This window comes from Peristeroidobacter soli, from assembly GCF_004138485.1.
Lineage (GTDB): Bacteria > Pseudomonadota > Gammaproteobacteria > Steroidobacterales > Steroidobacteraceae > Steroidobacter > Steroidobacter soli.
The window spans coordinates 1-57,671 of the sequence record NZ_RYEV01000006.1 but is presented as its reverse complement, the minus strand read 5'-3'; the positions used below and the strand labels follow the sequence as shown (position 1 = coordinate 57,671).

The window sequence follows — 57,671 nt, the reverse complement described above, 5'->3', positions numbered from 1 at the left end:
GACGCCGACTATGTGCGACTCAACGGCCTGGTCCTGCGCAATCCCTCGCTGGGAAATTTCCTGGACCGCTGCGCGATCTCACTGCCGGTGCATGCCCGAGGCGAAGCGCCGGTGGGCTTGATGCTGATCGGCCGGCGCGATGACGATCGACGCTTGCTCGCCATCGCGCGGGCTTTCGAAGCCGAGCTCAATCGAACTCGGCTCTGAACCTCAGCCCCCACTCGCGAGGACGGCCGTAGATCGCCGTCGTCGCGGGAATGCCGAGCGACGTGCCGTTCTCCGCGAACACTCGATATTCCTCGTTGGCGAGGTTGTCGCCGAACACTTCCACGCGCCACCAGCTGCCTTCTGGTTTGTAGCCGATACGAGCGTTGAGCAGGCCGTAGCTCTCCTGACCCTCGTCGGGATAGTTCGGCAGGAAGAATTCCACGTCGCTCTTCCAACCGTAGTCGAGATGCAGATCGAGATCGCCGGCCTTGCCCATCGGCACGGTGTAGTCGACCGCGGCAGTCGCGGTCCATTCCGGCGCGTTTACCAGCTTCGTATCCGGACGAATCGTGATCTGCGCGCCGGGCGCGACTTCAGCGATGTCCTGATGGGTGTAACCGGCGGCCAGCGACAGCTGCAGATTGTCCGTCGGGCGCGCCGCCAGATCGAACTCGGCACCATACATCTCGACCTTGGCGATGTTGCCGACGGTGATCGTGATGCCACTGAAACTGTCCAGCGTCAGCCCCTGGAAGTCGCTGTAGTCGTAGTAGAACAGCGCCGAATTGAAACGTACGGTTCTATCGTCGCTCTCGGTCTTCAAACCGACTTCGTAAGCCCAGATGGTTTCCGGATCGAACGCCTGCGGCGGATTCGGCGACGTGTTGCGACCGTTGAAGCCACCGCTGCGGAAGCCGCGAGAAGCGCAGACATACGTCATCGCCCGATCGCTGATGCGATATTCAAAGCCGAGTCGCGGCGACAAGTCCGACCACGAATCCTTCACCGTGCCCGGCGCGCGCCCGAAGGCACCGGTGAGATAACTGTCCAGCGTCTTCTCTTCATCCGTGTAGCGCAGGCCCGCCGTGGTCGACCAGCGATCGTTGAAATGCCACGTCGCCTGACCATAGGCGGCGTAGCTGCGCGTTTCCTGTGAAATGAAACTTGCGAACGAGAAGCCGCCGGGCACGCGCTGAAAGCCGCCACCCCCCGTGGCAACGACCGGCTGATAGAACGGCACGTTCTGGTAATCCGAAGCGTCCTCGCTGAAATAGAACGCGCCGGTCATCCATTGCAGCTTGCCGTCCACGGCGGTACCGGACAACTGCAGCTCTTGAGAGAACTGTTCCTGATCCAGGTTCAGCTCCTGCTCGGACAACGGATACGGCGTGCCGTCGAAGTCATACGCCGACTCCACTTCCATCGTGCGCCAGGCGGTGATCGACTTCAGATTCACCGCGTCGCCGCTCCAATCCAGCGTAAGCGACGCGCCGCCCATTTCGTTGTCGTCGCGATTGCGCGCACCCGACCAGGTATCGTTCACGTCCGAGGTGATGTAACGCCCATCCGCCGGTGCGAGCCCCTGCGCGACCAGCATGGAGTTATAGAACGCGAGGTTCGGATCGGTGGGATCGATACGCACCAGACGCTCCAGTCCGCCGAAGCCCCGCTTGCGGGAGTAATCCAGGATCAGATCGGCCCGCAACTGATCGGTGAGCTCGGCACGGAACGCCGCGCGGCCCGCGAGCAACTCGTTGTCGCCACCGTCGGTGCCATTGAAGAATCGTTTGCCATAGCCGTCCTGATTCAGGCTCGCGACGCTGATGCGTGTCGCGACCTTCTCACTCAACGGCACATTGATGCTGCCCTTGAAATCCAGGCGCTGGAAGCTGCCGGTGGTCAGCTCGGCCTTGCCGAACAACGCGTCCTCGGGCGGCGCGCTCAGAATTTGAATGGCGCCCGCCGTGGTATTGCGCCCGAACAGCGTGCCCTGCGGCCCGCGCAACACTTCGATACGCGCGACATCGACCAGATCCAACGCGGCGCCCATGGAGCGTGGCAGATAAACGCCGTCCACATACACGCCGACGCTCTGGTCCGACGTAAGAATGAAATCCGATTGACCGACACCGCGGATCGACACCTGCGTCTGCGTGCCACCGCCGCCCTGACCGCTGATCATCGACAGGTTCGGCACATGGCTGCCCAGGTCGACGATGGTGTCGATGCCCTGCCGCTCCAGGGCGGCCGACGTGAGCGCGGTCACCGAGACCGGCGCGGTCTGCAGGTTCTCCTCGCGTTTGCGGGCGGTGACCACGATCTCCTCGAGTCCGGAAGGCAATGCATCCTGCGCGTGGACTTGCCCCGTTGTGTTCAACAATGCCAGCGCCGTGCACCACCAGGTCGCAGGCGAAATTGATGTCCCCATTTGTTTTCTCACTCGTGCGCCAGTAGCCTCGAAGCATTGTGAGCAGGGCCCCCGGAGGCTGTCTTTGATCGGATTGCCGCAAGACTTGTTCGCGCGTCTGGCTGAACCCCGAGCGGTGACGCATGGATAGTCCCGGCGTTTTCGAAAGCGCCCGCATCACCCGCTCGACCGCACTGGAAGTGGAATTGCGGGCGCCGTGGTGCTGTGTCGTGCCGCGTGGCGCCGATTCTTATTTATATGTGGTCCGAAGCGGCGAATGCGTGCTCGAATCCGAGGACCTGGACGAGCCGCTGGTGTTGCGCGCCGGCGATATCGTCACCCTGGTTGCCGGCCAGAGCCACACCTGGCGCGACTCGATTCAGACGCCGGCTTATCCCACCCTCGACAACTTCGCCCGGGCGGCGGTCAAACCCGAGGTGCGGCCTCGAGGCGGCGGCGCGGGTCGCACCCGAATGCTCATCATGTCCTCCCCTCGGGATGCGAATCCATTCGTTCCCGTGTACCCGGCGCTGGTCGCCATTCCACGCACGGCTCGCGAATCGCACGCCTTCCTGCAGCGAGTCGTGCGTTTGATCGAGATGGAATTGGCCGCCGACCGGCCCGGCAAGGAATCGGTGATGCGCCGGCTGGCCGAGCTGGTAGTGATCGAACTGGTGCGCTTCGCGTTGCCCCGTCTGCCTCGAGGCAGCCGCAACTGGCTCGGCGGGTTGAACGATCCGCACATCGGGCGCGCGATCGCGCTGATGCATGGGCAAGTCGACAGGAACTGGACATTGTCCGGTTTGTCTCGAGCGGTCGGCACCAGTCGGGCGGTGTTCGTGGAGCGCTTCACGCGGCTCGTCGGTGAACCGCCCAATCGATACCTGCGACGCGTTCGCATGCAGCGCGCCGCCACTCAACTCGAGGAAAACGACGAGCCCATCATCAAGATCGCCGACGCCGTCGGCTATCAGTCGGAAAGCGCCTTCAACAAAGCGTTCTCGAAAGAAATGGGCATCGCGCCGGCGCGCTACCGGCGCCTGCATCGACGTCAAGCGGAGTAAGAGGCGCATCTCTCGATGTCCGGGCGGCCGAATGTGCTAGCCCCTCTCAATCCTTCGCTGGCAGACTGCGCGCGAGCCTGGACACGGGAGTCGCTGCGTGAACATCGCCGGCGGTACAACTACGCTGGGGATCATCGTTCTGTTCGCACTGGCAGGGTGCGGCACCGATGTGCCTCCGCCGCCCGCCGCTGACGCAGCCACCGCCGAACGCCAAACGCAGGCTTTCATCGAAGCCCTCAAACCACGCCGCGAAGGCAGACCCGTCATCGCCATCCTGGCTCGAAATGAAGGCACCGAAATCACCGACTTCTTGCTGACGCACGCGGCACTCCAGCGTGCGGACATTGCCGACGTGCAAGCGGTAGCGCCCCGCACAGGTCCCGTCTCTTTATATCCAGCACTGCGGATCGAAGTCACTCAGGATCTGGCCAGTTTCGATCGAGCGCATCCGGCAGGCGCCGACTATGTAATCGTGCCAGCCATGAGCGAGCCTGCGATGGACGCCGCCAATGGCGACGCGATCCTGAGCTGGTTGAAACAACAATCGGAGCGTGGCGCTCGCATCATCGGCGTCTGCGCCGGCGCGCTCGTCGTGGCCAATGCCGGTCTGATGGATCAACGACAATTCACGACGCACTGGTACTACCTCGATGAACTGCGCGAGAACCATCCGTCGGCGGTCTATGTTCCTCACCAGCGATATGTGATCGACGACAACATCGCGACGACCACGGGCATCACGGCCTCGGTGCCGGCCATGCTCGCGTTGATCGAAGCGATCGGCGGACGAGACAAAGCGCAGTCGGTTGCAACGGAGATCGGCGTGAGCTCGTGGACGCCAGTGCACGACAGCTCCCTGTTCGGTCTGAACTTCTCACGCGGCCTGAGTTACATCTTCAACAAGCTCGCGTTCTGGCGGGACGATCGGATGCGCGTCGAGGTTACCGACGGCATGGACGACATCGCGCTCGCATTCACTGCCGACGCATGGTCCCGCACTGGCCATGTCACCGTGCAAACAGCCGCACCTGGGCCTGTGAGACTTCGCAGCGGCATCACGCTGCTGCCGGACCCGGCGATCGAAGATGCTCCCAGCGTGACGCTGGCGGCGGATCTCAAACCCATGGAGCAGCTCGATCGCACGCTGTGCGAGATCGGCGGGCGCTTCGGCGACGCCCGCCGCGAATGGGTGATGATGGAATTGGAATACCCCGGTCAACCGGCGTGCTAATCCATCCGCGGGCTTCGATTCGTTGGCGAACATTTCGATCCGTGCGTGCGGAAACTTCCACTCCGGCTCGGGCAGATGATTGCGGTTGAGGTGCAGCGGGAACTGCGCACCGTTGGAGCCATTGGCCCCCTTCGAACCCTTTGACTTCGCCATGTTTCTCTCCAGCTGGGCACGACGAGTAGAGGCTGCGGTCGGCGCTGGCAGCATCGTCGTGACGGGCACGCCCTCTGCCTGCCTCGCGTATGGGCGCTGCCAGCGCTGAACTCCACACTGACTGTCGCCACCGCAGGAGTTCCCCATGGCACATGTCGGCAGCGCGCCCCGCTACATTTTCGAGCGTGGCTTTCCCACGTTCGACACGACCAAACAAGCCTATGACGATGCCGACCTGGAACGCGCCATCCAGGCCTACAAATTCTTCTACCCCACGGTGTCGGGCGCGGCCATCGTTCGCGGCAACGAGCAGATCGGCGTGGTGCCCAACAAGGTGTTCGGCATTCTCGACTGCGCGCCGGATCAATTGGTGTTCACGGCGAACTCGGACACGCCGTACGGTCCCTTGATGCTCGATCTGAGCATCGGACCGCTGGTGGTCGAACTGGCGCCGGGGCCGTTGATCGTCTGCTCCATGGATATCAACCAACGCTGGGTCGCCGATATGGGCCTGCCCGGCCCCGACGCCGGCCGCGGCGGCAAACATTTGCTGATCGGGCCGGACTACAAAGGCGCGGTGCCCGACAGCGACTTCCACGTGCACCGGGCCAGCAGCAACCGTCAGATCGTCGGTGCGCGCTCGCTGCCGATCGAGGGCGACGTGAAGGGCGCCAAAGAACGGTTGAAGACCATCAAGGTATATCCGCTGCATTCCAAAACGCCGTGGCAGGAGCCACAGTGGCTGGACGTAACCGGCCAGAAACAGGACACGACGCCGCTCGACTGGGAAGACAACATCGAGTTCTGGGAGGTGTTGCACCAGACGCTCGACCTCGAACCGATGTTCGAGGGCTATCACAATGAATACGGCGAGCTCGCCGCGTTGGGCATCGAGAAGGGCAAGCCGTTCAGGCCCGATGCACGCACCAAGTCGATTCTCGAAGAAGCCGCGCGCACTGCGAACGCGCAGATGCGCGTGCAGGCTTTTGGCGATCGCCGAGCGGATCGTCTGCCGTGGCCGGATCGCAAGTGGCAGTGGGTGAGCCTGCGTTACGAGGATGGCGACTTCAATACTCACGAGCGACTCGATCTGGAAGCGCGCGAGAAATGGTTCTATCAAGCAATCGGCGCTTCACCGGCGATGTTTCGACGGGACGCGCAGGCCGGCTCGTTGTATTGGCTCGCGCTCAGCGACAAGGCCGGCGGCTATCTCGACGGTGGCAGCTCCTACAAGCTCACCGTGCCGCTGCCCGTGCCCGGCAAGTTGTTCTGGTCCGTAACGGTGTATGACACAGACTCGCGCTCGCAGATCCAGACGGATCAAAAGCGGGCAGCGCTGCGCTCACTGTTCGAGCTCAAGGACGCGTCCGGGAACCGTGCCGACCTTTACTTCGGCCCCAACGCCCCCAAGGGCCAGGAAAAACGCTGGATCAAGACCCTTCCGGGCAAGGGCTGGTTCGCCTACTTCCGCATCTATGGCCCGCAACAGGCAGCGTTCGATGGCTCCTGGAAGCCCGGCGACTTTGAACGAGCGGGCTGATGGGCAGGGTTGCACCGCAAGAATCGTGGTCCTACGTTCACACTCACGTCATGTCGCGACAACGCAGCTGCAAGATATCGGCGTCTTCGCCTCAGGATCTTCCGCAATCTCTAGCTGTAACGATTGATATTGCCTTGCGCGTCGTCCAACGATTGGACACGGCCCAGTGCAGTTAACGCGAGACCCACTTGAGCACCCTGCCCCGACCCGCTGCGGCGCTGCCCGCGGCCGCCCGCGTGCGGCTGCAAACATTACTCGTGGTCGCGAGCATCGCTGCTCTCACCATCGTATGGTTTGCACTCGCGCTGGGCCGGCCGCTGGCCAATCCGGATGAAGGACGTTATGCCGAGATCCCGCGCGAGATGGTGTTACGGGGCGACTGGGTGACCCCTCATCTCAACGGCGTCGCCTACCTGGAAAAGCCGCCGCTGCAATACTGGGCTACCGCAGCCGTCTATAAATTTTTTGGCGAAGGCGAATGGACTGCGCGGGTGTGCACGATGCTCGCCGCCTGGCTCAATGTTTTGCTGATGTTTCTACTTGGACGCCGGCTCTGGGGCATTCGCGCCGGTGTGCTGGCCGCGGCATTTCTCGGATCGACCGTGCTGCATTTCTTGATGGGCCAGATCCTGACGCTGGACATGGCCTTCACCTTCCTGCTCACGGCGATGCTGTGCGCCTTCTGTATGACTCAAGTTACGCGTGGAGTCGCGCCCAGGGAAAGTGGTCATTGGATGAGAGCCGCCTGGCTACTGCTGGCATTGGCAGTACTGACCAAGGGAATAGCCGCCCTCGTCATCGCGGGCGCCGTGCTGACTCTCTATGTGCTGTGGCAACGCGACTGGGCGGTGTTGCGCACGTTGCGCCCCGTATCGGGCGTTGTGATATTTGCAGTCGTCGCCGGCCCGTGGTTCTACCTGGTGGCGCGCGCGAATCCGGAATTCCTGCACTTTTTCTTCATCGAACAACATTTCCAACGCTATCTCACCGATGCGGCGCAACGCATAGAACCGTGGTGGTACTTCATCGCCATTCTTGCCGCCGGCACCCTGCCCTGGTTGCCGCAGATGGCTGGCGCACTCTGCAACGGCTGGCGTACCAGTCACCGGCCCGGTCAGTTCGACGCGCGTCGACTGTTGTGGGTGTGGTGCGTATTTGTCCTGGTTTTTTTCTCGCTCTCGAACTCGAAACTTGCGCCCTACGTACTGCCGATCCTGCCGCCTCTGGCGCTACTGACGGCAAGCCGTGAGGAGTGCATCGACAGTCGCTCGCTGCGAATCAGCATCGGCGCGCTGGTCCTGTTCGCTATCGCACTGATCGTCTACTGCGCAGGCGCAAATCTGTTCACCAAGGATCCGGTTACGCTCGAAGCCATCGAACAAGCGCGATTCGCAGTCGCGGCGTTCGCAATGATTGCGTTCGCTACCGCCGTGCTCGGCTGGCGCGAGGTCCGCGCAGGTCATGCGACTCGCGCGATTCCCGGTATCGCGGCCGCCTGGTTCATCGGCTTCGCGTTGTTGTTTGCGACCGCAGCACAACACGAGTCGCTGCGCTCCGGAAAGTCCTTGGCGGCACAAATTCCCGCCGACCTCGCCGCGCACGCACCGATCTTCAGCGTGCAAACGTACGACCAGACCCTCCCCTTCTACTTACGACGCACCATGTTCATGGTCGATTCGCGCGGCGAGCTCGACTTTGGACTGCGACAGACGCCGGGGGCCGCGATTCCCGAGATGGCGCGCTTCGAACAGACGTGGCGAGAACTGAACGAAGGCATCGCCATCATGTCTCATAAATCCTATGCACAGCTCCAGGCTCGCGGTCTGCCGATGCGGGTGCTGGGCAGTGACAAACGCAGGGTCGCGGTGAGTCGCCGATGAATCCGATCACCTGGGCGCTGGTCATCAGCGGCGTGTTGCTCAACGCGACCGCTCAATTGTTGCTGAAGCTCGCGACCAGCGCGACCGGCGCGATCGAGCCCAGCTGGGCCGGACTCGCGAGCGCCGGGCCGCGTCTGTTGTCCCATTACGGCGCGTGGGGCGGCATCGCCTGCTATGTGGTGAGCGTCGTCATCTGGATTCTCGCGCTCTCGCGCGCGCCGGTCAGCGTGGTCTATCCATTGCTGTCGATTGGATACATCGTCAATGCGTTCGCCGCCGCCGCGCTGTTCCAGGAATCCCTCGCGCCCGGCAAGTTGCTCGGCATCGCGGTCATCGTCCTGGGCGTGTTCATTCTCAGTCAGAGCCAGACTCCTACATGACTTATCTGCCTTTCTCACGGCCGAGCATCGACGAACAGACCATCGAAGCGGTCAGCCAGGTGCTGCGCTCCGGATGGATCACGACCGGCCCTTATGTGACGAAATTCGAGAGCGCGCTGTCGTCCTATGTCGGTGGACGCAAGGTCCGCACGCTCACTTCGTGCACGGCCGCGCTCGAGATTGCGCTCATGGTCGCCGGTGTGGGCAAGGGCGACGAAGTGATCGTGCCGGCAATGAGCTTCGCGGCGAGCGCCAATGTCATTCTGCGACGGGGCGCCGTTCCGGTGTTCGTCGACGTCGATCTGGTCAGTCGCAATCTGGATGTTTCCTCGCTGGAGGCCGCCATCTCCGAGCGCACTCGCGCCGTGATGCCGGTGCACTTCGCCGGTTTACCGGTCGATATGGATCGACTCCTGCAGCTCGCACGCAAATTCGATCTGCGGGTGATCGAGGACGCGGCGCATGCGATTGGCACTGCGTACCGGGCTCGCCGCATTGGTGCGTTCGGCGACATCACCTGTTTCAGCTTTCATCCCAACAAGAACATGACCAGCATCGAGGGCGGCGCGATCGTCTGCGATCCGGCCGACGAAGTGCGCTTGATCGAAGTCGAGCGCTTCCACGGCATCGAACGCGACGCGGACGGTAACATCGATGTGGTCAGCGCCGGCGGCAAGTTCAATCTTTCCGATGTGTCGGCGCGCATCGGCCTTGCGCAACTCGAACGCCTGGATGCTTTCAACAAGCGTCGGCGCGAGCTGGCAATGATGTATTTCCAGCAACTCTGCGCCGATCCGCCCGGCATCCTGCCCGACGCCGGCGATGAAGGGCACTGCTGGAACATGTTCACGCTGCTGTTGCCGTTCGACCGGCTCGGCATGACACGCACGCAGTTTCAGCAGGCGATGGGCAAACGAGGCATTGCCATCGGCGTGCACTATCCCTGCATTCCCGGCCTGACCGCCTACCGAAAGCTCGACTATCGGGAAGATCGATACCCGAACGCCTCGCGCATCGGACGCGAAACGGTCACTCTGCCGCTGTTCCCCGCCATGACCGACGATGACGTCCGGCGGGTGTGCGCGGCGCTTCGAGACGTCCTGGCAAATCGGGTATGAGCGCACGCCCGCACATTGCGCCCAGCCCGACGCCACGACTGAGCGTCGTGATTCCGGTTTTCAACGAGGAGTCGTGCCTGCCCGCACTGTTCGCACGACTCTACCCGGCGCTCGATGCGCTCCATCGTCCGTACGAATGCATCTTCGTCGACGATGGCAGCACCGACCGCTCGGTGGCGCTGCTTCGGCAGATGTTTCAGCACCGTCCGCACGAGACGCGCGTCGTCATCCTGCGCGGCAACTTCGGACAGCATCAGGCCATCCGCGCGGGCTTCGAACGCGCTCGCGGTGAGTTCGTCGTCACGCTCGACGCGGACTTGCAGAATCCTCCGGAGGAGATCGGGCAACTGGTCGCGCGCTTCGACGAAGGCCACGACTACGTTGGAACGATTCGCGAGCAGCGTCGGGATGTATGGTGGCGTCGCAAAGCCTCGTCGGCGATGAACGCAGTTCGCGAGCGCATCTCCGGCATTCGGATGACGGATCAGGGTTGCATGCTCCGTGGTTACTCGCGCGACATCGTCGACACCATCAATCGATCACGCGAAATCACTACGTTTCTGCCGGCGCTCGGCAGCCTGTATGCGCTGCGCCCGATCGAGATCCCGGTGCGACACGAGCAGCGCGAGAGCGGCACCTCCAAATACTCGATGTATCGCCTGATCCGGCTCAATTTCGATCTGATGACCGGCTTTTCACTGGTGCCGCTGCAGCTGTTCTCAATGGGCGGCATCGTCATCTCGCTGCTGTCCGTGCTGTTCGTCGTTTACCTGGGCGTGCGCCGCCTGCTGCTCGGTCCGGAAGTGGGCGGCGTGTTCACGCTGTTCGCCATCGTGTTTCTGCTGATCGGGATCGTGTTGTTCGGCATCGGACTGCTGGGTGAGTACATCGGCCGCATCTATCTGCAGGTGCGCGATCGCCCGCGCTACCTGGTCGACGCGGTGATCGAAGAACAACGACAAGGTGAATCCTCGTGACCCGTGCAGTCGTATTCGGTTACAGCGAGGTCGGCGTGCGATGCCTGCGCGTGCTGCTGCGCCATGGCGTTCAGGTCGATCTGGTTGTGACCCATCAGGACGATCCCGCCGAACACCAATGGTTCGGCAGTGTTGCGCGTCTGGCCGCGGAATATCACATTCCCGTGACGTGTCCCGCCGATCCGAACACCGACGCCATCGTGGATCGCGTCGCCAGCCTGCGTCCCGACTTTCTGTTCTCGTTCTACTATCGCCATATGTTGTGCGAGCGGCTGCTCGCCTCGGCGACACGCGGTGCGCTCAACATGCACGGCTCACTGCTCCCGAAGTATCGCGGTCGCGCGCCCGTCAACTGGGCCATCGTCAACGGCGAAACCGAGACCGGAGCGAGCCTGCACTACATGCAGGTGCGTCCCGATGCTGGTCCATTGGTTGGACAGCAAGCCGTGCCCATCCTCATCGAGGACACCGCCCTCGATGTCTCGATGCGAGTGGCGGCTGCGGCGGAACGATTGCTGGATCGCTGTCTGCCGGACCTGATCGCCGGGCGCGCGCCTGGCGTTCCTCTGGATCTCGAACGCGGCTCGTACTTCGGACGGCGCCGCCCGGAAGACGGCAGGATCCAATGGCATCGCCCGGCGCTGGCAATTCACAATCTCATTCGCGCCGTCGCGCCACCGTTTCCCGGTGCGTTCGGCGAGTACGGCGGACAGGTCCTGCGAGTGCTCGGCAGTCGTTATCTCGAACAGCCGGCACGGCATCCATCACAAGCGCCCTGCCTGTACATCGACGGCGACGATCTGCAACTCGACTGCTGTGACGGCAAGCAACTCACGCTGACGCGCGCCGAGCTCGGTAATACACCGCTCACGGCCAGCGCCTTTGTGGCCCGTTACGGCACCACTCCTCTCTCCCTTCTAACAAGCAACACGCGGCGGGCCTCATGAAACGCATACTCATCCTGGGCGTCAATGGCTTCATCGGTCATCACCTGACTCGCCAGTTGCTCGAGCAGACCGACTGGCATGTGTACGGCATGGATCTGCAAGCCGATCGCGTCGAGCGGTTCCGCAACAACGAGCGATTCCATTTCGTGGAAGGCGACATCACCATCAACCGCGAATGGGTGGAGTACAACGTACGCAAGTGCGACGTGGTATTGCCACTGGTCGCGATCGCCACGCCTGCATCCTATGTGCGCGAGCCCTTGCGCGTATTCGAGCTGGATTTCGAAGCCAACCTGCCCATCATCCGGCACTGCGTGAAGTACGGCACACGGGTCATCTTTCCATCCACGTCCGAAGTGTATGGCATGAGCCCGGACGCGAGCTTCGATCCCTATGCATCGAATCTGGTGCTCGGGCCGATCAACAAGTCGCGCTGGATCTACTCCTGCGCCAAACAGCTGCTCGACCGGATCATCTGGAGCTACGGGCTCGAGGGACAGCTCGATTTCACACTCATCCGACCGTTCAACTGGATCGGCTCGGGCCTCGACAGCATCCATACACCGAAGGAAGGCAGCTCACGCGTGCTCACGCAATTCCTGGGGCACATCGTGCGAGGCGAGAACATCCAACTCGTGGATGGCGGCGCACAGATGCGCTCCTTCACGTACGTCGACGATGCGATGGCCTGCCTGCTGCGGATCATCGAGAACCCGAACGGCGTCGCCACCGGCAAGATCTATAACATCGGCAATCCGGCCAACAACTATTCCATCCGGCAGCTCGCCGAGATGATGCTCGAAATTGCACGCTCGCGCCCGGCGTATCGCGAAGCGGCGCGACGGGTGCGGATCACGGACGTGTCGTCCGACCGGTACTACGGCGAAGGCTATCAAGACATCCAGTCCCGCGTGCCGAGCATCGAAAACACGTGCCGCGACTTGCAGTGGCAGCCGAAGGTCGACATGCGGACCGCGCTGGAAGCGATCTTCGACGCTTACGCCGAAGATCTCCCGCAGGCGCGCGATCTGACCGATACCGACACCTTTCCGGTGATCCCGGAATCTGCGGCCCCGCGCGCGCAGGCCATCGGTCGATGACCGAACGAATCGCGCTGAAAGTCGATGTCGATACATTGCGCGGCACGCTCGAAGGCGTGCCGCCACTCGTCGAGCTATTGAAACACTATCGCGTCAACGCGACCTTCCTGTTCAGCCTCGGCCCGGACAATACCGGCCGCGCCCTTCGTCGCATCTTTCGTCCGGGCTTCCTCGGCAAGGTCCTGCGAACCTCGGTCGCCGCCAATTACGGACTGAAGACTTTGTGTTATGGGGTTCTGCTGCCGGCGCCAAACATCAGCGAGCGCGCCGCCGATGTGATGCGTGCCGTGCGTGACGCGGGGTTCGAAGTCGGCGTTCATTGCAACGATCACGTGCTGTGGCAGGACCATGTCGCTGCTCAGAGTCATGCCTGGACGCGTGAGCAAATGCAGCTCGCCGTCGCTGCGTTTCAGCGTGTGTTTGGCGAGCGACCGAAAGTTCACGGCGCCGCCGGCTGGCAGATGAATGAGCACGTGCCTCAGCTCGAAGCCGAGCTCGGCTTCGAGTACGCCAGCGACACTCGCGGCCGCTCGCCTTTCCGACCGATGTTCGCGGGTGCAGCGGCCCTCTGCCCGCAGCTGCCGACCACACTGCCGACCTTCGATGAAATCATCGGCCTGGCGGGCTGCACCGAACGGAACGTGGCGGATGTTCTGTTCGAACACAGTCGGACCCATCCCGGCCCACATGTGTTCACGCTGCACGCCGAGCTCGAGGGCATGCGGCTGCGGCCCGCATTCGAACGCTTGCTGCAACTGTGGATCGAGCACGGCTTGCAACCGTGTTCGATGCGCGAGCTGTATCTGAATCTGCCTCCGGAACTGCCGAGCCATCCGGTCGAGTTCGGCGAGCTGGCGGGCCGCTCCGGACTGCTGGCGTGTCAGTTCGCAACTCCACGCGAACACCGAGGTTGAACGCGCGCCCGCTCAACAAGCGCCGACTATCGAGCCGCGGCTTCCTGGAAAATCGTGCTCCAGTCCCGTGCCGGAGCTTGGCCCGCCGTCCAATGCCTCATCAAATGCCCGGCGCGATGACGCACTTGCCTTCCTGCTTGCGAAAGCCCGCGTCGCATGACCAGTCATCTCCCGAGTAGCCGATGAAGGCATTGGCTGGCACACGCAGGGCGATGCAGCTCGCGTCATGCTTGCGAAAGCCGCGCTCACAACGCCATTCACCGCCTCGCTCATCGAGGTACGCATTCGCCGGAACGGCGATCGCAGCACATTTATCATCGGTACGCTGATACCCGCGATCACATTTCCAATCATCGCCGCTGCCCGTCAGATACGCATTGGCGGGAACGTCGATCGCCACGCACTGCGTCGCCGTTCGTTTGAAGCCGCGCTCGCATTGCCATCCCAGACCATGGATGGAATCGATCAGATAGGCATGCGCGGGCACTTCGATCTTCACGCAGTTCTCATCTACGGCTCGATAGCCGCGATTGCAGCGCCAGCCGTTCTCGTAGCTGGAATCAACCGCAAATCCATGCTCCGGCACACGCACCGGCGTACATTGCTCCGCCACGCGCAAGAAACCGCGATCGCAACGCCATGTCGAGCCTCGCGAATCCAGATATGCATTGGTCGGGACGATGACCTCCAGACACTGGCCTTCACGCTCCTGGTACCCACGCAGGCATTCCCAGCCGTTCCCATAGCTTCTTGGGCGCGAGTGGTCCGGGGCGAGCGGCTGTGAATTTTGCGTTTGACCGATGGCTGCCGCCGCCACCAACCAGAGCGCCACGCCTCCGGCAACGAGTCGAGTGATTGATCGAGCTTGCAATCCATACTCCAGCAAAGAAAACGATGATCAGTGTGCGCGCCGTTCCTGCAACTAGATAGCTAAATATACAAATACGAGCTCCTGGATCGATCGCCAAAGAAAGCCGAGCAGGATCGTCTCTCACCGTGTATAGTGACTTCGGCTCGTAACCTTTCTCTTTATCTCGTTTGGCCACCGCCGCCCGGCGCCTTTCGGCCAGCAATCTAAACCGAATCGTCTCGAAGCTCAGCGACCGCGCCCGCGCGCTGTCATCTACTTGCGTTCTTTCGATCCGAGCGAACGCCTCCTTAGTGAGTTACGCCATGAGCAAGATTTATGTGGGCAATCTGCCCTTCTCCACCACCGAAGACAGCCTCCGCGCGCTATTTGCGCCGCATGGCTCGGTCGACTCGGTTGCACTGATCAATGATCGCGACACCGGTCAGCCCCGGGGATTCGGCTTTGTCGAAATGGCACGCGCCGACGCAGCTCGGGCCATCCAGAGCTTGAACGGCCAGGACATGGGCGGGCGCGCGCTCAAAGTCAACGAGGCGCAGGACAAACCTCGCGGCGGTGGCGGCAGTCAGCGGCGCTGGTGATGAGCATGCGCCCGGGGCTTCGTGCCCCGGGCGATCCTGGCGACGCAGTTTCCATCGAGGTTCCGATCATGAACACAATAGAAACGCTCTCGGTCGAGGATTCCTTTCGCATCGACGAGATAGTCCGCGCACCGGCACCGGACGGCAGCGGCGCCATGTGGCACCGGTATGTGATTTCGCAGGGAACCAATACCATTGCAGGCCTGCGAGCCGGCGGACACTTCGACGTGCTCTCGCAAGTACAGGCCATGGTGGAGCGTTTGAATCTGCGCCGCATGGGCAAAAGAACCAAGTAGTTCGAATCGACCTGACTCGCCGCGACGTCGCACGTTCTAATCGGCGCCAGGGACGGGGATGCGGTTGCGCCCGGCAACCGCCCATTCAAACCCGAATGGCACAGAAAACACTTTTGTTACTTTCATTTCCAGATCCGTAACAAACATCATCGCCATCTCCAGCGAGCGATGAAACATCCGGAACTTCATCCCGCGCTGACCGTTGTTCCGGCACTCGGGACGCTTCATGCGGTCATTCGATCTCAGCCATCCGCGAGCACCCTGCCACCTCACCACCCTCTCATCCTCGACTGCGTTACTTGTCGGGCCGCCGACCCTGGCGCGCTGAGCTCGAGCTGTTACCTGAACTTTTTGTTATCGAGGAATCACCCATGAAGAACGCAGTCTACGGCATTGCCAACTCCGCCGGGCAAGCCGAATCCATTGTCTCCCGGCTCCAGTCCGTGGGGATTTCCAGTTCCGCTGTCTCGGTGCTTTTCCCGGACCAGGCGGGCACTCGAGATTTTGCTCATGAAAAGAACACCAAAGCTCCCGAGGGCGCCACGACCGGCGGGCTCGCGGGCATGGGTGTGGGTGGTGCGCTCGGTCTGCTGGCGGGCATCGGCGCGCTGGCCATCCCCGGCGTCGGACCTTTGATTGCAGCCGGGCCCATCATGGCTGCGCTCAGTGGCGCAGCAGTGGGCGGGGCGACCGGCGGCCTCATTGGCGCGTTGGTCGGCCTGGGAATCCCGGAACTGGAGGCGAAGCAGTACGAAGGTAAAGTTCGCGCCGGTAACATCCTGATCTCGGTACACACGGAGAATGGCGACGAGCGCTCGCGTGCGAAACAGGTACTGGAGGAAGCCAGTGCCACGGATGTGAGCTCGACCGGTGAAGCCAGTGTTCCCAAGGACGCGCGCGGCGCCGAGAATGTCATCAGGCCGAATTTTGCCGGCAAGGTGACGCGGGGCTCCAGCGACTCGAGCGCCAGAAGCGCTGAGCAAGTCGAGCAGCTGCAACTCTCGACAAAGGATGATGGCGCCGCTCTCCCCACCAGCGCAACGGAGCGCCGGCGGTAACGGGGTCAGCAAAATCGGAGCGCCGCACGGCGCTCCGATTTTCCGGGTCGAGAGCGACTCGCGGCAAGCAGCGACGAACGAACTTCGATGGCGCTACAGAAAGCTGCGAGCCGCGGCCCGTTCGGCCTTCTTGACCTTCTTCGCCGCACGCTTCTCGTCGAGCGTCTTGGTCGGTTTCTTCTTCAAATCCTTCTTTCGATCCTGGCCCTTGCTCACAGGTCACCTCTTTTCGATGGTCGGTACGGTGTCGGTGCACGGCCTAACATACAGCATTGCCGGGCTCGTGCATCTAAGTTCGCTACCGCACCGACCCGCTGGACGCGTCGCTGCAAAATCCCCGATCGATCTGCTCCTGGAGAAACTTCTTGACTGTCATCTACCATCGTCGTTGGCGCAAGCGTGAACCAACCATAACGGTCACGCTCACCGGAGTATGCGCCGATAGCCGCTAATTACAGTTATAGCCGCGGCGACGCGCGCGACCGACCCGCCACCACGCCAACCCGTAGCAGGTCTCCCTGGAGTAGAACGCTGAAAGCGTCCACCTGGCGACAGCCCGCACCGCCCTGGAACAGCTCCGCAATCATTCGGGAGGAACTGTTCAGCATTACGCGCCTGGAACAGCACGCCGAAAGTCTGGCGCAGAGTCAGCCCGTCGCATCGCGACCGCAACGCCGACGCTCGCTCAATGCGCGCCTGAGCGATAACGAAGCGGTGCTGCTCGACGCCTATCGGACCATGACCTCGGCCCACTCGGGCGACAACATCACGCCAGCCGGTGAGTGGCTGATCGACAACTATCATCTGATCGAACAACAGATCCGCAAGATCCACAGCGACCTGCCGCCGAGCTTCTACCGCCAGTTGCCGAAGCTCGCCGACGGGCCGTTCATCGGCTACCCGCGCGTCTTTGGCATGGCATGGGCGTGTGTCGCACACAGCGACAGCCACTTCGACATGGAAGCTCTGCTTCGGTTCGTGCGTGCGTACCAAGTGGTACAGCCCCTCACGATCGGCGAGCTGTGGGCGATGGCGATCACGCTGAGCATCGTGCTGATCGAAAATCTGCGCCGCGCCGCCGAGCACATAGTGAACGGGCGGTTCGAGCGCGAGCAAGCCGATGCGATCGCCGACCGCTTGCTCGGAGTGAATGGAGCCGCGATCGATCGACAGGCACTCTCTCGATATTTCCTGGAGCACGGCGAGCTCTCCGCTTCGTTCGTGGTGCAGGTCGTAAAGCGCTTGCGCGATCAAGATCCGCGCGTAACGCCAGCATTGCAATGGCTGGAGGAACAGCTCATCGCCAAGGGCACCACTTCCGACCGAATGGTTCACGACGAGCACCAGCGGCAGGGCGCGACCAACGTGACCGTACGCAACATCATCACCAGCATGCGCCTGATCTCCGATGTGAACTGGGCCGAGTTCTTCGAAGCCGTGAGCCTGGTCGAAGCGACGCTACGCCGGCAAACCGACCTGGCGCAAATGGATTTTGCCACCCGCAATCTGTACCGCAGCGCCATCGAGCGCCTGGCACGCCGCTGCACGCACAGCGAGTTGGAGATAACGCATGCGTTGGTCGCGGCAATCCGGTCGGTGAGCGAGGACGATCCCGATAAGTTGCGCAAGCGCGACCCTGGCTATCATCTGTTGGGAGCCGGCCGACGTTCCTTCGCCACCGCCATTGGATGTCGCACCTCGCTGGACGGCTGGCCACGGGCACTGAGCGATGCAATCGGCCCCACCGGCTACATTTCTTCCCTGCTGCTGCTCGCCGCGCTGATTATCTGCATACCACTGGGTCTGCTCGCAGCTCAGGGAATCGCACTGTGGCAATTGTCAGTGTGCGCATTGCTGGGAATCATTCCTGCCACCGATCTTTCGGTCGCGTTGGTCAACCGCGCGGTTACGCGAGGGTTCGGCGCAACAATGTTACCGGGCTTGTCACTACGTAGCGGCATTCCAGCGGACCTGCGCACAATGATCGTTGTGCCGGCGCTGCTGACCACGCGCGAAGCTATTGAAACATTGCTCGAACGACTTGAAGTCCACTACCTGGCCTCTGCCCACGGCGAGCTGCATTTCGCGCTGCTTCTGGATTGGACCGACGCGGAAACCGAGCACACTGCCGAAGACCCGGCGCTGCTGCAGTTGGTGACCGACGGTATCTCTCATCTCAACCGCATCCACGACGCTCCCTCGCAGGGCGCACGCTTCTATGCGTTGCATCGCCGACGCATCTGGAGCGAGAGCCAGCAACATTGGATGGGCTGGGAGCGCAAGCGAGGCAAGTTGCATGAATTGAATCAGCTGCTGCGTGGAGCCGTCGACACGACGTTTGTCCGTGCTCCTGCCGGGATGGCGGTGCCAGCCGACGTTCGTTTCGTCATTACGCTCGACGCCGATACCCGCTTGCCGCGAGAAGCCGTGCGACGCATGGTTGGCAAGCTGGCACATCCACTCAATCGCGCCCGATTCGACAGTAGCCTCGGCCGAATCGTTGACGGCTATGCGGTACTCCAGCCGCGCGTGACACCATCGCTGCCGATAGGCCGCGAGGGCTCGCTGTTCCAACGTACCTTCTCCAGCATGACCGGCATCGACCCGTATGGTGCTGCTGTTTCCGACGTGTATCAGGATCTGTTCGGCGAAGGTTCGTACGCCGGCAAAGGCATCTACGATATCGACGCATTCGAGACAGCGCTGGCCGGCCGAGTGCCGGACGGCTCGCTGCTCAGCCATGATCTGTTTGAAGGCACGTTCGCGCGCGCCGGGCTCATTTCGGATGTCGAGGTGATCGAGGAATTCCCTGCGCGCTACGACGTCGCATCGGCTCGCAACCATCGATGGGTCCGTGGCGACTGGCAGTTGCTGCCATGGCTCCTGGGCCGCGGTGACGCCGCTCGGCGCGGTATCGGAAGATTGCCGTTGCTCGGCCAATGGAAAATGCTCGACAACTTGCGCCGCAGCCTGTCCGCTCCGACTGCCCTGCTCGCCTTGCTGATCGGCTGGCAACTGCCGTTACACGCGGCCTGGATATGGACCGCGTTCGTACTGACGGCGATCGCGCTTCCCGCGCTCCTGCCGGCCCTGGCGGCGATCATGCCTCGACGCGATGTCATCGCCCGCAGTCACCTGGCAGCTTGGGGCCAGGACATCGCGCTCGCCGGCACGCAGATCGGATTGCTCATCGCTTTTCTGCCACATCAGGCCTGGCTCATGGTCGATGCCATTGCGCGCACTCTGTACCGCCTGACCATCAGCAAGCGCAACTTGCTCGAGTGGGTCACGGCGGCGCAATCGCAGCTTGCCTCGCAACCAGGTCTGGTCGGTGTCTACCGGCGAATGTTTGCAAGCCTGCTGGCGGCAGCGAGCGCCATGGTGCTGGTGGCCTCAGGCGGATTCGAAACATTCTGGGTGGCGCTGCCGTTCGTGATGCTGTGGACCGCGGCGCCGGCGATGGCGCGACGGATCAGCGAATCGCCGCCGGCCGCCGGTCGCTTACCAGCCTCGGCCGAGGACCGCCTCGGGTTACGCCTGGTCGCTCGTCGCACCTGGCGGTACTTCGAAACATTCGTCACCGATGCTGACCGCATGCTGCCGCCGGATAACTTCCAGGAAGATCCGCGACCCGTGGTGGCTCATCGCACCTCGCCCACGAACATGGGTTTGTATCTGTTGTGTGCGGTCAGCGCTCGCGACTTCGGCTGGCTCGGTACGCTGGACAGCCTCGAACGGCTGGAAAAGACGCTGGCGACAATGCAACACTTGCAGCGGTTCCGCGGTCACTTCTACAACTGGTACGACACGCGCGATCTTCGACCGCTCGATCCGCAATACGTTTCCTCGGTCGACAGCGGCAATCTTGCTGCCCACCTCGCCACCGTCGCCAACGCTTTGCAGGAGTGGACCCGAATCCCGATCGATGCCGCGGCTCGATTCGAAGGCATTGCCGACGCAGTGGCTCTGGCGCATGGCGCTCTGCTGAAACTTCCTCAGGATGATCGCACGCAGGCGCTGACGCGACGCCAGCTTGCAGCGTCACTGGCCGAACTGTCGAAAGCACTTCAAGGAAACATTCCGCCGACAGCCGTGGCCGCGACACTGGTTCACGCCGAGGCACAGGCAACCATCCTGAGCGACGGCGCTCGCGCACTTTCGGGCGAGCATGACGGCTCGGTGTATCAAGATTTGCTGTTCTGGGCCGAGGCGGCGCACCGCTCCATCAAGAGCTGGCAACGCGACCTCCAGACGCAGGACGACGAGGACGCGAGCCTGTCGAATCGGTTGCTGGCGCTGGCCGGCACCGCCCGCGCGCTGGCCCTGGAGATGGACTTCCGCTTCCTGCTGGATCCCGAACGCAAGCTGCTGTCCATCGGCTATCGCGTGCCGGACAACGCGCTCGATGAGAGTTGCTATGACTTGCTGGCATCCGAGGCCCGCCTCGCGAGCTTCTTCGCCATTGCGAAAAACGATGTGCCGGCAAACCACTGGTTTCGCCTCGGCCGCGCCGTGACGCCGATCGGACGTGGCGCAGCCCTCGTATCATGGTCGGGCTCGATGTTCGAATACCTGATGCCTTCGCTGGTCATGCGCGCTCCCGCCGGCAGCCTGATCGAGCAGACCACTCGCCTCATCGTGCGCCGGCAGATGAGCTACGCAGCTTCATTGGACATCCCATGGGGCATTTCCGAATCGGCTTACGGCGCGCGCGATCTGGAATTCACCTATCAGTACTCCAACTTTGGCGTGCCCGGCCTCGGGCTCAAGCGCGGCCTCAGCGAGAATCTCGTCATCGCGCCGTACGCCACGGGCCTCGCAGCCATGGTCGACCCGACAGCGGCGATGCGGAACTATGCACGACTTGAAGAGGTCGGCGCACTGGGCAGCTACGGCTTCTACGAAGCACTCGACTACACACGTACCCGACTGCCCGAGGGCATCGATGTCGTGATCGTCAAGGCGTTCATGGCGCACCATCAGGGAATGACCATCGTCGCCGCGGCCAATGTCTTGTTCGATGGCAGGATGCGTGCGCGCTTCCACTCCGACAGCATGGTGAAGGCCGCGGAGCTTCTGCTGCACGAACGGACACCGCGAGATGTTTCAATTGCCCGCCCAAGAGTCGAAGAGGCGCAATCCTCGGAACGCAGCAACGATCCGCAGCTGCCGACATTGCGACGCCTGCACACCCCGCATTCCGCCGCTCCGCAGACACATATCCTCTCGAACGGGCGCTACGCCGTGATGCTGAGCGCCGCCGGATCCGGTTACAGCAGATGCGGCGACATCGGTATCACTCGTCTGCAAGAGGATGTCACGCGGGATGATTCCGGCAGCTACATCTTCCTGCGAAACGCGACCACTGGCGCGGTCTGGTCGGCTGGCTTTCAGCCGTGCGGCGTCGAGCCGGACAGTTATGAAGTGACGTTCAGCGAGGACCGCGCCGAATTCGTGCGCGTCGACGGCTCAGTGACGACGACCCTCGATGTCGTCGTTTCTCCGGAGGACAATGCCGAGGTCAGACGGATCTCGATCACCAATACCGGTAGCAGCTCGATCGAGCTCGATGTCACCTCTTACAGCGAGCTCGCACTCGCCCCGCCCGCAGCCGACGCCGCTCATCCGGCATTCTCCAAACTGTTCGTGCAGACCGAGTTCGTGGCCAACCTCGGTGTACTGCTGGCCACGAGGCGACGGCGTGCCGCGACCGAGCCGGAAGTCTGGGCGGCACATCACCTCGCCGTGGAAGGCACGATCTCTGGGCCGCTCGAATTCGAGACCGATCGAGCGCGTTTTCTGGGGCGAGGCCGCGAAGTCCACGAACCGGTCGCTGTCATGGATGGTCGGCCCTTGTCGAACACCGTCGGTACCGTGCTCGATCCGATCTTCGCGCTGCGCCAGCGCGTTCGCATTCCGCCGGCGGCGACGGCGCGGCTATCGTTCTGGACCTGCGTTTCGACCACCCGCGCCAACGTGTTGGATCTGTTCGACAAGCACCGCGACGCTAACGCTTTCAGCCGCGCCGCGACCCTCGCGTGGACGCAGGCGCAAGTCCAACTGCATCATTTGGGCATCAGCGCCGAAGCAGCTCACCTGTATCAATGTGTCGCCAGCCATGTGCTGTTCGCCGACGCCTCACTGCGGCCCTCCGCGGCGGCGATACAACGCGGCGGCTGCACGCGGCCGGCCCTTTGGGCGCATGGAATTTCAGGCGATGTGCCGATCGTGCTGTTACGGATCGAGCATATCGAGGACATGGCGATCGCGCGGCAGTTGTTGCACGCACATGAATACTGGCGCTTGAAACAACTGGCCGTGGACCTCGTGATCCTGAACGAGCGTGCGGCCTCCTACGTTCAGGATTTGCAGATCGCTCTCGAGGGAATGGTGCGCACGCGCCAGTCGCAACCGCAGCTCCACGTCGACAGCACCAAGGGTTCGGTGTTCGTGCTACGTACCGATCTGGTGTCCGCAGAAACACGCGCGACTCTATCTAGCGTTGCGCGCGCAGTGTTCGTCGGGGCGCGAGGCATGCTCGCAGATCAACTCCAGCGTCGCACCGCCCCCGCCGATGTTCCGTCGGGACTGCGGCGGCCGAGAATGGCGGACAGCACGCGCACCGAACTCACCTCGCCGCCGCCGTTGGAATTTTTCAACGGCTTGGGCGGCTTCACTGAAGATGGGCGCGAGTACCAGATCAATCTCGAAGCCGGTCAGACCACGCCCGCGCCCTGGATCAATGTGATTGCCAATCCACACTTCGGCTTTCAAGTTTCCGCCGATGGCGGCGGCTACACCTGGGCGGTCAACAGCCGTGAAAACCAGCTCACGCAATGGTGCAACGATCCCGTGACCGATCGGCCCGGCGAAGTTTTGTATGTTCGCGATGAGGACGACGGAACGCTATGGAGCCCGACGCTTGCACCCATACGTGATGCAAGCGCGCCGTTTCACGTTCGTCACGGCCATGGCTACAGCGTTTTCGAACATCAAGCCAACCAAATCGCGCTCGAGCTGCAGATGTATGTGCCACTCGAGGATTCCATCAAGATATCGCGCTTGCGCATTCGCAATACCTCGACCCGAACTCGGCATCTTTCCATTACGGCTTACGTCGAATGGGTTCTGGGCACGTCGCGCGCGGCCTCGGCACCCTTCGTGGTGACGCAGATGGATGCCAGGACGGGCGCTATGTTCGCTCGCAATCCTTGGAATTCGCAGTTCGGCTCACGCGTGGCGTTTGCGGATCTGGCCGACCGACAAACTCAGTGGACCGGCGACCGTCGTGAATTCCTCGGTCGGCACGGCGCGCTGGAGCGCCCCGCTGCGTGCAATGGGCTTGCGGCACTCTCCGGGCGCGTTGGCGCTGGATTGGATCCCTGCTGCGCGCTGCGGACGCTCATCGAGTTGGAGCCAAACGAATGTATCGAGATCGTGTTCCTGCTCGGCGAAGCTGCCAGTGCAACCGAGGCGCAGCGACTGGTGCAACATTATCGTGACGCCGACCTGGACGCGGTGCTCCGTCACGTAAAGGACTTCTGGAAGGAAACGCTCGGCGCGATTCAGGTCAAAACACCGGACCGCGCCATGGATCTGATGTTGAACGGCTGGCTGTTGTATCAAACGCTGGTGTGCCGAATCTGGGCCCGCTCGGCGTTCTATCAGGCCAGTGGCGCGTATGGCTTCCGCGACCAGCTACAGGACGGGATGGCGATCGTGACCTCGCAGCCCGCGCTCACTCGTGAGCATCTGCTGCGCGCGGCGGGCCGCCAGTTCGTGCAGGGCGATGTGCAGCACTGGTGGCTGCCGCCCGGCGGACAAGGCGTTCGTACCCGCATCAGCGACGACCGTGTATGGCTCGCCTATGCCGCCGCGCACTACCTCATCAGGACCGGTGACACCGCAGTTCTCGATGAAAGCATCGCCTTTCTCGAAGGCGTCGCGCTGGAACCTGGACAACACGACGCATACTTCCAGCCGAACGTTGCCGATACCGCCGCGAGCTTCTTCGAACATTGCGCCCGCGCGCTGGACGATAGCCTCACGCAGGGAGCGCACGGCCTGCCCTTGATAGGAACCGGCGATTGGAACGACGGCATGAATCGCGTCGGCGAACACGGTCGCGGCGAAAGCGTCTGGCTCGGATGGTTTCTGCATGCGACGCTGTGCGCTTTCGCGCCGTTTGCCACCGCCCGGAACGAAATCGGACGTGCGCAGCGCTGGTTGACGCACGCCAAAGCATTGCGCGAAGCGCTCGAGCACCATGCTTGGGATGGCCAGTGGTACCGACGAGGATATTATGACGACGGCACGCCGCTGGGATCGGCAGGCAGTGACGAGTGTCGCATCGACTCGATTGCGCAATCCTGGAGTGTCATCTCCGGCGTTGCCGAGCCAAGCCGTGCTGCCCAGGCCATGGCGGCGCTCGATGAACAACTCATTCGGCCCGACGATGGACTGGCGCTGCTGTTCACGCCGCCGTTCGATCGCACGTCGCTCGATCCCGGCTACGTCAAAGGCTATCCACCCGGCATCCGCGAGAATGGCGGACAATACACTCATGCCGCTGCGTGGTCAGTTATCGCTCTTTCGCAACTGGGCCGCGGCAATGCTGCCGGCAAGCTGTTTGCAATGCTCAATCCGATCAACCGCACGAGCACGCGGACTGCGGTGCGCCGCTATAAAGTCGAACCGTATGTGGTTGCTGCCGATGTTTATTCGGTCGCTCCTCACGTCGGACGCGGTGGCTGGACGTGGTACACGGGCTCCGCCGGATGGCTATACCGGGCCGGCATCGAAGCCATCCTTGGACTGCACGTTCAGGGAACGCAACTGCTGCTCACGCCTTGCATCCCTGAAGGCTGGCGGCACTTTGACATGGTTTACAGATATCGATCGGCACGCTACGAAATCGCCGTGAACAATCCCAACGGCGTTTGCCAAGGCGTGGCCCGGATAACCGTGGATGGAATTCGAATGCCTCCAGGCGAGCCGCGCGTACCGCTGTTGGATGATGGAGCCACCCACCGCGTGGAGTTGACTCTCGGTTCAGCCGAAGGTGCGAACGTCCAGTAGATTCTTGACGTGCAGGACGCCGCGGACATGCGCTGTGACTTGCACCGCTTCGATGCGCACGATGTCGGTCTCGACGAATCCGCTGAGGGCGACGATTCCGGCCAGAGTCTCGACGCAGATATCGTGATGCGCGGTGATCGGGTCTTGTCGCAATACCGCTCTTACTTTGGCGGTGATGACACCATCGGCGATCGCATTTCGTGTCGACTGTTGGATGCTCATGGCGATCTCCGCTGTCTCTAGCTACGACCTTCCTTATGCGCCTACCTGGCAGAGAACGCCAGGAGAACCACGCCTGAGCTAACGGCGCCGGGTTCACATTCACAGCGCCGCTCACGACGAATCATCGGCTCTCGTCACTTCTGCCCAACGACGTAGGAATCGTCTTTCCTGCTTCGTGATTTCGATGGCAGAGTGGACGTCATCGAGCGCGGCCAGGAGATGATTCCGACGAGGTCATGAACTGCCGTCATCGAAGCACCATGGATGTCGGGCGCCGCGCCAGGAAGAAAAACTAGTGCACGCCGTTGACCGATCGCCCGTCGGCTAAATTCCATAGAAACAGCCACAGGGTCTGCAAGATCTGCTCATCTTGCTGCCCATCGGCGATGAGCGCATTTCGAAACGCCAGGTAGCGGCTTTGCGCCGCCGGCTGCAGCGCTGCGTCGGCCACCTGATCGACGGTCGCAAGCTTCGTCGCCAGGCTGACGGGTCGCTTGTTCACACTGCGGCGCTGGAAATGTAGCTGAATCCCTGCACTCGTCCGTCGCGGAGGATGAGCGGTTCCACGAAGAAGGACCCGCAGTAGGCGCTTCCGTCGAGGCGGCGTCGCCACGCCCGTCGTCGCCACAACCGAATCTTTTCGTGGCGCTGATCACCGGGCTCCGCTGAATCCCACGACATTATCGACCGCGGTTGCCGGCGACTGCGGCTCTGCGAACCTGCTCCTCTTGGACTTGACCGAGCGTGAGTTGCGTTTGCTTGGCAATGACCGCGAGCAGGAGATGATTCGATGTCCTCGGCAGGCGCAATGCATGCAAGCGCTCCCAGATCTCGATGCGCTCGCGCGGGTCCTTTACGGGCGAGGCCTGCGCTTCCAGTTCGCTTTCCCGCAGGGCAACTCGTTCCTGCTGGGCTCTCTCCACTCGCAGCCGGAATTCGGCCACGCTTCCCGGCACATTGGCGACAAGATCAAACGACTCGCGAGCGATTATCATTGCAAATTCCCATTACCCGAAGTGGCATTCCTGAAGGCGCTGCTCGCGAACATTCTCTCTTTCCGGAGACGGCAGCTCAGCCTGCCAACGACTCGATCAAGAGCAGCTCGATTCGCCAACGCTTTCGTCATGAACTGTTACCGGCGTCCTCGCATACCTGCTGCTCGCAGACTGCGTGAACGAGTGCCCGCTCGAAACTCAATACATCGCTTCGAGCGAGCGGGCCGGGACGGCGATCACCCCGTGATCCCCCAGAATTCTCAGCAGGTCGGCAGACGCGAACGGTTTCGTCAGCACAGGCACGCGAAACTCCTGCAGCAGCATTTGTTGCTTCGTGCCGGCATGACCGGCCAGCGCCACGACGCATAGGTCAGGATAGGTTTGTCGCAAGACGCGGAGTATGTGATCAGCCCCCATTCGCGTATTGGGATCGGCGCCAACGTCGGCGGAGGCCAGATCGAGGATCACCGCCGCGGGCGGATCAGCTCGCGCCGCTTTGATCACATCGACCAATCGGGCTTGGGGCAGCGTTTCCAAACCGTGTGCCGCCAGCGCCTCTTTGATCCACATGGAAACAAGCGGCTCCTGTTCTATCAGGAACACGGTACGTGAAAGGCCGAGCTGCGATTTCATTGGACCCTCTCGGCAGTTCATTCACCGGACACTCAGTCCAATAGAACTTCCACCAACGACACCCGGTTCCAACGACGGCGCGCAAGTGCGCGACCGGCGCCTCAAGAGCTGCTGACTTCCAGCCAGCCCTCATTCCCTCCGTCCGAGGTTGAGTCCCTGCGAGAATCGATAATCGACCGCGCCGCCGAAGCCCAGCTCGGTTGCCTTGTTACGGACCGAGCCGGGGTCACGATGCAACTGGGTCGCAAGATGCATCACGCATTCATCGGCATGTTGCCAGCTTCGTGCCTTTCGCCCGTTCAGGAACGCCTGCAGCTGGACAATCTCATCTTCCCGCCATTCTCCGTGAGCCTGTGCCGCAGCCTCACGATGCAGTTCTGCAGCCTCGTCGTTGCGCAACGTCTGCGTCAGCACCTCGATGAGTGTCGCCTTGTGCTCGGCGGGCATCTCGCTGGTGATGACAAATCGAAGCGCTGCATGCAATGCGGCCGGTCGCTTTTGATACTTCATTGGCTCACCTATGGCACTCAACGCCAGGCCACGGCCTGACACTCGTCATCTCCGGAGCTGACTGCGCAAACAAACCAGTACGCAGTGTGCGCGCTTCAGTCGTCATTTGATAGGTAAATGTGCCGACCGCATTCCACTTGCTCCCAATTCAGGCCTGCATCACCCGGCAGCCCGCTGTAATCGCTCGATTTCTCGCTGGTGACACAGCGGCCGCGCGGATCTGCACTGCCGATGTCGCTCGCTCCTTGGATGCCTGCCTCCGGAAGCTGCTATGCTGCCCTCCAGACATTCATCCACTACAGAAGACTCCGTTGAACAAGACACCCAATTTCAAGCAGCAAAAGAAGCGCCGCGAGGACCAACAGAAGAAAAGAAACGAAGAAAAGCAACGGCAGCAGGCGGCGCGTAGGACCAACACGCTTGAGCCAGGAAAATCCTGACCTCCACCGCCATGGGCCGACTGCCTGGCATCGGACGATGACTCCGGGCGCCGATCGAGTCATCGCGGCCGCCCGATCACCTGCGTAAAGGGACTGCGCACCGCCCAGCGGCTTTTCAGCGACAGCGCCTGTCGATGCTGCAATGATCAAAGAACAACGATCGTCCGCTGGAAACGACGGTCGCGTGAGTTACCAGCGCTCGATTCTATCGATTTCGCGCAGCTGGCAACGAAGCCGCTGATTCACCGGCGAGCTCTGACAGACTTTCCCGACCAAACCGATGTTCCTCTCGATTGCGATTCGACGCTGCGACCTACGCATGACCTGCGCTTCCCTCACAGTAAGGAGCGAGCGACTGCGCCGCTCGCGAGCTATTTCGGGCGATAACTTTTGTTGCGCTCTTCGAAAGCCCGAATCTCCTTTTCAGCATCCATTTTATTGACCCCGTAAACTTCCTGGATCGCATTCGACAGTGCGGCCCGGTTGCCCGCGATCGCATGCAATCGCTCGTCATCGAGTTTCAGCCAGCGCGCTTTCACAGTGCCGCGAAACTGCGCCCAATTGCTCTCAACCAGAGTCCAATTCATAAATTACATCGCGAGGTGTTGGAAGGGTCGCGCAGCCTACTCTGATTCGTCGCCATTTGCTGAAGTCCCGGCCGCTCATGGCCGGCCAGACGCATGGGCCGTCGTAACACCTGTGGTTCCACACATCCCAGGCGTGAATCCGACGCCGTCGGGCGATTTAGCTATCTATATTGCTCGACAAGGCGCACACTGCCCCTGCTCATCAGTCGCGATCGAGCGATTCTGCTGCGTCATCCTGCCCGCATGACAACCGGCGGCGCACAGCCTTCCCCACGACCTACCGCAGCGGAGCCTCCCATGTTGCACGATCTATCTCGCCAGCTCAGGCGAATGATGAAGGAAAGCACGCGTCCGAACCTCGGACGGCGAACTTCTTCAACGTCCCTGCTGGAGGGCAATGTCATCAGGTTGAAAGGCGCGATTGGCGTGCCCGCCGCCGGCACAGGAGGCTCGTGGCGGAATCGCCTGCTCGTAGAGCAGGGCGCACGAATGCACGTCACGTGCATCGAGCGAAGCGACGGCTGCGCAATCGCCATGCTCGATCACCGCGGCGTGGTCTGCGCCTGGCACGATTTGTTACCCGGCGCTGCGGCCTTTGATTTCAGAATCATTGGCGCTCATATGTCGCAGTTCTATTTGCCGCAGGACATCACACTGCTTCGACCGGATCGCGACCTCCTCGCCGCATGCCTGCACGGCTCGACCACTCAATGCGGATGGCGTCGTCGCCCTGGCGGATCGATCTTCTGGGCTGCGACTGTCATTCAACCGATATACCTCGACAATGGAGAGCTGAATGGCTACTCCTATGTGACTCGCTTCGCGCAGGACCCTCGCGGCCGCGCTCCATCGGAGGTCAGAGACGTGCCGCGACGGTACTCCACATTCCAAGGCGCGATCGCAGCCGCGTGACAGTGCGATGTCGAATACTACGATCGTTGCTCTCCGAGGAGAGCCCCAGCATGAGGCTCGCCGCTTTCTTTGCTCTGTTACGACGTGGGAGTTCTTGAGCGATCTTGGCCAGACTTTCGGCTGGCATCCCAGAGGCTCGACCTACGTAACGACTGCGCGGCAAAGAACGCTGCCGCCGCCGGCCATACGCCATAACTACCACCCTGGCGGCATGAAGGATTGCAAACAAATCGAAGCAGACGACGCGACAGAGTGGGCAAGCGCGCTTGGGACCGCGAAGCACTCTTCGTATTTCAGTGGAATGATCGGAGCCCACGCGTCACTGGTGCACTCCGCCGAAGAGCCGCTGCGGAACATGGTGGACGAGTTCATCGATTTCGCGCGCGCTGGTGCCTTCGTGTTTTCTCTCTGCGCGGAGCCAGATGAACTCGCCCGCCTCTCCAATGGCAGCGAGCGAGAAGCCAAATCTCACTAGGATGAGTTTGAAGGCGCGAATGAGCTGCATCGAGCGATCGCGCCAAAGTAGCAGACACATGATCCAGGAGATCTCCGTGCCCCGCATTCCCCTCGGAAGTCGCTGGAATTCACCAGGCCGCCGCTACGCAGGCAACTGGCGGCACAATCCATGGATAAATGCTGCACACGGCACCTTGCAAGATAGGGGCGATACTGGAGGCGGCACTGCAGTCGACGCAGCTTCTGCCGATGTCCAGCAGCCGATCCATGCGCCGGGATCAAACCCTTCTCAGCATCATGACAATCCCCAGGACCAGCAGCAACGAGCGGCTGTGAGAGCTTGGGAGAATGAAGGCGGCAACCTCGGCATTCATTCAGGCATGGGCCGCTAGCGCTCGCTTCGAGGCGCACTCCGCTACGGCCTGGTTCATTCGCCATGATGGTGATGTCTCGAGCCCGCGCCACGCTCGGAGGGAAATCAGACGGTGGCGACCGCGAGGATGCATGGTGACTTCGGCTCGCAAATCTTTCCCTTCACTTTCATCTGGTCACCGCCACTCGGCGCCTTTCGGCCACGCAGTCTAAACCGAATCGTTCTCGGATCCGGCGATGGCGTCGCTGACGCTGTTACATCTACCCACGCTCTATCAATTCGACTGAACGCCCCTTCTTGAGAGAGCGTCGAATGAGCAAGATCTACGTGGGCAATCCGCCCTTTTCGGTCAGCGAAGACAGCATGCGCGCGCTGTTTTCGCAACATAGCGTGGTCGATCTATGGCCTCGATCAACGATCGCGAGACGGGCCGGCCGCGCACCACACAGGAAATGAGCGCCGTATGCACCAGAAAACCTCAAATGATTCCAATGAACTGAACTAATCATGTCCGCCGCCGTTGTGATCGTATGGAACCGCACTCCACTGAAGCAGAGCCACTGACCGAGTCCTCAAAATGCGGCGCCTCGGACCTGCAGGACAGCGGCCGACAGCTGGCCCGCCTCATCGAAGGCGTTCGAGACTGCGCCATCTGCATGATCGACTGCTCGGGTGACGTGATCACCTGGAATGCGGGGGCGGAGCGCATCAAGGGTTATACGGCCGATGAGATCATCGGGCGACACATCAGCGAGTTCTACACGCCGGAAGACCGCCGCGCGCAGCGGCCCGCTATCGCCCTCGAGACTGCTGAACGCACCGGCAAGTTCGAAGGCGAAGGCTGGCGCGTGAGAAAGGATGGCACCCGATTCTGGGCCAGCGTCCTGATCGACGCCCTTCAGTCGCCGGACGGCGAGCTGATTGGATTTGCGAAGATCACACGAGACATGACCGCTCCTCGTCTGTTGCAGGAACAGTTGAATCAATCACAGAAGATGGAAGCGATCGGCCAGCTGACCGGCGGCGTGGCACACGACTTCAACAACCTTTTGACGGTGATCCTTGGCAACCTCGATAGCCTTTCCGAGGAGTTGCCGTCGGAACGCATTCGCTGGCGGCGCCGCGTCGACCACGCGTTGCGCGCGGCCCAGCGGGCCGCCACACTGACGCAGCAGCTGTTAGCCTTCGCGCGGCGCCAGCCGCTCAAACCCAAGCCTGTCGAGATCAATCAGTTGCTGGCGGCGTGGACTGAAATGATCCGGCGCACACTCCCAGAAAAGATGCGCATCCGATGCGTCAACGACGAATCGGCTGGTATCGCGGAGATCGACGCCAATCAGCTCGAGAATGCGCTGCTGAATCTGGTCGTGAACGCACGCGACGCAATGCCCGACGGCGGTACGCTGACCATCGAAACAGCCACCACGAGCGTGGGCCCGAACGATACGCAGCTGGTGCCGGATCTGCAGCCGGGCAAGTACATCCTGATCTGCATCACCGACACTGGCGCGGGAATGTCGCCCGCGGTGCTCGACCGGGCATTCGATCCGTTTTTCACAACCAAGCCGCTGGGTCAGGGCACGGGATTGGGCCTCAGCCAGGTCTTTGGGTTCGTCAAACAATCGGGCGGGCACGTCAAGATTTATAGTCGCCAGGGACATGGCACGACGATCAAAGTCTATTTGCCTCAGATCGCCATCGCCGAGCACGACTACCCGGGCCCGACGTTGGCCGAGACCCCGAAAGTCGCCCGCGATGAGACCATCCTGGTCGTCGAGGACAACGATGCGGTCAGAAGCTTCACTACAGACACGCTGCGTGAGTTCGGCCTGACCGTCATCGAGGCAGCCGACGCTGCCGACGCACTGAAGATACTGGACCGCAATCGTCAGATCGATCTGTTGTTCACCGACATCGGGTTGCCTGGCATGAATGGCCGCGAGCTCGCGGCCACCGTGCGGCGCCTCTACCCCTCGGTGCGCCTGTTGTTCACGAGTGGGTATGCCCAGCAGATAACGTCGCCCGTAGCGTCGAATGGCCCATTGGACATAGCGCTGCTGACCAAGCCTTTCACCCGAACGGAGCTCTACCAGCAAATTTGTGATTCGCTGGGTTGACGTGACGTGTGCTTTTGCAGGCGATCTGGCCAACCCGAAGTGCGCATCGCTCGGATAAATCAGCTCCCCCGGCGCCCCCTCCCTCGTACACCACGTCCAGGGACGCGATCATGAGTCATGACCACAGCTTTATCGGCTGCGCAGCTCTGCCTGGTCTGAAGCTGCTTAGGGTGCCTGCAACGCAGGCGGGGGTACGACGATGCCCTCGTCGTCAGGGAATAATCGTCGAGAGCGAGGATGCCGCGGGCGCGACCGTGAGACAAGTTAGATTTTCGGTCGCGCCGGCGTCTCGTCTAATTAGATCCAGCAAGATCTGCTGAGAAAGCGGCCGACGCGATCTTCCTTTCCCTGCACACCGGCGAACGTGATTTGCGCGCAACTTCCGTCTTCCATCTATGCAAACCCAGGTGCGCCGCTGAAGCTGTTCCGCGATCCATTGGTCTATATCAACAGAATCCCAACCCACCGCTCGGATGCCGATGCGTAGCGGTCGAGGAAACTTCCCGTCGCGAATCAGTTTATAGAGATGTGCGCGCTTGAAGCCGCACCGAGCCTCAACGTCCGCCCTGCGCAGAATGCGGCGCTCTGCTTGATTGCTCTCAGTAGACACATGAACCTCCGAGGCGACATGCCACGGGAGCGAGTCTGCTGTGTACCACTGCGGGCCAGCGACAAAGAATCGGGAATGGCGTGTATCGCATTGTTTGTTGCACGCTGGCCTCCGAGTGCGCCAGGGGCCGGTTGCCGCGAATCGCACGCCGACACCCAGACTCACCCGCAACGTATGCCGTTGATGCGGAAGGCCGAGGCACCCACTGTGCCATCAGGCAGCTCTCATGCTTTTCCTTCCTTGGACAACCCTCTTATCTCGGCCGCGGCGGACCGCAACGGTTGCCGCGACCACTATCCCAGCGAACGCCTCCGGTGTTGACACTGTCAACACCGGCGCCGCACCCCAGCAACCCGATGGGCACTGTCGTCGCAGACTGCATTGGTCTTTGCTTATCTAGGCTACGCCGCCTCTGCTCGCAGCTTGAGGCCGAGTGCGCGCGTGACTTTGAGCACCGTGCCGAGGCTGGGATTCGCGCCCCTACTCAGCGCGCGATATAAACCTTCACGCGTGAGGCCGCTGTCACGCGCGACGCGCGACATGCCACGAGCGCGGGCAATGTCACCAAGCGCGGCAGCGATGAAGGACGGATCGTCGCCCGCTTCTTCAAGGCACGCTTCGAAATAGGCGACGATATCCGCCTCGGTGCGCAGATGATCGGCCACGTCCCACTTCGAAAATGTGATTTTCGATGTGCTGGCGGATTTCTTCGCCGCCGGCTTGCGTCCCTGTCGCTTCGTTGCCATGACTATGTTCCTCACTCGGTCCAGTGCGTTGCGATCTCGATCGCGCGCTCGATGTCGGCCTGTTGCGTGCGTTTATCGCCGCCACACAACAGCAAGATGATTGCCTTGCCCTTGCGGCTGAAATACACGCGATATCCTGGCCCGTGGTCGATACGCAGCTCGCTCACACCCGAACCGACAGCCTTCGCATCCCCAGCATTGCCCATCGACAGGCGACTAATGCGGGCGTCGATGCGTGCCTTCGCCTGACGGTCGCGCAAGCGATCAAACCAATCGCGGTAGATCGAGGACTGACGAACTTCGAACACGATCGAACCTCAGTGTAATGGATCGGTTACACCCTGTAAACGATCGGTTACAGGCACTCAGTGAACCCTGGCTAATGCAAGAAAAGCCCCGGCCGCGGGCACCGGGGCTTTTGTGACGCCGCCTGTTCCGATCAGGTGCAAGCGGCCGACTTCTGCGCGGCCACCCGCTCCAGCAAAGTATCGATGATCTTCTTAACGAAACGCTGCTCCGTTCTGCTCAGCTTCGCATAGCACTCAGCGTGCCGCACACCGGCAGGAGACAAGCGACGATTCGGCCGTATCGGCATCTTCAAGCCGGCTAGCTCTTCGACGGAGGTGCCGAAGATACGCGCGAGCTTTACAAGGATCAGCACGGACACTCGCCGGTCGCCCCACTCATATGCGTATTCCAGCGATCGTGAACAGCGATTCCACGCGATGGTGAACAGTGCGTGGTGCCGGCGTCTGGAGGGTTGGTTTCTACGTTAGGTGTTCACGATCCGTCAACTACGTGATCCGTTCTGCTAGATGTCGGCCTGCGTGCGGGACTTGCGCATCGATTCGCCGGGCACCTTCAGTTCAATGCGATGACTCTGGTGAACCAGTCGATCCAAGATTGCATCGGCGAGCGTGGGTTCGCCGAGATAGGCATGCCAGGTGTCGACAGGTAATTGACTGGCGACGAGCGTGGAGCCGGTGTTGACGCGGTCATCGAGGATCTCCAGCAGATCAGCGCGGTCTTGAGCAGTCAGCGCGGTGAGGCCCCAGTCGTCGAGCACGATGAGTGAGGCTTTCGAGAGCGTCTTGAGGAACTTGATATAGCTACCATCGCCGTGCGCGATGCGCAGTTCTTCGATGAGCCGCGGCACGCGCCAGTACAGCACTGAGTTGCCTTGCCGGCAGGTTTGCTGAGCGAGCGCACAGGCGATCCACGTCTTGCCGGAGCCCGTGGCGCCCGTGATGAGCAGGTTCTGCGAACGACGGATCCACTCGCCGGTGGCGAGTGAGGCGATCTGACGTTTGTCGAGACCACGATTGGCTTTGTAATTGATGTCCTCGATGCTCGCTTGGCTCACCTTCAGCCGCGCGCCACGCAGTAAACGCGTGCGACGCTGGTTGTCTCGCCACAGTCGCTCGCGATCCACGAGCAGCGCGATGCGCTCCTCGAACGAGAGCGATTGCACCGCTGGCGTTTGCTGCTGTTCTTCAAGTGCCTCGAGCAGGCCATGCAGCTTGAGGCTCTTGAGGGTTTCGATGGTCGGATTCGTCAACATCTCTTCTCCGTCGTCAGTGGTAGTAACCAGGTCCGCGCACGTTGCCGTGTGCGGGAAGATCAAGGGCGAGCTCAGCGTTGGCGGGCCGCAGATCGCGACCGCTCTCGAGGATGGATTTCACGCTCTTGCGCGTGGGGCTGCCGAGCCGTCGCGCCAAGGCGCTGGCCGCCTCCAAGCGCGACTCGCCGTATTCACGTGCCAGTGCGAGCAGACCCAAGCAGGCTCGATAACCCTGTTCGGGGTGCGGCTTCGAATGCAGCAGATGCTCGACGACCGCGCCCGTGTTCGAGCCGATCGACTCGCCCCATTGGATCAGTCGTTTCGGTGACCACTGCGCGTGCGCTCGGTGAGCCTTCGGCATGTGCTCGGGTAGCGTCGTGTGCGCCCCACGCTGATACGAACGTATGTGACTGGCCACGCGCTCACTGCGGAAGAAGACTTCAACCGAGGTGGCGGTGAAGCGCGCCCAGACACTGTGGCCGACGAGTGCATGCGGCACGCTGTAATAGTGACGATCGATCTCGATGTGATAATCGAAGGCGACCGTGCGTTCCTTCCATTCGGCGTATACATACGGTGCGGACGGCAACGTGCGCATCGCGGGCCGATCCAGTGCCTCGAACACGCTACGTCGGGACCCAGGCAGACGTTGGAACGATCGCTCGTTGAGCTCGGCGAGCAGCGGCCGGATCGCTGCATTCAGTTCATCCAGGCTGAAGAAGCGCTGGTGACGCAATCGCGCAAGGATCCAGCGGCACACCAGGAGCACGGTCAGCTCGACGCGGCTTTTGTCTTTGGGTCGGTAAGGCCGCGCCGGGATGATTACGGCCTGATAGTGCGAGGCGAGTTCCTCGTAGGAACGCTGCAACTCCGGCTCGTAACGATCGGCACGGGTGACGCCGACTCGCGGGTTGTCCGGCACCAAGATTGTTGGAGCCGCACCGTAGTACTCCAGTGCCCGCACGTGGCTCGCGAGCCAGTCCGGCAGCGTCTGCGTGCGCGTCGCCTCAGCATACGCACAGCCGCTGGCGCCCATGGCAGCGACGAACAACTGCGCGTGGAACGACTCCTCACCGCCGCGGCCATGGATCGGCACGGTGCGCCCGGCGTAATCGACGAACAGCTTCTCGCCGGCGAAGTGCCGCTGACGCATCGAGCGCTTCAGGCGCTTTTCCCAGCGACGATAGATCGCGCAGAAAGCGCTGCGCTGATACGCAGCCTTGACGTAACGCTCTGCGTACTCTTCCCACAGCAGCTGCAATGTCACGTGCCGGTGGCGTTTGAGCTCGTTGTGGATCCACGCGCAGTCCGGTGCCACCAGCGCGTTAGCCTTAGCCGCCGTCGTCGGCCCAAAGACGCGCAGCTCTAACTCCGCCTCCGGCAGAGATTCCGCATCGGCTGCGCTGATTCCGGCCGCGCGCACCGCTCGCAGGTACTTCGAGACCGCCCCAATCGACAGATCCAGGGCACGCGCCAGCGCTCGCACGCTCAAATTGCTCGATTGCAGCCCGATCAGCCGCTTCAACTTCGACATGGAGATCCTCTCGTTCGGCATCGACTGCGGCTCCGCGGGCAAAACCCGCAAGACTACGCAGTCCGCTTCTCGATCAATCCCCAGCCGCCGACACTTTCCACGCATCGTGAACGCTCTTCCACGATCGTGAACACTTTTCCACGGACCCCGCCCAAGTGTTCACGATCCCGTGGAATCGTGTTCACGTTGCCGTGGATTGGGTGTTCACCATCCCGTGGAAACCCTGTTCAAGATCGCGTGGAATACGCACTCATACGCAAACACCGCCTGCTGAGACACGTTGAGCGCACGTGCCAACTCAGCCTGTGTCATGCCTATCTCCTTGCGCAATTGGCTTATGTGTTTGCCGAGCGCTCGAAAGTACGCCCGCGACTCAGCCTTTATGGTGCTCATGACGACACCTCCGGCTGATCCAGCAGCACCGCCACCTTTTCCAACAGCGTCAGCAGCCCGGCCAAGGCATCGGCGATATCGAGTGCATCATCCTCGCCATACTCGGCCGCGAGCCTGATGCACCTAGCAACGTCGAGTGCCTTCCGCAACTCACGTAGCAGCGCCTGGGGATCGAGCTGCGTCCTTTGTGGCCGCGCCTGAGCCTTGCCGCGGCCCTTCATGGCGCACCTCTGGCGCGGGCAGCCTGTAGACCCTCCAATGTTTCCAGCACAAGTACGCGAGCCATGCGCAACGAGGCGCGTAGCGCCGCAGCCTCGGTTGCCCACTCGTCGCTTGCCGCGGTCTCCACGAGACCCACAATGTTCGCGGCGGTCGCGAGCGGTGCCACGTCCACGCCGGCAATAACTATCGGCGCTTCGGGCGGAGGTATCGCCGAGCTGGGAGCCGAATGACTGCCTGGGTCAACGTGCTCGGGCCGAGCCGGGGCTCGCTGCAATCAACTTCATGCGTGGCGATCGACGCAGGGCTCCAGTGATCTTGTTTGAGCGACACGCGACGCTGGCCGAACAGCGACGCAGATGTGCGCCGCTGGGCACGCCTTGAACGGCTGTGTAGTCGTCGGCAAGAGCCTCGCGATCAGTGTCGCTGAGGCCGGGAAGGTCTTCGATTGATATAGCCATGACAGCACCTCGATTGCGAAGTTGTGATCAGGCTGTCGCGCCCCCTGGAAATCGAGGGGCGGGATAGCCGTTTCGCTTCTGAGATGCTTTGCCAGGCTTTTCGTATGGTTTTCGTACAGAACGCCGAAAACCCGGAAAATAGTGGCGGAGAGGGAGGCCGAAAACCGCCGATAGCTGTCTCGTTCCATATTCATCCACCAAAGTCTACTGAGGGCTGATTGATCACGCCAAGTCTCTGACCTGCTTTGGAAATACGGTGCGCGCGAGTTCCATATTGATCGTTTAAGCGCTCCCACGTTCCAGTGCTTGATGGCGGACAGAGATGGCGGAAGGAGTCAGTCATGCCTAAGCGAGCACGGGAACTGTCCGCTCGTACTGTAGCGTCTTTGCGGGGTGATGGTCGGTATGCGGTGGGGGTTGTGCCCGGTCTCTATCTGCGGATCGAAGGCGCGTCGCGCTCCTGGGTGCTGCGCTACCAGCGGAAGGGGCCGCGCCGGGAATTCGGTCTTGGGAGCTATCCCGCGGTTTCCCTGGCCGAGGCCCGTGACGCCGCGTGGGCTCTGCGCCGCGCGGCAACCTTACCGGAGCCAGTCCAAGCTCCGGGGTCCGCGGCCCAAACTGCCCCAGCTGCGCCCGAGCAGCCGCCCGTTCAACGCGAGCCAAGCTCCCCCTCTCCAACTCCCGATGCCAATGGTGAAGGCCCGATCACGTTTGAAGGCTGCGCTCGGACATTCATCTCAGCTCAAGAGGCTGGCTGGAAGTCCAAGAAACACGCTAAACAGTGGACCGCGACACTGGAGGCCTACGCATTCCCTGTGATTGGCGCGCTCCACCCGCGCGACATCACCATCGACCACATACTGCGAGTCCTAAAGCCCATTTGGACGAGCAAGACAGAAACTGCAACGCGAGTCAGAGGACGCATCGAAGAAATCCTGGACTGGGCCGAACATCGAAAGCATCGAAGCGGCAAGAACCCAGCCCGCTGGAACGGCAACTTGCAGTTCGAACTGCCCTCGCCTACCAAGCTCAAGAAACGGAAGAAGCGCCACCACCCGGCGCTGCCCTACCTGAGAGTTGGCATGTTCATGGCCGACCTTCGCTCGCGACAGAACGTCTCCCGGAAGGCACTCGAATGGGGCATCTTAACCACCACGCGCAGCCAGGAGATCAGAGGGGCCCGACATAGCGAGATCAATTTGCAGCTGAAGCGATGGACGATCCCCAAGGAGCGAATGAAGCTCGAGAAGGATCACATCGTCCCGCTGTCCCAGGCTGCGATTAATCTGTATCAAAGCCTGCCCCGCGTCGAGGGCTATGATTTACTGTTTCCGGCATCTGAGGGTGGAGAACTTTCCGATGCCGCGCTGTGCGCGGTTATTGACGATATGCATGGTGCGGATCTCCGCCGCGGTGGCATTGGCTACCTGGATCCGGTGCAAAATAGGGTCGCAACCCAACATGGATTTCGCTCCACCTTTCGCGATTGGGCCGCAGAAGTCGCTTACTTCCCTAAGGAGGTAATCGAGCATGCGCTCGCCCATAAACTCAAGGACGAAGCCGAAGCGGCCTATCAGCGAGGCACTTTGCTTGTGAAGCGAGCGATGCTGATGGAGCAGTGGGCGTCGTACTGTAGTGAATCCAATCCACAGCTGCATCCGTGAGGATAAGACCCGCAGAGCGTTCTCAACTGATCGTGCTGGCTTGGCCTCTATCAGACCGGCGCTGCAGGCATGTTAGAGCACTAGCGTCCCCGACTGCGTAGGATGCAGGACAGGAGACCTGAGCCGACGCCGCATTGCCTTGCTTCACAGAAACTCGTGAGTTCGTGAAATTAATCAATGATCGGCACCGCCGCGCGGCAGATTGCTGAGATCCACCGAGCCAAATCAAGGATGTTTGTCGCGCTTGAAATCATCGGAACCGGACATTCGACGCAGTCCTTAGTTATTAACAACACCCAGCATTTTCAAGACAGCTCTCTCTGAAATGCGGTAGCGCTGGAGCCTCAACGCCAACTTCTCAATCATCGTTACCGCATCTGACGGCGGCTCCGTCAACTGCCCATGAGAGACTTTGTCGCGAACGGCCTTGAGCCGCACAAACTCATCTACATCTGTAGTCGTCATGCCTGGCCACGCGAAGATTGAGCACCAGAAAAACCGTTCCTTTAAAGTCTTCAATCGCTCTGGCTGCTCCTTTAAAAAGGCCGTAGTGATAGCGAGGCTCGGTAGCGAGGCGTCTAGAATACTTGAAATCCTTGCCACATCCGTCGCCCCAAAGCTTCGATGGGTCTCCACCTCTACAGCCAGGAAGAAAAACAAGAATCGTTTAAGCGCATCTACCTCATTGGTGGCAAGATAAATGAGAGCGGCCACCTTGCGATCAATCTCGCTCGCCAGGCTTGGCACTTCGTCCAAAACTCTTCGAATGACATCTTCACTCAGGTGGCGCGAGTATGAGCCAGTCGCTGAGAGGGAGAATCGAATGTCGTGCACCAATCGGAGATCGGGGGTAAGCCCAAACACCTCGCGAGTTACGTGACGTGCAGTGCATTGGTTTCCGCCTACCTGGAATAGGCCACTAACGGCCAAGACCACTCGAGGCAAGACATCCTTCTCCAAGTCACCGAGGGCCGCCTTCTCACTAGTGAACATGTCATAGGTTGTGATTGACTCGCCGGAATCTTTAGCTCGCCCCATTTTCTTGACGGGGTCGGTGCGAACCTCAATGAGTAAGTACGGCCCCAAGCACGAGCGCTCTTCTGACCACTTTAGTTCGTCATCTAACAGTCTTTTTCCAATAAGCCTCTGGCAAGCATCATTAACGGAAAATCCGATTGCAGCTTGGTACTCGGTTCCCTCCACGGTTCTCGAATTGACGTCCACCAGAGTCGACGGGGAGCACCTTACCCCCGCCAAGGAATATATGTTTAAGCTGCGGAACGTGGCTTCAATTTCCAACCCGTTCTGGAAACCCAAACTATCAAGCGCTGCCGCAGATAAACCGCTCATCGATGACTGCTCTATTCCTTTAGGACGATTCCGACGCTCCGACTGCACTTCGAATAGCGTCGATTCTTTCTTTGCACCACCGGAGATTATAAGCTGGCCGCATGAACCGTAAAGTCAACTTCCGCCACATCGCAAAGGCGCGCTTGTCTCAGGCGAAGATCGAGCTGGAGAGCGGAAACGATGAACGCCTGAAGTATGCGGCGCTTGAGCTGCGGATGGCTATCGAGGGAGTCACTTACGACCGCGCGATGGCCTTTAAGGATGAGATTCCTCCTTCGGAGTTCGGCACGTGGCAACCAAAGAAACTTATGCGATTGCTACTCGACATCGATCCTGATGCGGACCAAACGGTGACCGTAAGTTTCAGCGAGGAAATTCAGCCAGGTGTTCCAACGAAGGAGTGGCACACCCTAGGCACCGATAAAGTATTCAACCTTAGATCAATTCGGACCCATTACGATGCATTGGGCTCGTTCGTCCACCTACTATCGATCAAACAGTTCGAGGCAGGTCAAGCGCACGATTGGGCGAAGATTAGGAAGCGCTGCGAGGTCATCGTAGCGGAACTTGAAAAAGTGCTTGCATCGCCGATCTACAACATGAGGATGAAGGGAGTTGCCACCCTCAACTGCATGAGGTGCCACCTCCCGGTGCGCAAACACTTTCCCCACTCTGCTCAGATAGTGCAAGCGGAGTGCCTGGAATGTGGCGCGCTCTATGACGTTAAGAAAGCCGATGCGCCTGGAGAAGTCGAATGGCTCGCCAATACAGTCGACTTCCAATGCCGTGCCGACAACTGTTCGACGGTGATTGCCATTTGGCGTGACCACATCAAGGTTGGCGCCAGGTTTCAATGCCCCTCATGCTTGAAGCAGTACATTGTCCAACTAGTCGCGATGCCATTCGCAGAACTTGCACCAGGAGACCCAGCTCAAGGATAGCGAGCAGCCCCTAAGCCGCCATTGGGATCGCATGCCCTGATTCCAGGAGAGGCGTGGGTTCGGAAAGCTATAAGTTGATGAACTAACTACGCCAGCCGCTCGATCAGGGCCACGAAACTCTCCGCGCTCTCCAGGCGCTTGCCACGCGGCTTCCATAGCGTGTCGAACGCCCGCGTATAAAATTTTGTGTCGTTCGAGACAACGAGGTCTGCCCATTGGAGGTAGGCCAACTGCTCATAGTCTGCTTGCGCATTTCGATCTATGTTCTCTCGCTGTTCTAGAGCGGCGTGGTAGCCGTTGTACATAAATCCTTCTACGAAGGCGGTATAGAAGGCAAAGCGCTCCGGCGCGCGCGCCCACTGATCAGCTAGGGGAGCAGGCCGATGCGGGGCGACTAGGCTCATCAGGTGCCTACCAGTGCGGACCATCTCCGTGCAACGGAAGCGCTCGAACGGATAGTTCGCCAGATCAGCTTGGGTCGGTTTCGCCCCTAGCCTTGCCTTAGCCTCCGCTCGGATCTCTTTCGATATGCTTTTTTGATTTACGCTTTTCTGGTAATCCTCATCCCGCTCCCGCTGACTCTCCACCCACTCGCGCTCCAAGTCCCCGGTCTCGGCCGCAGCCCGCAACCTGGCAACGAGGCGTGGCCGCGAATCGTAGCGCTTACTCGGTTTCTCAGGCAGCAAACGTCTTGCGAGCGGCCCCCGACCCATCACCAACTCCTCACGCCATATATCGGTCTTCTCAAGAAAGATCCCCCCATTGCAAACATCCAGCGCATAGGCGAGATGCTGCTGCCACTCCACGCGACGTTCCGCACCATACGCCGCTAGGGTTTCATTGAGGAAAATCGGCGTTAGAAACGCTGATACGCTGCCCTTAGCAGTAAGTTCGCGTAGCCGACTCTTACGAAGCAAATCAAATCGCTCTTCGTGAAAGGCCGATCGATCGAAGATGATCCTCAGTGGGCGCGAGCGCGCGTTGCCGCGCCGTTCTCGACTGCTTCGCGAGGTCATGAGACACCAATAGCGTTCCAACGGGAGCATCCGGGAGCAACCCGAAATGCTGTAAACGGAGGGAAAAAATCACCCCCACTCGGGCACGGATTCGTATGCCTGCGCAGCATGTGTGCTACGGGCCTCGTCCAAATTGCGCACACCATCCCCATAGATTATTTATGCAATACACACAGAAGTCATAGATGGTGAGGACAACCCACCGAAAGCACTGCCACAGCACTGGCAGCAGGCATGCAAGGATCCTCCATGCAACAGCAACCATCGCAATAGACGCCATGATGCTCAACACTACGATGGTAGCCCCACCAGCATTCTTGCCCCAACTCTGGCGGAACGTTAGACCAGGTATTCCAGTACGAACGCTGAAGCCTTTCGTCCCGAGCGACCCGTGCCTGCCACGATGACTCAAGGACGCGCCGGATCCGCTCGCATTCACACCCCAGCCGTTGCCCAGATTAATTCTTCTTTGAAAGCGAAAGCCCATCGCATCCTCCTCCATCGACGATGACTTGATCGCGAGTTCGTTGCCGCTAGTCCTCAAGGTGTCTGAAATCCGCATCCGCCTGCGCGTATGCGGCGGCAATCGGTTCGGCAGCCCTTATCAATTGATCCCGCCTGTGCTTGAGTTCTTGGTGCACGCGCTGAAGTTCTTGTGCGCCTTGCAGCAGCGCACGCTCTAGTTGAACGCGCTGCTGCGTGAGCTTCCGCTCCAGTTCGTGAATATCACGTGGATCCACTGCCGAATTCGGATCGAACTTAAACCGCGCCTCAACAGAGCGTTTCCAATCATCCAATCGCCGGAACAACGCAGGCCCGAAACCAGGAACGTTGAGAACAGCAGACTGAACGATATCGGCCGCTGTTTCGATATTGTAACTCTCTAGCATGGCTCGCTTCGCGGGCCCAATTCCAGGAATTTTTGCTTTCTCGATCTCGTAGCGCTCAAGAAACCGGCGCCGTGCATGCCGATCACGCTCGGAGATGAGCGCCTTCATCTGGCGATCACGTACCGCAGGAAGGTTCACCAATTCCGCGCGCGCCGTTTCGAGCTGTTTCAATCGGTGAGCAAATCCCTCCGGCCCCGTCTCGCTGCGGAGGCGAGTTTCCAATTGCGACAACGCATTCCCTAACTCTTGGCGCTTCCTACGGAATACAGCGATTTCATCAGTCGCTTCAGCCCAAGAGCCAATCGCAATCCAAAACCCCAGCGCTACCAACAGCCACAAAACTGTGAGATCAGGCACAACCCCACTCGCGATGAGCCCTGCCACTATCACCGCAATGCGCCACATCTTGCGGCCTCGGCGGGCTGATTGAAGGGCCCTGGCTTGCGGACTCGGCGTCGCGGTCGGCAACACGATCTCCGGTACCGCCCCCGGCACGGGAATCTGGCTGATACGTGACCAAACGACCGCCAGATTGAACTGACTGTCTGGCAAGATCGTGCCCATTGGCGCAAGAAAGAGCAGCGTGCCGGAGGATGATTCGATGGCACACCACGGGCAGCTCCCGACTGAAGCTACAAAGTAGTGCCCAGGATGCTGAGCGCACCGCGCCGCACTGCTTTCAAGTGTTTGCAGTCGTGCAACCCACTCGCGCGCAGCGGGTCGAGAGCCGCTGTGCGGAGCCTGCTGAGAGAAGGCGCGTTCCCAAAGATCCGCGATATCACTACCGGCGGCGAGCGCTGCGGGCGTAAACGGAGGCGGCTCCATCAGGAGTGAGCGTGCGTTGCGCCCGTAGGCATAACGATGTTCGGTGATGGCCTTCTCAATGGGCATCTCGCCACGGCCACCGTAACGTCCAGCGAACGGATGCCGGCCTACCATTAGCAGATAGAACACCAACACCGCCAACCCAAAATTATCGTGGTTGGCGGTGCGCATCAGTCCCTTGAACGGTCGGCCTTGAAGCTCCGGTGGCGTGAAATTCTCCACGCCCACCTCGCAGAAATAGGTGCGCCCATCGGCGCGCACCTGGAAACTGTCACAGTCGATCAGCTTCACCGTCATGTCCGAGCGAACTCGAATGCCGCCGTGATTCACATCGCCGATGATGCAATCCGACTCATGTAGGACGGCAAAGACGCGAGCGACATTCGTTGCGGCTCGAATAAGATGGCGCCAATTCGCCTCGGGAAACTCAGTGCGGCGACTCTTCGGGCCGTACAAGGCATGTATGTCCTTGTAGCCGTCGACCTTCGGCATCAAAAGGCCATGCACGCTACCATCGTGTCCCTGCAACACATCGACCGGCCACGCCGTTAGAGCGAGCAAATTTGGCTTGGCTAGCCTCGTCATCACTCGAAGCTTTTCGGCTTTCTCCGATGAGGGGGCGGAGTGATAGACCTTTGCAACCAGATCGGGGTGACCTGCTACCTCAAAGACTGATCCTTCGCCCCCTCGCCCCAGTTCGCGTCCGAGCGCAACGCGCCCGTTTGATCCCTTTAGCGATAACGCAGCCATCTCAAAGCGTCTTGATGCGGGAGGCTAGCAAGAGCGTCTTGTCGTCATCGGTGCGGGCGCATACCGCCTCCGAGGCTAAGTAGGCTGCAAGCTTCCGTGACAGCGGGTCGTCAAATCCACCCTGTGCTAGGGCCCTCACCGGCGGAATCATCTGGTTGAACCAGGGTGAATGGACCGTGTTAGTTGCATACTGCAACACCAGCGACTCAATACCATCGGTAAACACGGCGAGTTCGTGGATGGGATTCGCGACCAGCTCGAATTCGAACTTCTCGAGCGATTCAGGCTCGGTGATAAAGCTCGTGGTGTTGATGTACTCGCCGTGCTGCGGCCAGAAAATATAACACCACTCCTCCGGCCCCTCGCGCACAACCATCGCCCCATCTCCGACCTGGACAAACACCGCATGAGTCGGAGAGAGGATCCCAGCGAGCAACGTGCAGGCATAGTCTCGCAAGCGTTCCCCGTCGGTGGTCGCACGCGCGTTCAGGGCAGCAACGACGTTATCTAACCACTCTCGCGCCTGCAGGCGATCGAGTGCTTCGATGCGATGGCCTTCTGCAATGTAGAGTTCAAGATTCGAGGCGAACTCTCGACACGCAAGATCCGCTCCGATCTCAGAGAACTTGGCGCTTCCCGCACCGTCGCACGCCACCAGAAGAACGATCTCCCCCTGTTCCTGGCTCTGAAACAGAGTGCACTTGAATGCATCCTGGCAGGGCGAGCCTGTTTTCGCGTGTGAAGTGCCGATACTGCTCGCGCCCGCAATACGCCACGCTTGCAGTTCCATTTACACAGTCGCCCATCCCGTTGGTGAAGCGGGATTCTCAACCGCCACTTCTTCGTTCCCCACCTGGGAGCGGGACTTTGCGCTTAGTGAGTTGGACAGCCAACTGAATAGTTCGCGGAACTGCAAGCCCTTTAACATTAGCGGCGAACGCTCAGGGCCGGCGATCTGCTTGAGGATGTCCATGTTCGCGCCCTGAACGCCGACCGCGAAGAACTGAAACTTCTTCTCTTTCTGTCCCTGTCGCAACGAGGCGGCCGCCTCTTGCCACGCGTCTGTTGGCGCACCGTCGGTGATCAGGAAGATCCACGGCCGGTAGTAGGCAATGCCGAACTGCCTGCACTCACTTTTGCGCTGCTCTACCATCGAGATCGCTTGAGTAATAGCGGCGCCCATCGGGGTATCCCCGCTTGCTACAAGCGTTGGTGGTACAAAGGCATCCGGTGTTGTAAAGGAATGAAGGATCTGCACCGGGCCGAAACCCACGATGCCAACTTCCACTCGCTTAGCCGCCATCTCATCCGTCAACAGCTCCCGCTTGAACTGGGCAAGTCCCTCGTTCAACTCTTCTATCGGGCGGCCCTGCATCGACCCCGATGTATCGAGCACAAGCACGCAGGGGCATCGATTCTCCGGATTGTCGATGAAGCCTGTGGCAACAAAGGGGACTTGTTCAAGATCCGTTGTCATATTGTCTTCTCCAATAAAGTGCGTCTGGGTAGCTACCCGTTACGCACCTCGCCGCTGATGTTTGTTATGTCGACTGGACGGCGCATTCACCGACGGTCGCTTTGTAAACGCATCATACGCCCGCACATACGCAGTCACGCAACCCTGCTCTGCAACGTTCGCCGTACTCGTAAGAGAGATCGACACCGCATAGAACCGCCAATCTTCCATAAGCCGCGATCCGTCAGTCCTTGGCCCGCGGCGCAGGTCACGTCACCAGCGTAGATCAAGCTCCTTCCTCCGGCGGACTGCTTCAACAGCCATCCGGCGAGCCGTATTCGATGAAGCATTGGCGGTCACAAGACGCTTGATGACCGACTGGAGTTGCCCCTATCAGACCGGACAGGCTGCGGGTTGATGATAGCTGCGGATGAACTCACGAGGTGACTTCATTCGCAGTCCCCGATGGGGATGGTTCTCGTTGTAATCTTCGAACCATCCTGCAATTTGCGATAACACTGACTCCGCGGTCGTAAGCTCGCTCACGCGGACGTAGTCGCGCTTGAAAGTTTTTACGAACGCCTCGGCCATCCCGTTCGACTGCGGGCTACGCGGCGGTGTGAAGCACGGCACCAAGCCTAGCCGAATGGCGAACTCGACGGTTTCGTGCGCTCGGTAGCAGCTGCCATTGTCCGATAGCCATTGGACCGGATGTGGCGTCGCTGTCGACTTAAAGCGCTGCTCCACGCTTTGGAGCATCAGATCTCGGATCATCTCGCCACTGATGGCGCCGTTGCCGGCGCACCAGCTGATCACCTCGCGATCGCAGGTGTCCAGCGAGAACGCCACGTGCACGGCCTGATCCGAGCAAGGGATCTGGAAGCCATCAGAGGTCCACCGGGCATTAGGATGGATCGTGCGAATGATGCCGTCGTGAGCACGATCTGGCGGCCGCCCCGTGTAGCGCTGAAGCAGCAGTCCATGCCGTGACATCAGCCGATAGATCCGTTTGTGATTGACTTTGGCGAGCCCCGCCGTTTTGCGTGCCCGATTCAGCAGCGCGGTGATGCGCCGATAGCCATAAGTCGGCCGCTCATCTACCAACGCTCGCAGCTCCACGAGCAAGTCATCATCTTCGGGCTTGTGGTAGCTCGAGCGTGACTTGCCAGGTTCTTTCAGCCGCTGGCTCAGCTGTGACCGGGACACGCCCAGGGCCTCGGCGACACGCCTCACGGCGTATCGTCCTCGGGCAACGACGGCAGCCGCGAGATGAGTTTTTTTTCGTGGGCGATCTTCACCGCCTCACGCAAAATCTCGTTCTCCAAAGTCTTCTTACCCAGGACTCGCTGCAGCTCGCGGATCTGCTTCTGCAGCGCCACGACCTCGGCTTTGGCAACGACTTCATCGTCGGCACGTACCGCCTCCTTGCCACCCTCGCTCATGCGCCGCCTCCAGTTAAAGATCAGACTGGGAGCAATACCATGGCGGCGGGCCACATAGGAAATCGACATGCCTGGCTGGGCGGCTTCCTGCAACACGGCCATCTTCTGTTCGACCGAATACCGACGCCGGCGTTGGACGCCGCTCAACACCTCAACACGATCACTACTGTAAGACATAGGCGTATAACTAGGCTTACGCCTAGCTCCTAAATCACGCAACTATGTCCGGTCGAAATGGGGGCTGCTCCACCGACCACGCATGCACTTGACGAACTTATGCCGTTGGTGCTCTCGTTTTGGAGAAATGGAAGCCAGTTCGATTCAAATATGAAAGTTGACCTTAGCGAAGCCTTCTTGCAGGCATTTGGTCGGCACTTTGTGACCTTGTCCTGCATGTACACTCCCCCCAACTCTATGGAGGAGGTTGCCAAGCTCTTCTCCGGGTTCGTCATCGCGATTGATGATGTTTGGTTCTACGTGACAGCAGGCCATGTGCCACGTGCCGTTCAAGCAGGGATGGAGGCAGGCGGGCAGTTTGACGTGTGGAGACTGGGAGACCAGGCAGCACGGGGACCATTTAGTCACGGGATTCCATTTGACTTCGATTTCGACCAATGGATTGTCCTGGACGAGCAAGCGATCGGCTTGGACTACGCAGCACTACCGCTACGCAATCTCTTTCGCGAAGCCTTAGAGCGCGGCAAAGTCGTGCCGCTAACGAAGAATGCCTGGGGCGATCATGTAACGGAACACGATCAATGGGTGCTGGTCGGCGTTCCAGCCGAGAGCGTGGCGCATGATGGCGATTCGATTCTCACCGCACGAGTAGTGGGTGTTGCGCTCACGACGACCGATCCCCCGGATGGTGCTGATGCCAAAGCAGAGAACCAGTTCTACGCTCGCCTTACTGACGCGTCGGACAAGGTCCTAAAGAACGTTGAGGGAATGAGCGGCGGACCGATTTTCGCTACGAAGAAGGACGAGGATGACATCAAATACACCGTCATTGGTATACAGAGCGCTTGGTACAAAAGCGACCGTATCATCGCCGCCTGCCCCTTCTCCTCCCTAGCACTTGGTCTCGAGGAGGCGGTCACACAGGCGAGGAATGAGCATCCAAGTACGGCTTGACTCGGTGCGGCCAATTCCGCGCGATTACAGCTCCAGACTGTCTTAGTAGTCTACGAAGAGGGCGATTCTTTTTTCGTAAGCTCTGCTTTCCGTTGAAGGCATTATTCAGGAGGCGAATTGCATGGACACTAAAGGTTACCGCAACAATGAGCTTCAGCACTTAACGTGGGTGAGAGATCTCCTGGCGAAGGACAGAAACATAGGAAGTGATTGGGAGAAAGTAACAATCGAACACGGCGGTTTCGTCTACTCCGCCGAACTTCGTCGCGACGAGACGGGCGCCATCCAAATGCGAGGGCAGACGGAGAAACCCCGCTAGGAGCACTTCTTCACCCGCCTATTCTCGTGAATCCAATCAAGAGGACCTAGGCGTTGGTTCGCGTCGCGGACAGCACTTGTAAGACTGATCTATGTTTCGAGAAGCCGTTCCCACATCCAAGCGAGCCACGTCAAATCGCCCGTCACCCGACTGGCAAACGTGCGCTCTTTAGAACTGAAAGATGGCGGGCGGGATGGCGGAACGAATCTCCGCCGAACCCAATAGCTGCCGGTAGACTTCGACCTCGTAAGTGCCCGCGCTGCATAGAATTCCGCCGAGGCTCACTTAAGTATTGAGCGAAGAGAGTTCGGCGGAAGGTGGCGGAGAGGGAGTGAGAGATGGCGGAGAGGAAGGCCGAAAACCGACTCTAGCTTCTCGTCCATAATCGTCCACTGAAGTCTACGGAGGGCTGATTGATCTGAGCCAAGCCCCTGATCCCGCTCGGAATACGGTGCGCGCGAGTTCCATATTGGACCTTCAAGCGCTGCCGCGTTCCGATGTTTTATGGCGGACAGGGATGGCGGAAGGAGTCAATCATGCCGAAACGAGCTCGGGAACTGTCCGCTCGTACTGTAGCGTCTTTGCGCGGTGACGGTCGATATGCCGTCGGCGTAGTGCCGGGCCTGTACTTGCGAATCGAAGGCGCGTCTCGGACCTGGGTGCTGCGGGTCAAGCGCAACGGCAAACGCCCGGAGCGAGGCCTTGGAAGCTATCCCACTGTCTCATTAGCAGCAGCTCGAGAAGTGGCCTGGGCTCTGCGCAAGACGGGCCCACAGCCTGCGCCAGCCCATGCGGCGGTTCTACCTGCCGCGCCAACCTCCCCTGCTTTGATGGAGCCCGATCCGCTCCAGGCAGAGACAAGCCCGAAGGCACCGGCCAACGCAGCCGGCCCCATCACCTTCGAATGGTGCGCACGAACCTACATCGCGGCCCAGGAGGCCGGCTGGAAGTCCAAGAAGCACTCGAAGCAATGGATGTCCACCTTGAAAGACTATGCATTCCCCGTGATCGGTCCGGTACATCCACGCGATATCACTCTTGAGCATACGCTGCGAATCCTCAAGCCCATCTGGACCACCAAGACCGAGACAGCGACCCGCGTTCGAGGACGCGTCGAAGCCATCCTGGATTGGGCCACGCACCGGAAGCATCGAACTGGCAACAATCCCGCTGGCTGGAAGGGCAATCTGCAGTTTGAGTTGCCTTCGCCGACCAAGCTCAAGAAACGAAAGAAACGCCACCATCCCGCCCTGCCTTACCTGCGCATCGGTATTTTCGTGGCCGATCTCCGATCGCGCCGGAACGTATCCAGGCAAGCGCTCGAATGGGGAATCTTAACCACCGCACGTTCTCAAGAAATCCGCGGCGCTCGCCACACCGAGATCAACGTACAGCTGAAGCGATGGACCATCCCCAAAGAGCGAATGAAGCTCGAGAAGGATCACATCGTCCCGCTATCGGATGCTGCGATCAAACTATATGAGAGCCTGCCACGCAGGCCATCCTGTGACCTACTATTCCAGGCCGCCGAGGGCGGTGAACTATCTGACGCCGCACTGTGCGCGGTCATCGACGATATGCACGACGCCGACTTAAAGCGTGGAGGTATCGGCTATCTCGACCCAGTGCAGAACAGAGTCGCGACCCAACATGGATTTCGCTCGACGTTCCGCGATTGGGCTGCGGAAGTTGCATACTTCCCAAAGGAAGTTATCGAGCATGCCCTCGCCCATAAACTCAAGGACGAGGCTGAGGCTGCCTATCAGCGAGGCACCTTGCTCGTGAAGCGCGCGACGCTGATGGAGCAATGGGCGGTGTTCTGCAATAAACTCACAGCGCAGTTGTCACACTAAATTTCCGATTCAGCAAAGTACTATAGGCGGCCGGAACCTGGTCGCGCTTTTCTGCGCGACCAGTGTTTGGATAGCCGCATCAGTGACGCGTGAGTTGCAGGTCCAACTCTTTTCTCTTTCTTGCCCCTGCTCCTTGGCTAAGTCACTTGTAGGCGAAGCCGAGCGGCGCCCCTATCGCAACCGCCACTAGAAGCCGCCAATCCGAAGCGGCGCAGCGGATCGAGAATTGCTCAGCTGTGGGATACTTATTGGCAAAGGGGGGAGAGGAACACTTCGGCTAATGAATACCTTTGCCGCTCGCGCTACAACCAAGACTTTCGGGCCGGTTGGTGAGTGCATCTACTGCGGCTCCATGCACGATCTAACCGATGAGCATATCATTCCATACGGGCTGCATGGCGACATGGTCTTGCCTCGGGCCAGTTGCCGCATCTGCGCGACCATCACGTCGAAATTCGAATTGAAAGTCCTGCGCGGACCGCTTCAATGGGTGCGAAGCGGTTTGGAGTTGAAGTCTCGCACTCCAAGAAAGGGGAGACCGACCTCACTACCGCTTGGGGTAACACGCGATGGTGCAACGACAATAGAGAGCGTACCCATTGGGGACAACTTGCATACGGTCATACTGCCTATCTATGGCCAACCAGGCTTCTTATTGGAGGCGGAAACAGCGCCTGGGATCATCACGAAAGCGATGTACACAGGACATTACAATCACTCACCGGACGAGGTCCGAGCGAACCTGCGCGCGGAGGCGATCTCGCTGCAGCTTTACTATCCAGCAGTCGAATTTGCGCGGATGGTTGCGAAGATCGCGTATGCATACGCGGTTGGGGTAGCGGGGATCGAGGTCGTCCGCGGCGCAAGACCGGTCAGCGCAATATTGGGGAAAGCAAATAATATCGGGGCATGGGTTGGCACTGTCAACGAAGCTGTCCAGCCGCTGCCGTCGTCAGCACTCCACACCGTAAGCCTACTCCGCGATCAAGGCCATATAGCCGCGACGGTCTGCTTGTTTTCAGAAATGCCCGCCCCGTTGTATCTGGTGCTGCTAAAAGGCGCCGGTGATGCATGCCGGCATGCCGCCGTCTTCCCGTAAATAATCGTGCCCCACCTCCAAAGGATGAGGAATGATGGCAAGCCAGAGGGCGCTTTTTAGCGAGAAAGGAGACACTTTTCACTTTACTCACACTTTCACGCGGACTGCAGGGACATCACAAATCCCCTCGTCGTGACTATTCCAGTGGAGGCTTTTGAGCGCTCTGGAGTTCTTGCCCCCCGGCGGGAAGTGTTATATGAAGTGCCCCGCCCTCATACGTCCGAGTGACAAACTGCAAAGGTCCGCTGTGCTGAAGGCCATCGTCATATTCGAAGGCATGCGATGAAACGACCACGCCAACACGTAATGGAGGATGCCTCGGGAAGGCTATTCGCAAGCCTGCTGCCTGGAGAATGGATCGTGCGAACGATACCGAAGGACTACGGGGTCGATTACGAAATTGAGCTAGTGGACCAAGGTATCGTTCTGGGTGACCGCATCTGGGTACAGTTGAAGTCGACAGAAAGAACGAAGCGGGTCGTCGCCCGCTGGCCCATCGCCAATCGCTTCCCAGACTTGCGGTCAGACGGAGACGGAAACATTACGGCGGAGTACATTCCGTATTCGTTGGGCATGAAGGAAATCGCCTATGTTCAGCGTTGCCACTTCCCGCTGCTGCTAGTGGTCGTTGATCTGGCAGCCGAGGATGCGTACTGGTTGCCAATCCGAGACGAGGTCGATCTTCATCACAGCGACTTGAATGATCGAGTGCCGCGCCGGAAGAGCGCCACGCTCAGGATTCCTCTCTGGAACTCCCTAACCGAAGAAAGGAAACGCAACTATTCGGGTTTACGGTGGTACGCGTTGGAGCCGGGTCGGATGTACGCTTTCGCAACGTTGCATCATTTCTTTCACGAGTTCCAATACGAAGGTCGGCTGTCGGGCTATTCCATCGGTGATGGACACATAGACGATGGCGCGGAAGTTGAGCTTAAGCGCAGCTTGGCAATAGCACGCGAATACTGTGAAGAAGCGCTGAAACTGGATGTGCTATTCGGCGAAAGGGGTATCGATTTCTTTCGAGCAGACCAGATCCCTGTCGTTAATGCACCCGGCCTCAAGTGGCAGCTAGAACACGGCGCCCGCGCGGCGAAGAAGGCGCTGCATGCGCTTGATAGCAACGAATACACATTCGCCGGCATGTCGATATTGCTAGGGCGGGTGCAGCAGGCGATTAATCTGATGTCTACAGCCGTTTCGGCCTATCAGGGCTTCAAAGGAAGATTCCTGCTAACAGAGCAGACGGTCGTTTGGCACCATTGGAGCGTGCAGAATGGGCGGATTAACCTGCAGCAACAGCGCTAGGCTCACAATCAACCAACCAGCATCATCACCTGACGCGGACTCGCAATTCCGTCAACAGCTACTTAGCTAGCGCCAAGATGCATACTAGGTTAGTCCTTCAACTGCCCGATTACCCAGTTAAGGCCCGCCCGATTCCCCGAGTTGGGAACCACATTGCTTACGATGACCTGGAATCGGTGATCACTTTGGCCGGAATACGTCTCTGGACCGCTAGGTCTGACTCCGATTCATCGCACGCGTATTCACAGATCTATCGAGCATGGCTACCGAATCATGGGTACGATTAAAGCGGAAGATCGATACCCTCTTGGTGCTGATAAATCGGAATGCAGCAAAGATGAAATATCAACCAACAGGCGTAAATGGCATCTGCTGAATGCGCTCCTCCATCCTCCAGCAACCCATGCGCAACCGCGTGCCTGATGCAGGGACCTGGCTGAGACAAGAACACATTATCTATATCCGTCGTAATTGGCGTGCCAAACACCGAATCCAGCTCCGGGCGCATTTGTTCAAAAAGAGACGATATGGTTCGATCCTGCTGAGTCTGCGTGCTGATATCGAACTTCGACACATCATGGCCGTTCTGCCGAAGCACGTGTCGCAGCGAGTTCTCTAGCATAGGTGTCAGAATGTAAACGGCGCTCGTAAAATCCCCCGAGAAGAAGTGCGAGAATCCAATACTGTAAGTGCGAAGGCAGTCCGTCGGAACGAAGGGACTGTGCTGCAATAGCGCGATGAAGATATCTTTACTGAGATAATGTTGGGCAGCAATGTGCTGTCTCACTACTTCGACCTGAGAGCTAACATGAATTTGGCGGCGAAGGCCCTCGGCGCGAGCAATCTGCACCAGCATCTCAGGGGTGACGCCGTCTCCGCCTGTGCCAGCCCCATCAGTTCTGAATACAACCTTCCCGTCACTGTCGTGATGAGACGATGAAATCAATGACGACAGCGGATGCTGTTCGATGCTCTTCTTCGCATCTTCTACAAGTTTCTCAGGGTCGGGCGATCTCTCCATCAGCGCAAAGAAGAACAGCAGACCCTTCAGGTCGAGGTTCTCTATGTTCTTCTTCACCTGCTCGATGATTCTCGTTAAATCCATCGGATGGGAGAAGCTGGACATTTCATCAGAAATTCCTGCCTGGGCATCAATGAGCTTGTGTCGCAGCGCTGTGGTTCTATCGCGCACCTTGGGAACGCCATGCAGCTCGACCAATGCCTGACTGAGGAAATGAGAAGCCAGCATAGGTGACTTTTCAGCGAACTCAGCTTGAGTGACCAAACAATCCGATGCGGCAATCTTGCATCTGTGATGCGCCTGAGCTTCATCAGCACTGTGGTACGCGCGTGCCGCGCGTCGATAGAGGTCAAGGCGTTGCAACGGTTCCGCGGTTTTCGAAGCGAGATCTTCCAGGATTTTTCCGATCCGAGCCGCGTCGGACACGCCAAAGCGAAGGTCCATGCCGTAGAACCAGAGTATAGCGACATGTTTCTGGGCAGCCATGGCGGCGGCTTGAAGGTCGGCGAGGCGTTTCTTGGCGCGAACGGCCTCGTCGCTATCCCAACCGATGCCACGACTAAGCGCTAAGGCGCGGCTCATAAACTCCTGACCGTCGGGACAGAGTGCTCCAGTTACCTCCTGTCCAAGCAAGGTCGTGAATTCGCCCGACTCCAGCAGATCAATCAGATCGATGTAGGTGGCTATGGCAGCACGCGCATGGTGGCTGCGTTTTCGATCGAGCAGCCAGCACACATCGTTAAGACGAGCGCGTACCATGGGATGCTTTACGCGAACCGCCGCCTCCGAGAGCGCATCGAGAGGACTGCCGCGAAAGTCCTCCGGAATGGCCGATCGCCTTCCATCGGCAAACACAGCCATCGCTCCAAACGGCTGCTTCGTGTTGTCAGCTCTCAGGTGCATGCTCATCGCAGCACCAATCATCAAGTAGACTCTTCGCTGTGCCTGCACGGCTTCTTCGTCCTTGGTTGCATCCTCGCTCGAAGCCTCGGAGTAAGCTCGCTGATATGCGTTGTCATATGTCGTTTTCAGACCTGCTATAGGCAGATCGATGTCAGCGTGATTGAGGTCTTCGAGTGTTGCCAATGTCCATGAAGCAGGTTGTGGCGCTGGGTTCTTAGCTTCGCTCTCAGTCGGCGTCATGACGGACTATCCTTAATAATCGGTGGGGATATCACGATTGGATGGGACTCAGAACCCGATGCCAACGGCCTTCGGTGTGGCGAACTGTTCGGGTTCCTTGCCGAGCGGGAACGCAACCACATACAGCGCAGTGACGGGAACCGGCTTGCTGCCCGGCTGATCAGATCTCGACTCCATCTGCAACTTCCGCTCGGCATAGCGCAGTGAGACTCCCTGCGCCTTGAGCGTGTCGATGTGCGACTGCAGTTCGTCGTACACCTCGAACTTCTGAGCCTCGCTGTACAAGTCGGCGCAGTCACGATAGCCGCGAAAGTAATCCACCAGCGCAGCGAACGTCTCAGCCGCATCGCGTGGTAGCTCGAATGCTGGCTCCGACAGATCCATTGAGCTGGTTTCGGCAAGTTTGGCCAACTGCCTGCCCGTGGTTAGTGGCACGGCGGTCAGCGTGACATGCTCACGGTCGAACTTCTCCGCCGCTGTTTTGATCTCTTCTTCGGTCGGTATGTGGAAGGGCTTGTTCAGCGCGTCGATGTGCTCGAACCCGAACGCGCCGGCGAGGGCGCGACGGGTATCAAAACTCGCGGCCCGGCCCTGTTCGACGCGCTGGATCGTGCGTACGTTGAGGCAGGAAATCTCAGCGAGCTGTTCCTGCGACCAATGCCGCGCTTCGCGGAACATCCGGACGCAAATGGCCAATTCATCGGGCGTCAGCAGGCGAGGTTGAGTGTTTTCGGTGGTGCTCATTCGTCGTCGCTCCAGGGTGTTCAATCGACGCCGACAAGTATGGAAAAGCGCGGCAGGAGCCAACACGACAGCCACCTGACACGGGTGAATTGCCGCATCCGGCGCCTGTTTCCCCTAGCGTGTCGAAAGGGGCCCGGCATGTATTTCAATCCAGGAACATACAATGCGCGTGAGCTTCATCGACCGCAGGAAGCTGCCGCCGGTTGCTTGGAAACAGCACTCGCCACGCACCGACGAGCTTGGCCGTGTCACCGACCGGCATAAAGGAGCCGGCCATGATCGGCGTAATGGAGCCAATCTCAGGTGAGGAAAACGGACATCCCAGAGGGGTTAAGAATGTGTGGCTTTGCTGGTGTTGGCAAGGGCTGAGTGT

Annotated in this window: 50 protein-coding genes and 2 pseudogenes (1 of these 52 running past the window's edge); 25 read left to right on the top strand and 27 right to left on the bottom strand. The window is 60.1% G+C overall.

From position 1 onward, the window contains the following. On the top strand, positions 1-207 hold the final stretch of the coding sequence (locus EKO19_RS26795) for an amidase (protein WP_129780438.1). The gene continues 1,140 nt to the left of window position 1, outside the view; only the last 207 of its 1,347 coding nucleotides appear in the window; its start codon lies off the left edge, out of view; its stop codon occupies positions 205-207. Here the strand turns inward: EKO19_RS26795 and EKO19_RS26790 are convergent. Next, entirely contained in the window at positions 188-2,416 is a 2,229-nt protein-coding gene (locus EKO19_RS26790; RefSeq protein WP_129780436.1) for a TonB-dependent receptor, read from the bottom strand. The two genes, EKO19_RS26795 and EKO19_RS26790, sit on opposite strands and share 20 nt — an antisense overlap. 122 nt (positions 2,417-2,538) lie before the next feature. Here EKO19_RS26790 and EKO19_RS26785 point away from each other — a divergent pair, with 122 nt between their 5' ends. From EKO19_RS26785 to EKO19_RS26740, 10 genes are all read left to right on the top strand, one after another. Further along, complete coding sequence (locus EKO19_RS26785; RefSeq protein ID WP_129780434.1) at positions 2,539-3,459, top strand: AraC family transcriptional regulator; 921 nt, start codon at positions 2,539-2,541, stop codon at positions 3,457-3,459. A 97-nt stretch (positions 3,460-3,556) separates the two neighbouring features. Beyond that, positions 3,557-4,690, top strand: a complete 1,134-nt coding sequence (locus EKO19_RS26780) for a DJ-1/PfpI family protein (protein ID WP_129780432.1) — start codon at positions 3,557-3,559, stop codon at positions 4,688-4,690. A 298-nt stretch (positions 4,691-4,988) separates the two neighbouring features. Next, complete coding sequence (locus EKO19_RS26775; protein WP_129780430.1) at positions 4,989-6,383, top strand: DUF1254 domain-containing protein; 1,395 nt, start codon at positions 4,989-4,991, stop codon at positions 6,381-6,383. Between the two features lie 188 nt (positions 6,384-6,571). Further along, positions 6,572-8,263, top strand: a complete 1,692-nt coding sequence (locus EKO19_RS26770) for a phospholipid carrier-dependent glycosyltransferase (protein ID WP_129780428.1) — start codon at positions 6,572-6,574, stop codon at positions 8,261-8,263. After that, a complete protein-coding gene (locus tag EKO19_RS26765) occupies positions 8,260-8,643 on the top strand; it encodes a DMT family transporter (protein WP_129780426.1) in 384 nt (127 codons plus the stop codon). The genes EKO19_RS26770 and EKO19_RS26765 overlap by 4 nt, the downstream gene beginning before the upstream one ends. Next, positions 8,640-9,761: a DegT/DnrJ/EryC1/StrS family aminotransferase gene (locus EKO19_RS26760; protein ID WP_129780424.1), complete on the top strand. Its 1,122-nt coding sequence runs from the start codon at positions 8,640-8,642 to the stop codon at positions 9,759-9,761. The genes EKO19_RS26765 and EKO19_RS26760 overlap by 4 nt, the downstream gene beginning before the upstream one ends. Next, complete coding sequence (locus EKO19_RS26755; protein ID WP_129780422.1) at positions 9,758-10,738, top strand: glycosyltransferase; 981 nt, start codon at positions 9,758-9,760, stop codon at positions 10,736-10,738. The genes EKO19_RS26760 and EKO19_RS26755 overlap by 4 nt, the downstream gene beginning before the upstream one ends. Further along, positions 10,735-11,685 (top strand): formyltransferase, encoded by a 951-nt coding sequence (locus tag EKO19_RS26750; protein WP_129780420.1) that lies wholly within the window; start codon positions 10,735-10,737, stop codon positions 11,683-11,685. The genes EKO19_RS26755 and EKO19_RS26750 overlap by 4 nt, the downstream gene beginning before the upstream one ends. After that, entirely contained in the window at positions 11,682-12,785 is a 1,104-nt protein-coding gene (locus tag EKO19_RS26745) for a bifunctional UDP-4-keto-pentose/UDP-xylose synthase (protein ID WP_129780418.1), read from the top strand. Before EKO19_RS26750 ends, EKO19_RS26745 begins: the two co-directional genes overlap by 4 nt. After that, the gene (locus tag EKO19_RS26740; protein ID WP_129780416.1) at positions 12,782-13,699 is read left to right on the top strand and encodes a polysaccharide deacetylase family protein; all 918 of its coding nucleotides are present in this window, start codon (positions 12,782-12,784) and stop codon (positions 13,697-13,699) included. Before EKO19_RS26745 ends, EKO19_RS26740 begins: the two co-directional genes overlap by 4 nt. A 100-nt stretch (positions 13,700-13,799) precedes the next feature. Here EKO19_RS26740 and EKO19_RS26735 read toward each other — a convergent pair whose 3' ends face one another. After that, positions 13,800-14,570 (bottom strand): hypothetical protein, encoded by a 771-nt coding sequence (locus tag EKO19_RS26735; protein ID WP_129780414.1) that lies wholly within the window; start codon positions 14,568-14,570, stop codon positions 13,800-13,802. Positions 14,571-14,872: 302 nt separating this feature from the next. Between EKO19_RS26735 and EKO19_RS26730 the strand changes: the two genes are divergently transcribed. Both EKO19_RS26730 and EKO19_RS26725 read left to right on the top strand, forming a co-directional pair. Continuing rightward, entirely contained in the window at positions 14,873-15,148 is a 276-nt protein-coding gene (locus EKO19_RS26730) for an RNA recognition motif domain-containing protein (RefSeq protein WP_129780413.1), read from the top strand. A 68-nt stretch (positions 15,149-15,216) separates the two neighbouring features. After that, positions 15,217-15,444, top strand: a complete 228-nt coding sequence (locus tag EKO19_RS26725) for a hypothetical protein (RefSeq protein WP_129780411.1) — start codon at positions 15,217-15,219, stop codon at positions 15,442-15,444. A gap of 36 nt (positions 15,445-15,480) precedes the next feature. On the opposite strand, the gene EKO19_RS26720 is transcribed toward EKO19_RS26725, so the two are convergent. Continuing rightward, positions 15,481-15,672 (bottom strand): hypothetical protein, encoded by a 192-nt coding sequence (locus EKO19_RS26720; RefSeq protein WP_129780409.1) that lies wholly within the window; start codon positions 15,670-15,672, stop codon positions 15,481-15,483. 143 nt (positions 15,673-15,815) lie between these two features. Between EKO19_RS26720 and EKO19_RS26715 the strand changes: the two are divergent. Further along, positions 15,816-16,328: pseudogene (locus tag EKO19_RS26715) on the top strand (hypothetical protein); the annotation flags it as partial. A gap of 267 nt (positions 16,329-16,595) precedes the next feature. Here EKO19_RS26715 and EKO19_RS39575 read toward each other — a convergent pair. After that, positions 16,596-16,718 carry a hypothetical protein gene (locus EKO19_RS39575; RefSeq protein ID WP_281281115.1) on the bottom strand — a complete coding sequence of 41 codons (123 nt, stop codon included), beginning with the start codon at positions 16,716-16,718 and terminating at the stop codon, positions 16,596-16,598. A 498-nt stretch (positions 16,719-17,216) separates the two neighbouring features. On the opposite strand from EKO19_RS39575, the gene EKO19_RS26710 reads away from it, so the two are divergent. Continuing rightward, positions 17,217-25,580, top strand: a complete 8,364-nt coding sequence (locus tag EKO19_RS26710; protein ID WP_217705618.1) for a GH36-type glycosyl hydrolase domain-containing protein — start codon at positions 17,217-17,219, stop codon at positions 25,578-25,580. Here EKO19_RS26710 and EKO19_RS26705 read toward each other — a convergent pair. From EKO19_RS26705 to EKO19_RS26685, 5 genes are all read right to left on the bottom strand, one after another. Then, complete coding sequence (locus tag EKO19_RS26705; protein ID WP_129780405.1) at positions 25,554-25,802, bottom strand: BON domain-containing protein; 249 nt, start codon at positions 25,800-25,802, stop codon at positions 25,554-25,556. The genes EKO19_RS26710 and EKO19_RS26705 overlap by 27 nt on opposite strands. Positions 25,803-26,094: 292 nt before the next feature. Further along, positions 26,095-26,304 carry a hypothetical protein gene (locus tag EKO19_RS26700; protein ID WP_129780403.1) on the bottom strand — a complete coding sequence of 70 codons (210 nt, stop codon included), beginning with the start codon at positions 26,302-26,304 and terminating at the stop codon, positions 26,095-26,097. A gap of 178 nt (positions 26,305-26,482) precedes the next feature. After that, complete coding sequence (locus EKO19_RS26695) at positions 26,483-26,797, bottom strand: hypothetical protein (RefSeq protein WP_129780401.1); 315 nt, start codon at positions 26,795-26,797, stop codon at positions 26,483-26,485. A gap of 198 nt (positions 26,798-26,995) precedes the next feature. Then, positions 26,996-27,430, bottom strand: coding sequence for a DNA-binding transcriptional response regulator (locus tag EKO19_RS26690; RefSeq protein WP_129780399.1), 435 nt, complete (start codon positions 27,428-27,430; stop codon positions 26,996-26,998). Between the two features lie 129 nt (positions 27,431-27,559). Beyond that, on the bottom strand, positions 27,560-27,940 hold the full coding sequence (locus EKO19_RS26685) for a hypothetical protein (RefSeq protein ID WP_129780398.1): 381 nt from the start codon (positions 27,938-27,940) through the stop codon (positions 27,560-27,562). A gap of 311 nt (positions 27,941-28,251) precedes the next feature. Here EKO19_RS26685 and EKO19_RS39570 point away from each other — a divergent pair, with 311 nt between their 5' ends. Continuing rightward, complete coding sequence (locus EKO19_RS39570) at positions 28,252-28,380, top strand: hypothetical protein (RefSeq protein WP_281281114.1); 129 nt, start codon at positions 28,252-28,254, stop codon at positions 28,378-28,380. Between the two features lie 371 nt (positions 28,381-28,751). Here EKO19_RS39570 and EKO19_RS26680 read toward each other — a convergent pair whose 3' ends face one another. Further along, entirely contained in the window at positions 28,752-28,967 is a 216-nt protein-coding gene (locus tag EKO19_RS26680) for a CsbD family protein (protein ID WP_129780396.1), read from the bottom strand. Positions 28,968-29,264: 297 nt separating this feature from the next. On the opposite strand from EKO19_RS26680, the gene EKO19_RS26675 reads away from it, so the two are divergent. From EKO19_RS26675 to EKO19_RS26665, 3 genes are all read left to right on the top strand, one after another. Next, positions 29,265-29,879, top strand: coding sequence for a hypothetical protein (locus tag EKO19_RS26675; protein ID WP_129780394.1), 615 nt, complete (start codon positions 29,265-29,267; stop codon positions 29,877-29,879). Between the two features lie 94 nt (positions 29,880-29,973). Beyond that, entirely contained in the window at positions 29,974-30,354 is a 381-nt protein-coding gene (locus EKO19_RS26670) for a hypothetical protein (protein ID WP_129780392.1), read from the top strand. 884 nt (positions 30,355-31,238) lie between these two features. Beyond that, the gene (locus EKO19_RS26665) at positions 31,239-32,825 is read left to right on the top strand and encodes a PAS domain-containing sensor histidine kinase (protein ID WP_129780390.1); all 1,587 of its coding nucleotides are present in this window, start codon (positions 31,239-31,241) and stop codon (positions 32,823-32,825) included. Between the two features lie 409 nt (positions 32,826-33,234). On the opposite strand, the pseudogene EKO19_RS39315 reads toward EKO19_RS26665, so the two are convergent. From EKO19_RS39315 to EKO19_RS26625, 8 genes and pseudogenes are all read right to left on the bottom strand, one after another. Continuing rightward, positions 33,235-33,435, bottom strand: a pseudogene (locus tag EKO19_RS39315) (AlpA family transcriptional regulator); the annotation flags it as partial. Between the two features lie 401 nt (positions 33,436-33,836). Further along, complete coding sequence (locus EKO19_RS26655; protein ID WP_129780386.1) at positions 33,837-34,181, bottom strand: addiction module antidote protein; 345 nt, start codon at positions 34,179-34,181, stop codon at positions 33,837-33,839. An 11-nt stretch (positions 34,182-34,192) separates the two neighbouring features. Then, entirely contained in the window at positions 34,193-34,489 is a 297-nt protein-coding gene (locus EKO19_RS26650; protein ID WP_129780384.1) for a type II toxin-antitoxin system RelE/ParE family toxin, read from the bottom strand. A gap of 131 nt (positions 34,490-34,620) precedes the next feature. Next, positions 34,621-34,848 (bottom strand): hypothetical protein, encoded by a 228-nt coding sequence (locus EKO19_RS26645; RefSeq protein WP_129780382.1) that lies wholly within the window; start codon positions 34,846-34,848, stop codon positions 34,621-34,623. 144 nt (positions 34,849-34,992) lie between these two features. Beyond that, positions 34,993-35,742 (bottom strand): IS21-like element helper ATPase IstB, encoded by a 750-nt coding sequence (gene istB / locus EKO19_RS26640; RefSeq protein ID WP_129780380.1) that lies wholly within the window; start codon positions 35,740-35,742, stop codon positions 34,993-34,995. A 13-nt stretch (positions 35,743-35,755) separates the two neighbouring features. After that, positions 35,756-37,297 carry an IS21 family transposase gene (gene istA / locus EKO19_RS26635; RefSeq protein WP_129780378.1) on the bottom strand — a complete coding sequence of 514 codons (1,542 nt, stop codon included), beginning with the start codon at positions 37,295-37,297 and terminating at the stop codon, positions 35,756-35,758. Between the two features lie 183 nt (positions 37,298-37,480). Next, positions 37,481-37,669: a helix-turn-helix transcriptional regulator gene (locus EKO19_RS40015; protein ID WP_129780376.1), complete on the bottom strand. Its 189-nt coding sequence runs from the start codon at positions 37,667-37,669 to the stop codon at positions 37,481-37,483. After that, positions 37,666-37,890: a hypothetical protein gene (locus EKO19_RS26625; protein WP_129780374.1), complete on the bottom strand. Its 225-nt coding sequence runs from the start codon at positions 37,888-37,890 to the stop codon at positions 37,666-37,668. The genes EKO19_RS40015 and EKO19_RS26625 overlap by 4 nt, the downstream gene beginning before the upstream one ends. Before the next feature lie 800 nt (positions 37,891-38,690). Between EKO19_RS26625 and EKO19_RS26620 the strand changes: the two genes are divergently transcribed. Further along, a complete protein-coding gene (locus EKO19_RS26620) occupies positions 38,691-40,013 on the top strand; it encodes a tyrosine-type recombinase/integrase (RefSeq protein WP_129780372.1) in 1,323 nt (440 codons plus the stop codon). 279 nt (positions 40,014-40,292) lie between these two features. Here the strand turns inward: EKO19_RS26620 and EKO19_RS26615 are convergent, their stop codons facing one another. Continuing rightward, complete coding sequence (locus tag EKO19_RS26615) at positions 40,293-41,363, bottom strand: hypothetical protein (RefSeq protein ID WP_129780370.1); 1,071 nt, start codon at positions 41,361-41,363, stop codon at positions 40,293-40,295. Between the two features lie 101 nt (positions 41,364-41,464). Here EKO19_RS26615 and EKO19_RS26610 point away from each other — a divergent pair, with 101 nt between their 5' ends. Next, complete coding sequence (locus EKO19_RS26610) at positions 41,465-42,304, top strand: hypothetical protein (RefSeq protein WP_129780368.1); 840 nt, start codon at positions 41,465-41,467, stop codon at positions 42,302-42,304. An 86-nt stretch (positions 42,305-42,390) separates the two neighbouring features. Here the strand turns inward: EKO19_RS26610 and EKO19_RS26605 are convergent, their stop codons facing one another. From EKO19_RS26605 to EKO19_RS26585, 5 genes are all read right to left on the bottom strand, one after another. Continuing rightward, the gene (locus tag EKO19_RS26605; RefSeq protein WP_129780367.1) at positions 42,391-43,320 is read right to left on the bottom strand and encodes a hypothetical protein; all 930 of its coding nucleotides are present in this window, start codon (positions 43,318-43,320) and stop codon (positions 42,391-42,393) included. Positions 43,321-43,853: 533 nt separating this feature from the next. After that, positions 43,854-45,785 (bottom strand): hypothetical protein, encoded by a 1,932-nt coding sequence (locus EKO19_RS26600; RefSeq protein ID WP_129780365.1) that lies wholly within the window; start codon positions 45,783-45,785, stop codon positions 43,854-43,856. A gap of 1 nt (position 45,786) precedes the next feature. Next, positions 45,787-46,575: a PP2C family serine/threonine-protein phosphatase gene (locus tag EKO19_RS26595; RefSeq protein WP_129780363.1), complete on the bottom strand. Its 789-nt coding sequence runs from the start codon at positions 46,573-46,575 to the stop codon at positions 45,787-45,789. Next, positions 46,576-47,262 (bottom strand): vWA domain-containing protein, encoded by a 687-nt coding sequence (locus tag EKO19_RS26590; RefSeq protein WP_129780361.1) that lies wholly within the window; start codon positions 47,260-47,262, stop codon positions 46,576-46,578. Positions 47,263-47,634: 372 nt separating this feature from the next. Next, positions 47,635-48,860 (bottom strand): IS3 family transposase gene (locus EKO19_RS26585; RefSeq protein WP_246038987.1). Its coding sequence is split into 2 segments (ribosomal slippage): positions 47,635-48,524 and positions 48,524-48,860, totalling 1,227 coding nucleotides; the frame shifts between segments, so codons are not numbered across the junction. Between the two features lie 150 nt (positions 48,861-49,010). Here EKO19_RS26585 and EKO19_RS26580 point away from each other — a divergent pair. The 4 genes from EKO19_RS26580 to EKO19_RS26565 all read left to right on the top strand — a co-directional run bounded on the left by EKO19_RS26580 (position 49,011) and on the right by EKO19_RS26565 (position 54,390). Then, positions 49,011-49,814, top strand: coding sequence for a hypothetical protein (locus EKO19_RS26580; RefSeq protein ID WP_129780359.1), 804 nt, complete (start codon positions 49,011-49,013; stop codon positions 49,812-49,814). Between the two features lie 855 nt (positions 49,815-50,669). Beyond that, positions 50,670-51,986 (top strand): tyrosine-type recombinase/integrase, encoded by a 1,317-nt coding sequence (locus EKO19_RS26575; RefSeq protein ID WP_129780357.1) that lies wholly within the window; start codon positions 50,670-50,672, stop codon positions 51,984-51,986. A 280-nt stretch (positions 51,987-52,266) separates the two neighbouring features. Next, a complete protein-coding gene (locus EKO19_RS26570) occupies positions 52,267-53,085 on the top strand; it encodes a hypothetical protein (RefSeq protein WP_129780355.1) in 819 nt (272 codons plus the stop codon). A 282-nt stretch (positions 53,086-53,367) separates the two neighbouring features. After that, positions 53,368-54,390 carry a DUF4365 domain-containing protein gene (locus EKO19_RS26565; RefSeq protein ID WP_129780353.1) on the top strand — a complete coding sequence of 341 codons (1,023 nt, stop codon included), beginning with the start codon at positions 53,368-53,370 and terminating at the stop codon, positions 54,388-54,390. Between the two features lie 283 nt (positions 54,391-54,673). On the opposite strand, the gene EKO19_RS38940 is transcribed toward EKO19_RS26565, so the two are convergent. The 3 genes from EKO19_RS38940 to EKO19_RS38935 all read right to left on the bottom strand — a co-directional run. Continuing rightward, on the bottom strand, positions 54,674-56,554 hold the full coding sequence (locus EKO19_RS38940; RefSeq protein ID WP_217705617.1) for a DUF4209 domain-containing protein: 1,881 nt from the start codon (positions 56,552-56,554) through the stop codon (positions 54,674-54,676). A gap of 48 nt (positions 56,555-56,602) precedes the next feature. Then, positions 56,603-57,298, bottom strand: a complete 696-nt coding sequence (locus EKO19_RS26555; protein ID WP_129780948.1) for a helix-turn-helix domain-containing protein — start codon at positions 57,296-57,298, stop codon at positions 56,603-56,605. A 145-nt stretch (positions 57,299-57,443) separates the two neighbouring features. After that, the coding region (locus EKO19_RS38935) for a hypothetical protein (RefSeq protein ID WP_217705616.1) at positions 57,444-57,671 on the bottom strand (228 nt) is incomplete at its 5' end.

Excerpts from the sequence above, each read along its gene's own strand:
- EKO19_RS26790 (WP_129780436.1), bottom strand. The coding sequence starts at position 2,416 with ATGGGGACATCAATTTCGCCTGCGACCTGGTGGTGCACGGCGCTGGCA.
- EKO19_RS26575 (WP_129780357.1), top strand. The coding sequence starts at position 50,670 with ATGCCGAAACGAGCTCGGGAACTGTCCGCTCGTACTGTAGCGTCTTTG.
- EKO19_RS26775 (WP_129780430.1), top strand. The coding sequence starts at position 4,989 with ATGGCACATGTCGGCAGCGCGCCCCGCTACATTTTCGAGCGTGGCTTT.
- istA (WP_129780378.1), bottom strand. The coding sequence starts at position 37,297 with ATGCCGAACGAGAGGATCTCCATGTCGAAGTTGAAGCGGCTGATCGGG.
- EKO19_RS26680 (WP_129780396.1), bottom strand. The coding sequence starts at position 28,967 with ATGAATTGGACTCTGGTTGAGAGCAATTGGGCGCAGTTTCGCGGCACT.
- EKO19_RS26555 (WP_129780948.1), bottom strand. The coding sequence starts at position 57,298 with ATGAGCACCACCGAAAACACTCAACCTCGCCTGCTGACGCCCGATGAA.
- EKO19_RS26740 (WP_129780416.1), top strand. The coding sequence starts at position 12,782 with ATGACCGAACGAATCGCGCTGAAAGTCGATGTCGATACATTGCGCGGC.
- EKO19_RS26745 (WP_129780418.1), top strand. The coding sequence starts at position 11,682 with ATGAAACGCATACTCATCCTGGGCGTCAATGGCTTCATCGGTCATCAC.
- EKO19_RS26655 (WP_129780386.1), bottom strand. The coding sequence starts at position 34,181 with ATGGCAACGAAGCGACAGGGACGCAAGCCGGCGGCGAAGAAATCCGCC.
- EKO19_RS26675 (WP_129780394.1), top strand. The coding sequence starts at position 29,265 with ATGTTGCACGATCTATCTCGCCAGCTCAGGCGAATGATGAAGGAAAGC.
- EKO19_RS26600 (WP_129780365.1), bottom strand. The coding sequence starts at position 45,785 with ATGGCTGCGTTATCGCTAAAGGGATCAAACGGGCGCGTTGCGCTCGGA.
- istB (WP_129780380.1), bottom strand. The coding sequence starts at position 35,742 with ATGTTGACGAATCCGACCATCGAAACCCTCAAGAGCCTCAAGCTGCAT.
- EKO19_RS38940 (WP_217705617.1), bottom strand. The coding sequence starts at position 56,554 with ATGACGCCGACTGAGAGCGAAGCTAAGAACCCAGCGCCACAACCTGCT.
- EKO19_RS26665 (WP_129780390.1), top strand. The coding sequence starts at position 31,239 with ATGGAACCGCACTCCACTGAAGCAGAGCCACTGACCGAGTCCTCAAAA.
- EKO19_RS26570 (WP_129780355.1), top strand. The coding sequence starts at position 52,267 with ATGAATACCTTTGCCGCTCGCGCTACAACCAAGACTTTCGGGCCGGTT.
- EKO19_RS26625 (WP_129780374.1), bottom strand. The coding sequence starts at position 37,890 with ATGAAGGGCCGCGGCAAGGCTCAGGCGCGGCCACAAAGGACGCAGCTC.
- EKO19_RS26620 (WP_129780372.1), top strand. The coding sequence starts at position 38,691 with ATGCCTAAGCGAGCACGGGAACTGTCCGCTCGTACTGTAGCGTCTTTG.
- EKO19_RS26565 (WP_129780353.1), top strand. The coding sequence starts at position 53,368 with ATGAAACGACCACGCCAACACGTAATGGAGGATGCCTCGGGAAGGCTA.
- EKO19_RS26760 (WP_129780424.1), top strand. The coding sequence starts at position 8,640 with ATGACTTATCTGCCTTTCTCACGGCCGAGCATCGACGAACAGACCATC.
- EKO19_RS26595 (WP_129780363.1), bottom strand. The coding sequence starts at position 46,575 with ATGGAACTGCAAGCGTGGCGTATTGCGGGCGCGAGCAGTATCGGCACT.
- EKO19_RS40015 (WP_129780376.1), bottom strand. The coding sequence starts at position 37,669 with ATGAGCACCATAAAGGCTGAGTCGCGGGCGTACTTTCGAGCGCTCGGC.
- EKO19_RS26605 (WP_129780367.1), bottom strand. The coding sequence starts at position 43,320 with ATGACCTCGCGAAGCAGTCGAGAACGGCGCGGCAACGCGCGCTCGCGC.
- EKO19_RS26755 (WP_129780422.1), top strand. The coding sequence starts at position 9,758 with ATGAGCGCACGCCCGCACATTGCGCCCAGCCCGACGCCACGACTGAGC.
- EKO19_RS26785 (WP_129780434.1), top strand. The coding sequence starts at position 2,539 with ATGGATAGTCCCGGCGTTTTCGAAAGCGCCCGCATCACCCGCTCGACC.
- EKO19_RS26705 (WP_129780405.1), bottom strand. The coding sequence starts at position 25,802 with ATGAGCATCCAACAGTCGACACGAAATGCGATCGCCGATGGTGTCATC.
- EKO19_RS26610 (WP_129780368.1), top strand. The coding sequence starts at position 41,465 with ATGAACCGTAAAGTCAACTTCCGCCACATCGCAAAGGCGCGCTTGTCT.
- EKO19_RS26690 (WP_129780399.1), bottom strand. The coding sequence starts at position 27,430 with ATGAAATCGCAGCTCGGCCTTTCACGTACCGTGTTCCTGATAGAACAG.
- EKO19_RS26730 (WP_129780413.1), top strand. The coding sequence starts at position 14,873 with ATGAGCAAGATTTATGTGGGCAATCTGCCCTTCTCCACCACCGAAGAC.
- EKO19_RS26615 (WP_129780370.1), bottom strand. The coding sequence starts at position 41,363 with ATGAGCGGTTTATCTGCGGCAGCGCTTGATAGTTTGGGTTTCCAGAAC.
- EKO19_RS26685 (WP_129780398.1), bottom strand. The coding sequence starts at position 27,940 with ATGAAGTATCAAAAGCGACCGGCCGCATTGCATGCAGCGCTTCGATTT.
- EKO19_RS26725 (WP_129780411.1), top strand. The coding sequence starts at position 15,217 with ATGAACACAATAGAAACGCTCTCGGTCGAGGATTCCTTTCGCATCGAC.
- EKO19_RS26590 (WP_129780361.1), bottom strand. The coding sequence starts at position 47,262 with ATGACAACGGATCTTGAACAAGTCCCCTTTGTTGCCACAGGCTTCATC.
- EKO19_RS26580 (WP_129780359.1), top strand. The coding sequence starts at position 49,011 with ATGAAAGTTGACCTTAGCGAAGCCTTCTTGCAGGCATTTGGTCGGCAC.
- EKO19_RS26765 (WP_129780426.1), top strand. The coding sequence starts at position 8,260 with ATGAATCCGATCACCTGGGCGCTGGTCATCAGCGGCGTGTTGCTCAAC.
- EKO19_RS26695 (WP_129780401.1), bottom strand. The coding sequence starts at position 26,797 with ATGATAATCGCTCGCGAGTCGTTTGATCTTGTCGCCAATGTGCCGGGA.
- EKO19_RS26720 (WP_129780409.1), bottom strand. The coding sequence starts at position 15,672 with ATGAAGCGTCCCGAGTGCCGGAACAACGGTCAGCGCGGGATGAAGTTC.